Source organism: Pseudomonas sp. SC11, assembly GCF_047039205.1.
Lineage (GTDB): Bacteria > Pseudomonadota > Gammaproteobacteria > Pseudomonadales > Pseudomonadaceae > Aquipseudomonas > Aquipseudomonas boreofloridensis.
Map to the genome: position 1 here is coordinate 4,840,537 of NZ_CP178183.1, position 56,725 is coordinate 4,897,261.

Consider the following 56,725-nt stretch of genomic DNA (forward strand, 5'->3'; position numbering starts at 1 on the left):
GGCATGGATCACGCGCACGGCGAGCTTTTCCAGGTCGGCGGGAATCCGCTCCAGGCGGGCCTCCTCGCGGATGATGCGGAAGGAATTGCGATAGATCTCCTGACCATCGCGGATGTAGTCAATCATCAAGGTGCTCCGTCGGCAGGTCGAGCATGGCGCCTGCTTCTTCTGGGGTAAGGTCGCAGGCGCGCAAGCGGCCGAAGCCGGGCAGGCGCGCGTCGCGCAGATAGAGGTCGTAGCGTCCGGGCGCGCGGGCCAGCAAGGTCGCCGGGGCCACGTGGGCCATGGCGCAGGAGCGCGGACAGCCGGTCAGGTGCACGCTGGCCGGGACGCCGTGGTGCAACCGGCCGGCGAGCAGCCGGGCATCGGCCTTGGTGTCGGCCAGGCCGCGGGCACAGCCGCTGGAACCGGTGCAGGCCGCGAGGCGGGCCAGCGGCTGCTGCGCAGCGTCGATCAGGCCCAGCTCGGCCAGCGCCGCCTGGGCGTCGATGAGCTGCGTGGGGTCGAGGTTCGGCAGTACCAGGCTTTGCCAGGGTGTCAGGTGCAGGCTGCCGTCTCCGACCAGACGGGCGAAGTGTGCCGCGCCGCGCAGCATGTCTGGAGTCAGGCGTCCCAGCGGCGGCGCGACGCCCAGGGCCACGCCGTGACGCTGGGCCAGCGCGCCGAGCCAGCGCGCCTGACTCGCCGGACGGCGCCAGTTGAGTACGGCGGCATCGTGACGAATCGGCAGGCCCAGGCCGGCGACGAAGGCTTGCGCCGGACAGGTCTGCAGCAGGTGGCGCATGCGCGTCTGCTCAGGGCTGGCCAGGTCGAGAAAGCGTTCCAGTACGGCCTGCACCAGCGCCAACCCCTGGTCGAACGGCACGGCCCCCAGCGGCGGATCCTCGCCCGGACAGCCGGCCAGGCCGAAGGCCAGCCAGGGCTCGCCGTCGAGGGTGAGGGCCGACAGCCACAGATCATGGGGGTGAGCCAGCATCGCCAGGTCCTCGCCGCCGTCCAACTGCACGGCGAACTTGGCCGACAGCGCATGCAGGCGCGGGGTGGTTTCCAGCATCTGCAAGAGTTGCGCGGCCAGCGGGCGAACATCCACGACGCTGGCCGGATCGAGGCCGGCCAGTGGGCTGAGCATCAGGTTGCGGACATCGTCGCCAGCGGCCTCGCGCGGCCCCAGCCCGGCAGCCAGCAGGTGCTCGATCAGCGCCAGGTGCTGCGCGCCGATGCCGCGGATTTGCAGGTTGGCGCGGTTGGTCGCCTCGATCACGCCCGAGGCGTAGCGCTCGGCGGCGTCGGCCACGGCCTCGGCCTGGGCAGCCAGCAAACGCCCGCCGGGCAACTTGATCCGGCAGATACCGCCATCGCGCGCGGCGACGATGCGCCACAACCCCGGACAGGCCGAGGGACGCGGTGCAGCGCGGGGGGTGGGGCTTGGCTTCAAGAGGGTGTCCGGCAATCGTCAAGGCGCGCTTGTGGAGGGAAGGCGCGGTATTATGCCTGCTTTGTCCGGCGGCATGAAAAGCCGGTGGTCGAGCCGGTCGTGGAAATCGCGCTGACGCTGATCGTGCCCCTCAACCCAACGGAAGCATCACATGGCCCCCTGGCTGACAGTAGTAGGCATCGGCGAAGACGGTTTCAGCGGCCTGGGTAAACAGGCCCGGCGCGCACTGCTGGGCGCACCGACGATCTTCGGCAGCCCGCGCCAGTTGGCGTTGCTGCCGCGCTGCGTGGTCGGCCAGCGCCAGCCCTGGCCCAGCCCGTTCTCCCTGGCGCCGGTGCTGGCCCGGCGCGGCGAGCCGGTGTGCGTGCTGGCCAGCGGCGACCCGATGTTCTACGGCGTCGGCGCGAGCCTGGCGCGCCAGGTGCCGGCCGAGCAGATGCAGGTGCTGTCGATGCCCTCCTCCTGCGCCCTGGCCGCCGCGCGCCTGGGCTGGCCTTTGCAGGAGGTGCAGGTGGTCTCGGGGGTGGCGCGGCCACTGGCGGCGCTCAATGCCCACCTCTACAGCGGCGTGCGCCTGCTGGTGCTGAGCAATGACGGCGACAGCCCGACCGCCATCGCCCGGTTGCTCTGCGAACGCGGTTTCGGCCCCAGTCGCCTGCAGGTGTTCGAGCACTTGGGCGGGGCGGCCGAACGCTGCCTGAGCGGCACCGCCGACGCGTGGCCAGCGGGCAGCAGCGCCGCGCTCAACCTGGTCGCCATCGACTGCCAGGCCGCGCCCGACACGCCGCGCTTGTCACCGGTCAGCGGTCTGCCCGACAGTGCCTTTCGCCACGACGGTCAGTTGACCAAGCGCGACGTGCGCGCCATCACCCTGGCGCGTCTGGCGCCGCAGCCGGGTGAGCTGTTGTGGGATGTCGGTGCCGGCTGTGGCTCGATCGGCATCGAATGGATGCGCGCCCACCCCAGTTGCCGCGCCCTGGCCATCGAGGCCGACGAAGGCCGACAGGGCTTCATCGAATTCAACCGCGACCAGCTCGGCGTGCCGGGTCTGCAACTGATTCGTGGCAAGGCGCCGCAGGCCCTGGCCGCGCTGGAGCGCCCCGATGCCATCTTCATTGGCGGCGGTGTCACGGGCGAGGGCGTACTGCCGGTGTGCTGGGAGCGCCTGCGCCCCGGCGGGCGGCTGGTGGCCAATGCCGTGACCTTGCAGAGCGAGCTGGCCCTGGCGCAGTTCCGCGAAGCGCACGGCGGCGAGTTGACCCGCCTGCATGTGGCCCAGGCCCAGGCCCTGGGCAGCTTCGACACCTGGCGCCAAGCCCTGCCGATTACCCTGCTCGAGGTGGTCAAGCCCGTCGATGCGTGAAGAAACCCGTGAAGAACCGGCGCCGCTGCGCAGCGGCCTGACCACCGGTAGCTGCGCCACGGCCACCAGCTTGGCGGCGGCGCGCCTGTTGCTGACCGGCCAGACCAGCGATGCGGTACAGATCACCCTGCCCAAGGGCAAGCAGGTGCAGATGCGCCTGGAATTCTGCCGGCGCGATGCCGAGCGCGCCGAAGCCGGCACCCTGAAAGATGCCGGCGACGACCCGGACGTGACCCATGGCGCCCTGCTCTACAGCCAGGTGCGGCTGATCGAACAGCCCGGCGTGCGCTTCGTCGCCGGCGAGGGCGTGGGCACCGTCACCCGCCCCGGCCTGGTGCTGGCGGTGGGCGAGCCGGCGATCAACCCGGTGCCGCGGCGGATGATCGGCGAACACCTGCAACAGTTGGCCGAGGCCTGCGCCTATGCCGGTGGGTTCGAGGTCACGGTCAACGTGCAGGGTGGCGCGGCGCTGGCGCTCAAGACCATGAACCCGCGCCTGGGCATCCTGGGCGGGCTGTCGATCCTGGGCACCAGCGGCATCGTCCGGCCGTTTTCCTGCGCGGCCTACATCGCCTCGATCCACCAGGGCATCGATGTCGCCCACAGCAACGGCTGCACGCACATCGCCGCATGCACGGGCAACGCCAGCGAGGACACCATGCGGCGGATCTACGGCCTGCCGGAAATGGCCTTGATCGAGATGGGCGACTTCGTCGGCGCGGTGCTCAAGCATGTGCGCAAAGTGCCAGTGGCACGCCTGACCCTGTGCGGCGGCTTCGGCAAGATCAGCAAGCTCGCCGCCGGGCACATGGACCTGCACAGCCGCCACTCGAGCATCGACCTGCCGCAGTTGGCCGGCTGGGCAGCGGACATCGGCGCGCCCGCCGCGCTGCAAGACGCCATCGTCGCCGCCAACACCAGCCAGCAGGCGCTGGCGCTGGCCCATGCGGCGGGTGTCGCCCTGGGCGATGCGGTCTGCGCCCACGCCCTGGCGTTCGCCCGCAGCGTGGTGCCGACGCAGGTGCAGGTGGAGGTGTTCGCCATCGACCGCCAGGGCGGTGTGGTCGGCACGGCAGGTGTGCAATGAGCGAGCGTATTCTTTTGCTCGGCGGCATCACCGAGGCCCTGGCCATCGCCAGGCGCCTGGGCCCGCAGCACGTCTACAGCCTGGCCGGCATCGGTCGTGTGCCCGATGACCTGACCTGCCAGGTGCGCGTGGGCGGCTATGGCGGCGCCGAAGGGCTGGCGGCGTACCTGAAAGCCGAACGCATCAGCCTGCTGATCGACGCCACCCACCCTTATGCCGCGCAGATCAGCGCCAACGCGGCACGCGCCGCGCAGGCGGCCGGGGTGACCTGCTGGGCGCTGCGGCGTCCGGCGTGGCAGGCTCAGCCGGGAGACGACTGGCGTGAGGTGGCCGACTGGGCAGCGCTGATCGACGCCCTGGCGCCGTTTCAGCGACCCCTGTTCACCCTCGGGCGCGAGCCGCTGCAACATTTGCAGGCCATTCCGCCGCAGCAGTTCTGGACCCTGCGCGCCCTGGAAGCCTGTCCGGGCAACGCGCGCTGCGAAGTGATCGGCGCACGCGGGCCGTTTCACCTGGAAGACGAGCGGGCGCTGTTCGCACGACGGCAGATCGACGTGCTGGTCAGCAAGAACAGCGGCAGCGCTGCCACCGAGCCGAAACTGCAAGTGGCCCGCGAGCGCGGGGTGCCGGTCCTGGTGCTCAAGCGCCCGCCGCTGCCGACAGTGGATCGACTGTTCGAGTCGGTGGCGGCGCTGAGTGAGGCGTTGGGGTTGTGAAGCCTGGGCAGGTGAGTACTGCCGGGCTCACAACCACACGCAATCCCAATGCGGATAATCACCCGCTTGCCTGACCAGCCCTGCTCGGAGCGGGTTGGCAACGATGTAGCGAGCGACAGCCCTGAGGTCGTCTTCACGACGCAGCGCTCGATCATGGAAGCCTGGCTGCCAGATGGGCCTACGTGGGGCCCCTGCCCGATACAGTGCGCAACTGCTGCGGGACTTGAAGCGGCACATGAGTGTGTCGAGTTTCACATTGCCCAACTCGATCAACCAATGCAGGTGATCAGGCATCAGCACCCAGGCCAGCGAGCGGCAGGCCTGCTCTTGGTCAGAATGTCTCAATTGAGAAATGACCGTCCGGGCGAGCGGGAAGGCGTCGAAAAGAGCAAGCCGATTGCGGGTGGTGGTAGTCAGCAGATAGAAACGGCCTGGCTCGGAAAAGCGGCCTCGTCGTAGCCGATGGGAACTGGGACGGTCCATGTCGCGCTCCTGTGGAAGGTGTGTTCGACGATAGACGCGGTGCGCCTGAGCGGTTGGATTGCAGTGTTGCTTCGTATGACAACCATGATCTGGTTGGCCTGGGGGGCTCTCACCTACCACCGACCCGTGGTCTTGCTCAACTTCTTGGAGTCTGCACGCCCTCGTGGGAGCGGCCTTGCGTCGCGATTGGACCGCGTAGCGGTCCCAGGTTTTCAGCTTCGCCGCTGCCATTGCCGGGACCGCTTTGCGGTCCAATCGCGACACAAGGCCGCTCCCACAAAAAGACGCGCTGGATTCTGGAAGTCATGCGCTGTAGATGAACAACAAACGCATGATTACCCGGTTCCGCATGCCGCGCCGAGGAAATAAAGCGAGCGCAATCTCGGTGGGGGCCAACTGTCTTTCACCTACCACCGACCCGCGGTTTTGCTCAACTTCATTGGAGTCTGCACGCCCTCGTGGGAGCGGCCTTGCGTCGCGATTGGACCGCGTAGCGGTCCCAGGTTTTCAGCTTCGCCGCTGCCATTGCCGGGACCGCTGTGCGGTCCAATCGCGACACAAGGCCGCTCCCACAAAAAGACGCGCTGGATTCTGGAAGTCATGCGCTGTAGATGAACAACAAACGCATGATTACCCGGTTCCGCATGCCGCGCCGAGGAAATAAAGCGAGCGCAATCTCGGTGGGAGCCAACTGTCTTTCACCTACCACCGACCCGCGGTTTTGCTCAACTTCATTGGAGTCTGCACGCCCGCGTGGGAGCGGCCTTGTGTCGCGATTGGACCGCGTAGCGGTCCCAGGTTTTCAGCTTCGCCGCTGCCATTGCCTGGACCGCTTTGCGGTCCAATCGCGACACAAGGCCGCTCCCACAAAAAGACGCGCTGGATTCTGGAAATCATGCGCTGTAGATGAACAACAAACGCATGATTACCCGGTTCCGCATGCCGCGCCGAGGAAATAAAGCGAGCGCAATCTCGGTGGGAGCCAACTGTCTTTCACCTACCACCGACCCGCGGTTTTGCTCAACTTCATTGGAGTCTGCACGCCCGCGTGGGAGCGGCCTTGTGTCGCGATTGGGACCTTGCAACGGTCCCAGGTTTTCAGCTTCGCCGCTGCCATTGCCGGGACCGCTTTGCGGTCCAATCGCGACACAAGGCCGCTCCCACAAAAAGACGCGCTGGATTCTGGAAATCATGCGCTGCAGATGAGTAACAAACGCATGATTACCCGGTTCCGCATGCCGCGCCGAGGAAATAAAGCGAGCGCAATCTCGGTGGGAGCCAACTGTCTTTCACCTACCACCGACCCGCGGTTTTGCTCAACTTCACTGGAGTCTGCACGCCCTCGTGGGAGCGGCCTTGCGTCGCGATTGGACCGCGTAGCGGTCCCAGGTTTTCAGCTTCGCCGCTGCCATTGCCGGGACCGCTGTGCGGTCCAATCGCGACACAAGGCCGCTCCCACAAAAAGACGCGCTGGATTCTGGAAATCATGCGCTGTAGATGAACAACAAACGCATGGTTACCCGGTTCCGCATGCCGTGCCGAGGAAATAAAGCGAGCGCAATCTCGGTGGGAGCCAACTGTCTTTCACCTACCACCGACCCGCGGTTTTGCTCAAATTCATTGGCGTCTGCACGCCCTCGTGGGAGCGGCCTTGTGTCGCGATTGGACCGCGTAGCGGTCCCAGGTTTTCAGCTTCGCCGCTGCCATTGCCGGGACCGCTGTGCGGTCCAATCGCGACACAAGGCCGCTCCCACAAAAAGACGCGCTGGATTCTGGAAATCATGCGCTGCAGATGAGTAACAAACGCATGATTACCCGGTTCCGCATGCCGTGCCGAGGAAATAAAGCGAGCGCAATCTCGGTGGGGGCCAACTGTCTTTCACCTACCACCGACCCGTGGTCTTGCTCAACTTCTTGGAGTCTGCACGCCCGCGTGGGCCTTGCGTCGCGATTGGGCCGCACAGCGGCCCCATGATCCCGAGCGCTGCACACCTGCAGGACGCCAAACGGCGACCCCAACACGCCAGCTCACCGCCGCCCTCACCACTGCCAAAGCTCAGGCACAAGACAGTCGCTGCCCCCTGCCGTAAACTTCAGCCTCCCTCACCGCAAGGCCCTGCCCATATGGAAATGCAATGGTGGATCTGGCTCGTCTTCGGCATCGCGCTGATCCTGCTGGAACTGGTGCTGCCGACCTTCTTCATTCTCTGGTTCGGCATCGGCGCCGTGCTGGTGGCGTTGATCGCCCTGGTCGCGCCGGCCCTGCAACTGGACATGCAAGTGCTGCTGTGGGTGGCGTTGTCCTCCGTCACCACGCTGCTGTGGTTCAAGGTGTTTCGCAACAAGAAGCCTGACCTGCGCTGGACCGCCGACAGCGTGATCGGCGAAGTCGGCCTGCTCACCGCCAGCGTGTCGCAGTTCCAGAAAGGCCGTGTGCGTTTTCAGAAGCCCGTGCTGGGCAACGAAGAATGGACCTGCATCGCCGACAGCGACATCGCCGCTGGCGAGCGTGTGCGCCTGAGCGCCATCGAAGGCAACATCGTGCGGGTGACCCGCCCTTGAACCTCTACTGAAAGGAAGCTAGCAATGACCAGCCTCATCGTCGTCGGCGCCATCGCGCTGTTCGTGTTGATCACCGTGTTCAAGGGCGTGCGCATCGTCCCCCAGGGCGAGGAGTGGATCGTCGAGCGTCTGGGTCGCTACCACAGCACCCTCAAGCCCGGCTTGAACATCCTCGTCCCGTACATGGACGTGGTCGCCTATCGCCTGCCGACCAAGGACATCATCCTCGACGTGCAGCAGCAGGAAATCATCACCCGCGACAACGCGGTGATCGTCGCCAATGCCCTGTGCTTCGCCAAAGTGGTGGACCCGCAGAAAGCCTCCTATGGCGTGCAGAATTTCTCCTTCGCCGTCACCAGCCTGACCATGACCTCGCTGCGCGCCATCGTCGGCGCCATGGACCTGGACGAAGCGCTGTCCAGCCGCGAGCAGATCAAGGCACGCCTGCGCGAGGCGATGTCCGAGCAGACCGAAGACTGGGGCGTGACCGTGCGCTCGGTGGAGATCCAGGACATCAAGCCCTCGGAGAACATGCAGAAGGCCATGGAACGCCAGGCCGCCGCCGAGCGTGAGCGCAAGGCCGACGTGACCCGCGCCGAAGGTGCCAAACAGGCGGCGATCCTCGAAGCCGAGGCACGCCTGCAGGCCGCCCGCCTCGATGCCGAAGCACAGATCAGCCTGGCCGAAGCCTCGGCGCGGGCGATCTCGCTGGTGCGCGATGCGGTGGGTAACGAAACCACCCCCGCCATGTACCTGCTGGGCGAGCGCTACATCGACGCCATGGATAACCTGGCCGGCAGCGACAATTCGAAGATCGTGGTGCTACCGGCGGACCTGCAGGAAACCGTGCGCGGGCTGCTGGGGCGCGGCAAGGTTTGACGGGGCGACTCGCCTCTGCGGCAGATCACCGCACCGGGGCGTTTTTCCCTATACTGCGCCGTACAATAGCCACCTGATTCCTGACCGGATCTTTCCATGACCCCACGTCGGCACATTGCCTGGATAGCCTGCCTTGCAGTGCTGTTCAACCTGCTGGCCATGCCGCTGTCTTCGGCCGCGCCCAAGGGTGCGGCCGAGCAGTTGCTGTGGGGTGCCTTCTGCTCCAGCGGGGCGAGCAAGGCCACGTTCGACGTACAGTCCCTGGCCAAGATCGATCTCGGCCAGCAGGACCAACACGCCGGCATGCAACACTGCTGGTGCTGTTCCGGCAGCGCTCCGGCGCTCGCCCTCACCGGCCACGCGCCGCACCTGCACAGCCCGCCCGGGCGCAGCTTCGCCCAGTCACCGCCACTGCCCGCGCACCAGCCGACGCCGCGCCAACTGTGGCCGGCGCTCAATCCGCGCGCCTCTCCCCTGGTCTGAGTTCACGACGCCGTCCCTGAACCTCGACAGACCGGAGAACATTCAATGCTCAAGCATGCCCTCGTCCTGGCCGCCCTGCTGCTGCCCGGCGCCTTCGCCAACGCCCACGAATACAGCGTGGGCGAACTGCATATCGCCCATCCCTGGTCGCTGCAACTACCGCCCAACGCCCCTAACGTCGCCGCCTACTTCGTCGTGCACAACAACGGCGCCAGCGACGATCGCCTGCTCGGCGCCGACAGCCCGATCAGCGACGACACCCAGTTGCACGAGCATGTGCAAACCACCACCGGCGCCATGAAGATGCAGCAGGTCAAGGGCGTCGAGGTGCCTGCGGGCAAGGACGTGGTGTTCGCCCCCAGCGCCTACCACGTCATGCTGATGCAGCCCAAGGACCGTAGCCTGCTCGAGGACGGCAAGCGCTTCCCGCTGACCCTGCACTTCGAGAAGGCCGGCGACGTCACCGTCCAGGTGGTGGTGCAGAAACAGCCGCCCGCCGAACAGGCTGGACACACCCACGCGCACTGACCGCTGATCGGCGCTGGCCATGAGCCTGTCGCGCACACGCACAGCCCGCAACACCCGCCCTGATCGCAGGCACGTCGGTGGCGGCTGGCTGAGCCTGTTCGCCATGTGGATGATCTTCATCGGGCCGCTGGTTTCCCAGTCGCTGCCGATGGATCACCACGCCGGCATGGCGATGGACATGAGCATGCCCATGGACATGCCCATGGCGCACGCCGAGCCGGCCGCGCAGGACCACTGCAACGACGGCCAGTTGCACGCCGACTGGGAACGCTGCGGCTATTGCAGCCTGCTGTTCAACTGCCCTGCCCTGCCCCAGACCCTCAGCCCGCTCAGTGCCGGCCGCCTGGCGCCGCCCACCCTGGGCGCCATTCCCACCCGCCAGGGCCATGCCCTGCATGCCGTGTTTCCCGGCGCGCGCAGCCGTGCGCCGCCCCTGTCGATCGTCGTCTGAACCCCCTTAATGCCCAAGGCCAGGTGGCCTTGCGCGTCTTCACGACTGATCGACTGGAATCATTATGTCCGGCTGCACCCGTACCCCTGCGCTACCGCGCACCCTCGCCCTGTTCTGCGGCTCGCTGCTCAGCCCTCTCGCGCTGGCCGTCGCCGCCGACCACTCGCACCCTGACGCACCCGAACTGAGCCCGACGGTGATCACTGCCGTGGCCCCCAGCTCGCCGCTGACCGTGGTCACCAACCCCAAGGATCCCCGCCAGCCGGTGCCGGCCAGCGACGGCGCCGACTACCTCAAGACCATCCCCGGCTTCTCCGCCATCCGCTCCGGCGGCACCAACGGCGACCCGGTGCTGCGCGGCATGTTCGGCTCGCGCCTGAACATCCTCACCAACGGCGGCGTGATGCTCGGCGCCTGCCCCAACCGCATGGACGCGCCGACCTCCTACATCTCCCCGGAAACCTACGACCGCCTGACCGTGATCAAAGGCCCGCAGAGCGTGATCTGGGGGCCTGGCGGCTCGGCCGGGACCATCCTCTTCGAGCGCGAGCCGGAAAAGTTCGGCACCCTCGGCAGCCGCGTCAATGCCAGCCTGCTGACCGGCTCCAACGGCCGCTTCGACAAGGTGCTCGACGCCGCCGCCGGCAACGATCAGGGCTACGCCCGCTTCGTCGGCAACCAGTCGCGCGCCGACGACTACCACGATGGCCACGGCGACACGGTGCCGTCGCGCTGGGACAAGTGGAATGGCGACGTCACCCTGGGCTGGACCCCGGACGCCGATACCCTGCTCGAACTCACCGCTGGCAAGGGCGATGGCGAGGCGCGCTATGCCGGCCGCGGTATGGACGGCTCGCAATTCAAGCGCGAAAGCCTGGGCCTGCGTTTCGAGAAGTCCAACCTGGGCGAGGTGCTGGACACGGTCGAGGCGCAGGTCTACTACAACTACGCCGACCACGTGATGGACAACTACAGCCTGCGTACCCCGTCCGGGCGCGGCATGATGGGCATGCCCATGGTCAGCAACGTCGACCGCCGCACCCTCGGCGCGCGCCTCAAGGCCACTTGGCGCTGGGCCGACGTGCAATTGATCAGCGGCCTCGACGCGCAGACCAACGAGCACCGCAAACGCGGCGGCATGGGCGTCGACGCCCACAAGGGCCAGCCCTGGACCAAGGACGCCGACTTCCACAACTACGGGGCGTTCAGCGAGCTGACCTGGTACGCCACCGGCGAAGACCGGCTGATCGCCGGCGCCCGCCTGGACCGTGCTTCGGCCCGCGATTTCCGCCAGACCAGCGCCACCGTCGGCGACACCCGCGCCGACACCCTGCCCAGCGGCTTCGTGCGCTACGAGCACGACCTCGCTGCAATCCCGGCCACCGCCTACATCGGCCTGGGCCACGCCCAACGCTTCCCCGACTACTGGGAGCTGTTCTCGCCCAAGCAGGGGCCCAACGGCGCGGTGAACGCCTTCGACGCCATCAAGCCGGAGAAGACCACCCAGCTCGACGTCGGCATCCAGTACAAGGATGAGCGCCTGGAGGCTTGGGCATCGGGCTATGTCGGACAGATCCGCGACTACATCCTGTTCGACTACCCCACCGGCATGATGGGCATGAGCAGCACCCAGGCGCAGAACATCGATGCACGCATCATGGGCGGCGAGCTGGGCGCCGCCTATGCGCTGACCGACAACTGGAAGGCCGACGCCACCCTGGCCTACGCCTGGGGCAAAAACAGCAGCGACGGCAAGGCGCTGCCGCAGATGCCACCGCTGGAAAGTCGCCTGGGCCTGACCTACAGTCGCGACGCCTGGAGCGTCGGCGGGCTGTGGCGGCTGGTGGCGGCGCAGAACCGCATCGCCCAGAACCAGGGCAACGTGGTCGGCAAGGACTACGAAAAGAGCGGCGGATTCGGCGTGTTCTCGCTCAACGGGGCCTACAAGGTCAACCGTAACCTCAAGCTCAGCGCCGGGGTCGACAACCTGTTCGACAAGACCTACGCCGAGCACCTGAACCTGGCCGGCAACGCCGGGTTCGGCTATCCGGCCGCCGATCCGCAGCCGGTCAACGAGCCGGGCAGAACCTTCTGGACCAAGGTCGATTTCAGCTTCTGACATAACAACAACGACATCGACCCCGCGGACGCGGCCAACACCGCGCCCGCGGGGGCGAACGGGAGATACCGTGAAACAACCGCAGCCTTCCTTCTACAACCTGGCCTGGCGTTGGCACTTCTACGCCGGGCTGTTCGTCGCACCGTTCATGATCCTGCTGGCGCTCACTGGGATCGTCTACCTGTTCAAGCCGCAGCTCGACCCCTGGATGTACCGCGACCTGATGGTGGTCGAGGCCGGCGCGCAGCGCCAGAGCGCCGACACCCTGCTGGCCAAAGTGCAGCAGGCCTATCCCCAGGGCCACATCGGCCAGTACCTGCCGCCGCTGAACGCCGAGCGCAGTGCGCAGTTCGTGGTGCACGACGGCGGCCGTGAGCTGAACGTGTTCGTCGATCCCTATCGCGCCGAAGTGCTGGGCGTCCAGGACGGCAAGCGCAACCTGCAAGCCATCGCCCGCGCCCTGCACGGCGAACTGATGATCGGCACCCTGGGCGACCGTCTGGTGGAACTGGCGGCGGGTTGGGGCATCGTGCTGGTGGTGTCCGGGCTGTACTTGTGGTGGCCGCGTGGACGCAGCGGCGCCGGCGTGCTGTGGCCACGCCTGACGGCGCGCGGGCGCCTGCTGTGGCGCGACCTGCATGCGGTCGTCGGCTTCTGGGGCTCGGCACTGCTGCTGTTCATGCTGCTCAGCGGCATGACCTGGACCGGCTTCTGGGGCAAGCAATACGCCGAGCTGTGGAACCGCTTTCCGGCGGCCATGTGGACTACGGTGCCCACCTCGGACCAACAGGCCGGTGCGCTCAACAACGCTCACCGCCAAACCGTGCCCTGGGCCCTGGAAAATACGCCGATGCCGGTGTCCGGTGCGCACGCCGAGCATAGGGGCCATCACACCGGCCACAGTGCCCCAGCGGCGCCGCAAATCGGTTTGCAGCAAGTCCAGGACCTGGCCGACGCGCGTGGCGTGACGCCCGGCTACAGCATCACTGCGCCGACCACCGCCGACGGCGTCTTCACCATCGCCGTATTCGCCGACGACCCGCGCTACGACGCCACCCTGCATGTGGACCAGTACACCGGCCAGGTGCTGGCCGACGTGCGCTGGCAGGACTACGGCACGGCGGCGCGCGCCACTGAGCTGGGGGTGATGCTGCATGAGGGGCGGATGTTCGGACCGGTGCACCAAGCGATCATCCTGCTGGTGTGCTTGATGATTCTGCTGGGCGCGGTCAGCGGGCTGGTCATGTGGTGGAAACGCAAACCCAGCGGCAGCCTGGGCGTACCACCGCTGCGCCATGACCTGCCACGCTGGAAGACCGCCGTGGGGGTGATGCTGGTGCTGGGCGTGGTCTTCCCATTGGTGGGAGTGTCGATGCTGGTGATGTGGGCGCTCGACAGCCTGGTGATCTGGCGGAGTCGGGTCGCGGTTCAGGCGTGAACAGCGATATGTTTTCGCGGGTGCAGCGGTGCAGGCGGGTTTACCTGGGAAAAGGGCAACGCTTGATGCCGGTCAGGTGATCGTCCTGTCTGCGCCGTCAAGATCGTGCCGATCTGCCACACCCGCGATCGGAACGCGACGTGATAGCCTAGCCGGCTTTCGCGCACAAAAAGACTGACCCTCAATGGAATGCAGCCTATGACCCAAACCTCCCCCGCCCCGACAGATGACCAGCATCTGCAACGCAACCTGACCAACCGCCACATCCAGCTCATCGCCATCGGCGGCGCCATCGGCACCGGCCTGTTCATGGGCTCGGGCAAGACCATCAGCCTGGCCGGCCCGTCGATCATCTTCGTCTACATGATCATCGGCTTCATGCTGTTCTTCGTCATGCGCGCCATGGGTGAGCTGCTGCTGTCGAACCTGAACTACAAATCGTTCATCGACTTTTCCGCCGATCTGCTCGGCCCCTGGGCCGGCTACTTCACTGGCTGGACCTACTGGTTCTGCTGGGTGGTCACCGGCATCGCCGACGTGGTCGCCATCGCCGCCTACACGCAATTCTGGTTCCCGGAGCTTCCCCAGTGGATACCGGCACTGACCTGCGTGGCGGTACTGCTGTCGCTGAACCTGGTCACGGTCAAGCTGTTCGGCGAGATGGAGTTCTGGTTCGCCCTGATCAAGATCATCGCCATCCTCGGCCTGGTCGCCACCGGCCTGTACATGGTGGTCACCGGTTTCACCTCGCCGAGCGGGCGCACCGCGCAACTGGCCAACCTGTGGAACGACGCCGGCATGTTCCCGCATGGGGTCATGGGCTTCTTCGCCGGCTTCCAGATCGCCGTGTTCGCCTTCGTCGGCATCGAGCTGGTGGGCACCACCGCCGCCGAAGCGAAGAACCCCGAGCGCACCTTGCCCCGGGCGATCAACTCCATCCCGATCCGCATCATCGTGTTCTACGTGCTGGCACTGATCGCGATCATGGCCGTGACCCCATGGCGCGACGTGGTGCCGGGCAAGAGCCCGTTCGTCGAGCTGTTCGTGCTGGCCGGCCTGCCGGCAGCGGCGAGCATCATCAACTTCGTGGTACTGACCTCGGCGGCGTCCTCGGCCAACAGCGGCGTGTTCTCCACCAGCCGCATGCTCTTTGGCCTGGCCCAGGAAGGCGACGCGCCGAAGGCGTTCGAGAAACTGTCGCGCCGCGCCGTCCCGGCCAACGGCCTGTACTTCTCCTGCACCTGCCTGCTGCTGGGCGCGGTGCTGATCTACCTGGTGCCGAACGTGATCGAAGCCTTCACCCTGGTGACCACGGTGTCGGCGGTGCTGTTCATGTTCGTCTGGACGCTGATCCTGCTGTCGTACCTGAGCTACCGCAAGCACCGTGAGCCCCTGCACCAGGCCTCGAAGTACAAGATGCCGGGCGGACGCTTCATGTGCTGCGTGTGCCTGGCGTTCTTCGCCTTCATTCTGGTGCTGCTGAGCCTGGAGGCCGATACCCGCTCGGCGCTGGTGGTCACGCCGCTGTGGTTCCTGATTCTGGCGGTGACTTACCAGTTCGTGCGCAGCAAGCGCCAGGCGCGCGGCGCCGTGCGTCGCGATTGACTGACGCGGGGCCGCCGTGCGGCCCCGATCACCCCGCCCCGGCCCCAACTCGGTGCAGCCCTCACCAGCGAGCACCAACCTCGCCCCCGCCTACGCCCCGCCCCGAAGCACAGCCCGTCTGCCGCGTGCCTTTGCGCACCACGGCACAGCCTTTGCAGTCTCCCCTGCGCCAACACCACAACAACGCAGCGGAGAGAGCACATGAAGCGTCGCAGTCTGATCAAGGCCTTTACCCTCAGCGCATCGCTCGCGGCCATGGGCCTGAGCTGGAGCCTCCAGGCCGCCGAGACCATCAAGGTCGGCATCCTGCATTCGCTGTCCGGCACCATGGCCATCTCCGAGACGTCGCTCAAGGACATGGCGCTGATGACCATCGACGAGATCAACGCCAAGGGCGGGGTCAACGGCAAGATGCTCGAACCTGTGGTGGTAGACCCCGCGTCCAACTGGCCGCTGTTCGCCGAGAAGAGCCGCCAGTTGCTGACCCAGGACAAGGTCGCGGTGGTATTCGGCTGCTGGACGTCGGTGTCGCGCAAATCCGTGCTGCCGGTGTTCGAGGAACTCAACGGGCTGCTGTTCTACCCGGTGCAGTACGAGGGTGAAGAGATGTCGCCAAACGTCTTCTACACCGGTGCGGCGCCTAACCAGCAAGCGATCCCAGCGGTTGAATATGTGATGAGCGAAGACGGCGGCAGCGCCAAGCGCTTCTTCCTGCTGGGCACCGACTACGTGTATCCGCGCACCACCAACAAGATCCTGCGCGCCTTCCTGCACAGCAAAGGCGTGGCCGACAAGGACATCGAAGAGGTGTACACCCCGTTTGGCCACGCCGATTACCAGACCATCGTCGCCAACATCAAGAAGTTCTCCGCTGGCGGCAAGACGGCCGTGATCTCCACGGTCAATGGCGACTCCAACGTGCCCTTCTACAAGGAACTGGCCAACCAGGGCCTGAAGGCCACCGATGTGCCGGTGGTGGCGTTCTCGGTGGGTGAAGAAGAGCTACGCGGCATCGACACCAAGCCGCTGGTGGGTCACCTGGCGGCCTGGAACTACTTCGAGTCGGTGGATAACCCGGTCAACCAGAAGTTCGTGGCTGACTGGAAGGCCTATGCCAAGGCCAAAGGCCTTCCCGGCGCCGACAAGGCGGTGACCAACGATCCGATGGAAGCCACCTACGTGGGCATCCACATGTGGGCGCAGGCAGCGGAAAAAGCCAAGTCCACCGATGTGGACAAGGTGCGCGAAGCGCTGGCCGGGCAGACCTTCCAGGCGCCGTCGGGCTTCACCCTGACCATGGACAAGACCAACCACCACCTGCACAAGCCGGTGATGATCGGCGAGATCCAGGACGACGGGCAGTTCAGCGTGGTCTGGGAGACCGAACAGCCACTGCGCGCGCAGCCTTGGAGCCCGTTCATTCCGGGCAACGACAAGCGGCCTGACTATGCGGTGAAAGGCAACTGAGTGCAGGGGGCCGCGCGGCGGCCCAATCGCGCGACGAGCCCGCCCCCACAACAGCCGCGTGCCCCCATCAACATGGGGTTACACAGCCCCTGTGGGAGCGGGCTTGCCCCGCGATGAATCCACCTCCGATTTCCAGGACTGCCCACATGCTCAGACTGCTGCTGACGCTATTACTGCTCCTGCCGCTGGCAGCCGAGGCCAGCGAGGGCGAATTCTTCCTCGCGGCCAAGCCTGCCGAGCAGGCCAATTTGCTCGAACGCTGGGCCGCGCAACCGGACCCTGCGCGCCTGGCGCTGCTGGAGAACCTGCGCGAAGGCCGCATCGCCGCCGATGACACGCGCAAGGTGCGCCTGAACAACCGCTTGCGCGGCCTGATCGACAACGCCCTGGCCAGCCACCAATTGTCAGCAAGCGACAGCCGTGTGCGCCTGGGCGCGGCCCAGCAGTTGCAGAAAAGCGCGCAACCGGCGCAGATGGCAACGCTCGACCGCGCTTTCGCCCAGGAGTCCGACCCGGCGGTGCACGCCGCGCTGGGCCTGGCCTTGGCCAACCTGCAACTGGGCGCCAGCGAACCGCAGGTACGTCTGGCCGCCGTGCGCCTGCTTGGCGAGACGGGCGACCCGCTGGCCCGCACCCGACTCGAAGCACTGCTGCAACCCGGTGCGGAAAGCGATTCGGGCGTGCGCACCGCCGCCGAGACCAGCCTGGCCCAGGTGCAACGCAAGCTGTTGATCGGCGAACTGCTCGGTCAGGCCTTCAGCGGCCTGTCGCTGGGCTCGATCCTGCTGCTGGCGGCGCTGGGCCTGGCCATCACCTTCGGCCTGCTCGGGGTGATCAACATGGCCCACGGCGAAATGCTCATGCTCGGCGCCTACAGCACCTACATGGTTCAGGTGCTGGTGCAGCGCTACGCCCCCGGCGCCCTGGAGTTCTATCCGCTGATCGCCCTGCCGGTGGCCTTCGCCATCAGCGCCGGGGTCGGCATGGCGCTGGAGCGCACGGTCATCCGCCACCTCTATGGCCGCCCCCTGGAAACCCTGCTGGCCACCTGGGGCATCAGTCTGATCCTGATCCAGGCGGTACGCCTGCTGTTCGGCGCGCAGAACGTCGAAGTGAGCAATCCGGCCTGGCTGTCCGGCGGCGTGCAGGTGCTGCCGAACCTGGTGCTGCCGTACAACCGCCTGGTGATCATCGGCTTCGCCCTGGCCGTGGTGCTGCTCACTTGGCTGCTGCTCAACCGCACGCGGCTGGGGCTGAACGTGCGTGCCGTCACCCAGAACCGCAATATGGCGGCGTGCTGCGGGGTGTCCACCGGCCGCGTGGACATGCTCGCCTTCGGCCTCGGTTCGGGCATCGCCGGCCTCGGTGGCGTGGCCCTGAGCCAGGTCGGCAACGTCGGCCCGGACCTGGGCCAGAGCTACATCATCGACTCCTTCCTGGTGGTGGTGCTCGGTGGCGTCGGGCAACTGGCCGGCAGCCTCTGGGCGGCCTTCGGTCTGGGCATCGCCAACAAGCTGCTGGAACCGCAGATCGGTGCGGTGCTCGGCAAGATCCTCATCCTTGCGCTGATCATTCTGTTCATCCAGAAGCGTCCGCAAGGTCTGTTCGCCCTCAAGGGACGGGTAATCGACTGATGAACCAGCCACTGCTTGTCACCGCCGCGCACAAGGCCGGGCCCCGGCTGTCGTTGGCCCTCGGCGCCCTGCTGACCCTGGTGCTGATCGCCCTGCCGCTGTTGTCGCTGTTGCCCGAGGGGCACGCCCTGCAGGTCTCGGCCTACACCCTGACGCTGGTCGGCAAGATCCTCTGTTACGCCATCGTCGCCCTGGCCCTGGACCTGGTCTGGGGCTACGCCGGGTTGCTGTCGTTGGGCCACGGCCTGTTCTTCGCCCTGGGCGGCTACGCCATGGGCATGTACCTGATGCGCCAGGCCGCCGGCGACGGCCTGCCTGGCTTCATGACCTTCCTGTCGTGGAGCGAGCTGCCGTGGTACTGGGCCGGTACCCAGCATTTCGCCTGGGCACTGTGCCTGGTGGTGCTGGCGCCGGGGCTGCTGGCCCTGGTGTTCGGCTGGTTCGCCTTCCGCTCGCGGATCAAGGGCGTGTACTTCTCGATCATGACCCAGGCCCTGACCTTCGCCGGCATGTTGTTGTTCTTCCGCAACGAGACCGGGTTTGGCGGCAACAACGGTTTTACCAACTTCCGCACCATCGTCGGCTTCGACGTGGCCGCGCCCGGCACGCGGGCGGTGTTGTTCCTGCTGACCGTGGCCTTGCTGCTAAGCAGCCTGTACCTGTGCTGGCGGCTGACCCGCAGCAAGTTCGGCCGCCTGCTCACCGCCCTGCGCGACGCCGAGAACCGCCTGATGTTCTGCGGCTACGACCCGCGCGGCTTCAAGCTGCTGGTGTGGGTGCTCAGCGCCGTGCTGTGTGGCCTGGCCGGTGCCCTGTACGTGCCGCAGGTGGGCATCATCAATCCCAGCGAGATGTCGCCGACCAACTCCATCGAGGCCGCAGTGTGGGTGGCCCTGGGCGGACGCGGCACGCTGATCGGCCCGCTGCTCGGCGCCGGTCTGGTCAACGGGATGAAAAGCTGGTTCACCGTGGCTTTCCCGGAGTTCTGGCTGTTCTTCCTCGGCGCACTGTTCATTCTGGTCACCCTGTACCTGCCCAAGGGCGTGGTCGGGCTGCTGAAGAAAAGGAGCCAGCCATGAGAGGCCTGCCTGCGGTACACCCGGAGTTCATGCTCGAGCCGGTGTTCGATCAGCTCGGCAGCGGTCGCGATGCCATCGGCCTGGGCCAGCCCCGCAAGGCCGGACTCGACACCCGCCACGGCACCGTGTTGAGCCTGGAGGACATCAGCGTCAGCTTCGACGGCTTCAAGGCGCTCAACGCCTTGACCCTGTACATCGGCGTCGGTGAACTGCGCTGCATCATCGGTCCGAACGGCGCCGGCAAGACCACGCTGATGGACGTGATCACCGGCAAGACCCGACCGGACAGCGGCAGCGCCTTCTTCGGCGACACCCTCGACCTGACCCGCCTGAGCGAATACCAGATCGCCCAGGCCGGCATCGGCCGCAAATTCCAGAAGCCTACGGTGTTCGAGGCGCTGACGGTGTTCGAGAACCTCGAGCTGGCGCTCAAGACCGACAAATCGGTGTGGGCCAGCCTGACCGCACGGCTGACCGACGCGCAGCGCGCGCGTATCGACCAGGTGCTGAGCACCGTGCGCCTGCACAGCCAGGCCTCGCGCCAGGCCGGGCTGTTGTCGCACGGCCAGAAGCAGTTCCTGGAGATCGCCATGCTGCTGGTGCAGGAGCCACAGTTGCTGCTGCTCGACGAGCCGGTGGCGGGCATGACCGACGCCGAGACCGAGTTCACCGCCGAGCTGTTCAAGGGGCTGGCGGGCAAGCACTCGCTGATGGTGGTGGAGCACGACATGGGCTTCGTCGGCAGCATCGCCGATCATGTCACCGTGCTGCACCACGGCAGCGTACTGGCGCAAGGATCGCTGGAACAGGTACAGGCGGATGAGCGGGTGGTCGAGGTGTACCTCGGTCGCTAGGGAGAAGCTGAATCGGCGTGGGAGCGGGCATGCCCCGCGTCTAGACCTGCCCGGCCAACATCATTTGCAGGTCTGGCGCTAGCGCGGGGCGAGCCCGCGCCCACGACCTGAATCATCGGATGGCAGAACATGCTGAAAATCGACGCACTGCACCAATACTACGGCGGCAGCCACATCCTGCGAGGCCTGTCGTTCGAGGCCAAGGTCGGCGAAGTGACCTGCCTGCTGGGCCGCAATGGCGTGGGCAAGACCACCCTGCTGCGCTGCCTGATGGGCCTGGTGCCCGCCCGCGAGGGCCGCATCGAATGGGAAGGCACGCCGATCACCGCGCTCAAGCCCCAGCAGCGGGTGCACGCGGGCATCGCCTACGTGCCCCAAGGCCGGGAAATCTTCCCGCGCCTGACGGTGGAGGAAAATCTGCTGATGGGCCTGTCGCGTTTCAGCGCCCGCGAGGCGCGGCAGGTGCCGGCGTTCATCTATGAACTGTTCCCGGTGCTCGAACAGATGAAGCAGCGCCGAGGTGGCGATCTGTCCGGCGGCCAGCAGCAGCAACTGGCGATCGGCCGTGCCCTGGCCAGCCGCCCGCGCCTGCTGATTCTCGACGAGCCCACCGAAGGCATCCAGCCCTCGGTGATCAAGGAAATCGGCGCGGTGATCCGCCGTTTGGCGCAGCGCGGCGACATGGCGATCCTGCTGGTGGAACAGTTCTACGACTTCGCCGAGGCGTTGGCCGACCAGTACCTGGTGATGGCCCGTGGCGAGATCGTGCAGCGCGGCCGTGGCGAAAACATGCAGGCCGAGGGTGTGCGCGGGCTGGTAACCATTTAATCTGCGGCCTCGACTTCGCGAGACACTGCCATGAGCGACTGCATCCGCGATGCCCGGCCCGACGACCTGGCCGGCATCCTCGACATCTACAACGACGCCGTGTGCAACACCACGGCGATCTGGAATGAAACCCCGGTGGACCTGGCTAACCGTCAGGCCTGGTTCGCCGCCCGGGCCGAGCAGGGCTACCCGATTCTGGTGGCGACCGACGACAGCGGCGTGCTCGGCTACGCCTCGTTCGGCGACTGGCGCCCCTTCGAAGGTTTCCGCCACACGGTGGAGCACTCGGTGTACGTGCGCGGCGACCAGCGTGGCAAAGGCTTGGGACCGCTGTTGATGCAGGCGCTGATCGAGCGTGCCCGCAGCGGTGGCAAGCACGTCATGGTGGCGGCCATCGAAAGCGGCAATGCCGCCTCGATCCGCCTGCACGAGCGCCTGGGCTTCGCCGTGACCGGGCAGATGCCGCAGGTGGGGGTGAAGTTCGGCCGGTGGTTGGATCTGACCTTCATGCAGCTAGGGCTGAACAGCTCAGAGCGTCCACCTGATCGGCAGACGCCCTGATTAGCGCTGCACAGTCGCTTTCAGGACACGGTCCAGCAATTCCTTGGGCCGCTCCACGGTGTAATAGCCGATCAGTTCCTCAACCTGCTCGCCTCTGGAGAAGATCAACAGCGTCGGAGCGGACTGAACGGCATAGCGCTCGGCGACGACGGGGCTATCGACCAGCGAAATACGCACAAAGTCTGCACGGGTTTCAGACGATGCCCAGTCATCCATCACCTTGCTCATGCGATTACTGGCGTTTTCCCGACCGTCGGGGCGGTATTTGAAAAACTCAACCACGACCGGTTTCTTCGCTGACAGCACCTGTTCTTCGAATTGGGCTTCGTTAATCGTATGCACGCTCATGTCGACGCTCCTGAGTTGGAAGTTCTGTAATGCGTGGAGTCATCACGCTAGAACGCCCCACCGGTAGCGTCCACTGACATAAATGACAGGTCAGGCCTGCACGAACCGGCCCAGACGCTGGCGCAACATGCTGTTCTCGCTGCGTAACTGCTGCACTTCCTCAAGCAGTTCCAGCGCCAGCGCCACCCCTTCCCATTCCAGCTCCAGCTCCTGGTGCAGCTTCACCGCGCGCTTGACGGTGACCGGCGCGTGGTCGTCGAACACCCAGTCGTCGGGCGTTCGCCCTGAGGGTTCAACGATGCCGTGCTCGACGATCTCGATCACGCAGTCGGCCGTGAGGTTGGCTTCCTGGCAGAGGGTTCGCATGTCCAGTTGAACGATCAGGGTGCTGCTCATGGTCACTTACTCCATTGTGTCCTCGGGTTGAACGCGGCCTGCTCGGAGAGCTTGGTCCACAGTTCTCGGGTGGTCGCATCGGAGGTGCTGGGCATGACCACCTTGAGCTGGGCGTAGAGGTCGCCGCGCTCGCCCTGCTTGGTGGCCAGGCCCATGCCCTTGACCCGCAGGCGCTGGCCGCTCTGGCTGTCGGGGCGGATGGTCAGGTTGATCTTGCCGGTGAGCGTCGGCACCGCCACCTTGGTGCCCAGGGCGGCTTCCCACGGTGCCAGGGGCACGGTGATGATCAGGTCGTGGCCCTCGACGTCGAACAGCGGGTGCGGCGCCATGCGGATGGTCAGGAACAAGTCGCCGTTGGCGCCGCCGCCCGCGCCCGGTGCGCCCTGGCCCTTGAGGCGGATGCGCTCGCCGTCGGTGACGCCGGCCGGGATCTTCACGTTCAGGGTCTTGGTGGTGAAGCCGGTGCGTTGCCCGGCGGCGTTGGTCTGCGGCACCTGGAAACTGATCTGCTTGGATTCCTTGCTCAAGGTCTCTTCGAGAAACACCGCCAGTTCCAGTTCCACGTCCTGCCCTCGCCTGCCGGCACTGCGCTGCTGTTGCTGGCCGCGCGCGCCGCCAAAGGGATTGCCGCCACGGGCACCGAAGATCGAGCTGAAGAAGTCGGAGAAATCGCCGCCCTCGAAACCACCGCCGCCACCGCCACGGCTTTCCCAGCCCGGCGGTGCCTGGAACGGCCGGCCGTGCTGGCCACCGTACTTGCGGATCTCGTCGTATTCGGCGCGCTTGGTGGCGTCGCCCAATACTTCGTAGGCCTCGTTGGCCTCCTTGAATTTGTCCTCGGCGTCGCGCTCCTTGCTGACGTCAGGGTGATACTTGCGCGCCAGCTTGCGGTAGGCCGCCTTGATCGCCTTCTCGTCCGCGCTGGGGTCAACGCCGAGTACCTTGTAATAGTCTTTGAAGTCCATCTAAGGATCACCAGTAGGAAATATCGTGCTGCTTGTGAAGATAGGGGTGAAGCATAGCCTTTCAAGGGCCGTTTGGCGTTGCACCATGACAGACGATCGGTCTTGATTCTGTCGGCCACTGGCATAAACTGCGCGGCCGTTTTGCCTCCGGAAGCTTCCCCCCATGTCTGACGTATCCCCGGCCCGCGCCCTCGGCATCGACTTCGGCACCTCCAACTCCACCGTGGGTTGGCACCGCCCGGGCGTCGAATCGCTGATCGCCCTGGAAGAGGGCAAGATCACCTTGCCGTCGGTGGTGTTCTTCAACATCGAGGAGCGTCGCCCGGTGTACGGCCGCCTGGCCCTGCACGAGTACCTCGAAGGCTACGAAGGCCGCTTGATGCGCTCGCTCAAGAGCCTGCTGGGCTCCAAGCTGATCAAGCACGACACCAGCGTGCTGGGCAGCGCGTTGCCGTTCAAGGACCTGCTGGGACTGTTCATCGGCGAACTGAAGAAGCGCGCCGAAGCCAGTGCCGGGCGCAGTTTCGAGCAGGTGGTGCTGGGCCGCCCGGTGTTCTTCGTCGACGACGATCCGGCCGCCGACCAGGAGGCCGAGGATACCCTGGCCGAGGTGGCGCGCAAGATCGGCTTCAAGGACGTGTCGTTCCAGTACGAACCCATCGCCGCCGCCTTCGACTACGAGTCGGGCATCGCCGCTGAAGAGCTGGTGCTGATCGTCGATATCGGCGGCGGTACCTCGGACTTCACCCTGATCCGCCTGTCCCCCGAGCGTCATCGGCTGGACGCGCGCCAGGACGACATCCTCGCCACCGGCGGCGTGCACATCGGCGGTACCGACTTCGACAAGCAGCTCAGCCTGCAAGGCGTGATGCCGCTGTTCGGCTATGGCAGCCGAATGAAAAGCGGCGCGCTGATGCCCACCAGTTATCACCTGAACCTGGCCACCTGGCACACCATCAACGCCTTGTATGGCCAGAAATCGCAACTGGCCTTGGGCAACATGCGCTATGACATCGAGGACACCCTGGGCATCGACCGGCTGTTCAACCTGATCGAACAGCGCGCCGGGCACTGGCTGGCGATGGAAGTGGAGGCCAGCAAGATCGAGCTGACCGACCGCGACAGCCGCAGCATCGACCTGGGCCGGGTCGAGTCGGGGTTGGTGGCGCAGTTGAGCCGGGCCTTGTTCGAAGACGCCATCGACGGTTTGCTGCAACGGGTACGCGGCAGTGTCGACGAACTGCTGGTCAAGGCCGGGGTAACGGCGGCGCAGGTCGACACGGTGTTCTTCACCGGCGGCTCCAGCGGCATCCCGGCGCTGCGCAATAGCGTCGCGGCGATGCTGCCCAACGCCCGACACGTGGAAGGGAACATCTTCGGCAGCATCGGCAGCGGGCTGGCGATCGAAGCGCGCAAGCGCTACGGGGCGGTCTGAGATCGCGCGGGGCTCTAGCGCGGGCAACCTGCGCTAGAGCCCCCGATGGCCTTCAGACCAGCTCCATACGCCGCAACTCACTCTTCAGGTAGGCGTAGTAGATCGGCCCCGCCACCACCCCCGGCAACCCGAACGCCGCCTCGAACACCAGCATCGCCAGCAGCAGTTCCCAGGACTTGGCGCGAATCTGCCCGCCGACGATACGCGCGTTGAGGAAATACTCGACCTTGTGGATCACGATCAGGTAACCCAGCGCGGCAGCCGCCACCCAGATCGACAGCGACAGCCCGACGATGGTGATCAGCGTGTTGGAGATCAGGTTGCCGATCACCGGCAGCAGACCCAGCAGGAAGGTCAGCACGATCAGGGTCTTGGTCAGCGGCAGGTGCACGCCGAACAGCGGCAGCACCACGGCCAGGAAGATGCCGGTGAAGGTGGTGTTGAGCAGGGAAATCTTGATCTGCGCGAAGACGATGTTGCGAAACGCCTGCACCAGCAGGCTCAAACGCTCGAACAGCGCGGCCGCCAGCGGCTTGCGTCGGGACAGGTCGGGGATACGCTGCAAGGCGATGATGGCGCCGAGAATCATGCCGATCAGCAGGGTCACGAACATGTGTGCCATGCCCTTGCCCACCAGTTGCAGATCGCTCAGGTGACTGCGTATCCAGTCGCCGATGGCCACCTTGAACTCGGCAGCGCTGGCGGGCAGGTAACCCTCGATGAACGGCGGCAGCTGACCCCGCGCGCGCTCCACCAGGCCCATGAACTTGTCCAGCGAAGCGCCGGGGTTCTCGGCCTCGTGCAGCAGGAAGCTGAAGGCGCCGGCGATCAGCAACGCCAGGCTGGTGACCACCAAGGTGCCCAACAGCGCCACCGCCAGCCAACGGGCGCGCTGACCGGCGATCAGCGGTTGCAGGCGCGGGGTGAGCATGTTCACCAGTTCGAACACCAGCAGGCCGGCCAGCAGGCTGGGCAACAACTTCAGGGGCAACGCCAGGAGCAGGCCGGCAACCACGATGATGCAACTGGCCAGGGTGATCTGGCGGGGAGTGAAGGTCATACAGCCTCGGCGGCAGACAGCGGGAAGATCCGCAGTCTGCCAGCCTTCAGGCGACAGGCATAGGCACCGGTCACTTCTTCTTCAGACAGTCGCTCATGAACGCTTTTCGTGCGTCGCCCTTGAGCGACTGGCCGCTGGCGTCAGCGTTGCAGGTCTTCATTTTCTCCTGCTGGGTGGGGGGCGACTTCTTCAGGCAGGTGCTCATGAACGCCTTGCGCGCATCGCCCTTGAGCGACTGGCCCGTGGCTTCGGCGTTGCAGGTCTTCATCTTTTCCTGTTGCGCCGTGGCGGCGAATCCCTGCCCAGCGATCGACATGCCCAACACCAGCAATGACACGTGCAGCAGCTTCATGGAGTGGTCTCCTTGTCTGCGCGCTGGATGCGCGCTCGTCCCGCTGAGTGTAGACAAGAATTTTTACATCCTCGGCCAGGCCCCGTATTTCGGCCTCTTGCCGCTTCGCTTGATGAATCGAACTCCTGACGCGCCGTGCGGTTCCAAGCTTAACAGCCACCCGTAACGGACCTTTTGCAAGGAGCGTAATCATGAGCAAAGCGACCCTGGCCGTCCTGATCGCCAGCGCAGCCCTCGCCGCCTGCAGCAGCAACAGCCGCCCGGAAAATCCGGTCGACTACGTCACCTTCCGCAACGAGCCGCTGGTCAAGCAGGTCGAGAACGGCATGACCACGCAGAAGGTCATCGCCATCGGCGGCAGCCCGTCGAACATGAGCGACCTGCCCAACGGGGGCATCTGCAACGACTACATCCTCAACAAGGATGGCAAGCAGCAGCCTTACTACGTGCGCTTCGATGCCAGCGGGCATGTTGATGCCAAAGGTTTCAAGACCTGCAAGCAACGAGAAGAGGACCGCAAGGCCGTGCCTGGCGCGTAAAACCTCTCGAGACCCTGACCTGAAAAGCTGATTCGACTGGAGAATCCCATGAGCAACTCTGTACTGACCGACATCGAAACCCTGCGCCATCGTGCCCGTGAGCACGTCGAGAACGGCGCCATCACCGAAGGCTACAAGGCCGACCGTGAAGAGATCATCCGCCTGCTCAACGAGTCGCTGGCCACCGAGCTGGTTTGCACCCTGCGCTACAAGCGCCACTACTTCATGGCCAGCGGCATCAAGGCCAGCGTCGCCGCCGAGGAATTCCTCGAGCACGCCAACCAGGAATCCGAGCACGCCGACAAGCTGGCCGAGCGTATCGTGCAGCTTGGCGGTGAGCCGGACTTCAACCCGGACAACCTGAGCAAGAACTCCCACGCTCAGTACGTGGCCGGTTCCAACCTGAAGGAAATGGTCCTCGAAGACTTGGTGGCCGAGCGCATCGCCATCGACAGCTACCGCGAGATCATCCAGTACATCGGCGACAAAGACCCGACCACTCGCCGCATCTTCGAAGACATCCTGGCCCAGGAAGAAGAGCACGCCGACGACATGTCGGATCTGCTCGAAGGCCTGTAAGTCAGGTATCGTCGGGGCCGCTTTGCGGCCCTTTCGCGGCACAAGGCCGCTCCCACAACGTCCGCGTAACGCCTGAAAACAGGGCCTTGCACGGATTTTTGTGGGAGCGGCCTTGTGCCGCGATGGGCTGCGCAGCAGCCCCAATGCCAGCAATACAGATCTCAAGTGAACAGCGTTAGCACTGCAGCCTTCTTCAAGCGCATCACTTCTTCGACTTCACCGCAGCCGGCGCCTTGCCAGCCTTCATGCGCTCTAGCAGCGGTGTGCATGGATTGGACTCCCACAACGTCGGCGTAACCCCTGAAAACAGGGGCCTTGCACGGATTTTGTGGGAGCGGCCTTGTGCCGCGATGGGCTGCGCAGCAGCCCCAATGCCAGCAATACAGATCTCAAGTGAACAGCGTTAGCACTGCAGCCTTCTTCAAGCGCATCACTTCTTCGACTTCACCGCAGCCGGCGCCTTGCCAGCCTTCGTGCGCTCTAGCAGCGGTGTGCATGGATTGGACTCCCACAACGTCCGCGTAACCCCTGAAAACAGGGCCTTGCACGGATTTTTGTGGGAGCGGCCTTGTGCCGCGATGGGCTGCGCAGCAGCCCCAATGCCAGCAATACAGATCTCAAGTGAACAGCGTTAGCACTGCAGCCTTCTTCAAGCGCATCACTTCTTCGACTTCACCGCAGCCGGCGCCTTGCCAGCTTTCATGCGCTCTAGCAGCGGTGTGCACTGGTGAGGCTCACCACCGCTGGGTGCGATCAACGCCAGCAGCCCCGCCGCCGGCCCCACCGCAACGCCCAACGCCACCATGCCTGCCCCGCGCAACGCCAGGGGCACCGCTTGCACGCCGGCACTGGGTTTGGCGAACGCGCCGCGCACGTACAACGGCGACCGCAGCGAGAACAGGCGCAGGCCCTTGGATTCGGGGGTGACTTTCAAATCCAGACGTTCGGTGGCGAAGTTGGCGGTACCGTTGATGTAGATGATCGCGTTCTCGGTATCGAAGACGAACAGCCGGGTACTGGCCAAGCCATCCTTGATGCCGACGTCGGCCGCCGCGCAATTGATCTTCACGTCCTCATCGCCGAACAGCTTGTCCACCACATAGTTGCCGACGTTGAGCCCGGCGATTTCCATCAGGCTGCGGCTGATCGCGCCATCGTTGATCAACAGCCGCAAGTCACCATTGGAGGTGCCGAGCAGCGCCGCCACCGAGTTGCCGCGCCCGCTGATGTCGGCATCGCCATTGAGCTCGCCGAAACTGGTCTGCATGGGGGCGAAGGTGGGGAACAGCTCCTTGAGCTTGAAGCCGCGCGCGGTCAGACGGGCGCGGCCCTGCATCGGCACCGAGCGGCCATCCAGACGGATGTTGGCATCGAGGTTGCCACCGGCCACGCCGAAGCGTAGCGGAGTCAGGCGCAGCAGACCGTCTTCCAGCACTACGTGGGCCGACAGGTCCTTGAACGGCAATTGCTCGCTGTGGACGATGCGCTTGCCGGCGAAGGAGACGTCGGCGTCCATGGCGCGCCAGCGGTCGGTGCGGAATTCCTCGACCGGCAACACCTTGTCGCCGGGTTGCTTGCTGGCACCGCCGCGGGCTTTCTGCTCGGCGTTGGAGTCGGCACCAATCAGCGGCGCCAAGTCCTTGAACAGCAACTGGTTGGAAACCAGCTTGCCGGACAGCTTGGGCCGTGACTGGCTGGCAACGAAGGCCAGGTCGCCGTGGATGTCGCTGTCGCCGATCTTGCCGTTGAAGTCTTCGTAGCGGAAACGCGCGCCGCCGGCGTCGTGCAGGTTGGCGGTGAGGTGACCGTCGGTGGAATAGGCCGGGGTGTCGGGTAAGGTCACGCCCGTCAAGGGATAGAGGTTGCCCAGGCTGCTGCCGGAGAGTTTCAGGCGCAGGTCCAGGGCGCCGAGGTTGCGCGGGTCGGTCAGGGTGCCGGCGACGGCAGCGCGGGTATCGCCCACGCGCGCATCCACTTGCAGCGGGAACGGCTGGCGGCTGTCCTGCAGCGCCAACAGGCCACCGATCTTGCCGGTGGCGTTCACCGCCTGACCTTTGTAGCGACCTTGGGCCTTGAGGCCGAAGGCGTAGTCCTGCGCGCCGCCGGTCTCGTCAGCCTTGGCCTTGCCGACGATCTCACTGAACGGAATCGGCTTGCCCAGTGGGTCGATCTGCACCTTCATCTGGGTCTTGAGGGTCTGGTCGTCGAAGCTGACATTGCCTTGGTCAAAACCGATGGCGCCGATGTCCAGCACCCACTTCGACGGTTCGGCGTTCTCGTCCTTGGGCCCGAAATCGAAGTTCCAGTTGGCACGGCCATCGGCCAGGCGGGTCAGGCTGGCCGTGGGATGGGTGAGGTCGATGCGCGGAATGGAAATCGTCTGAACCAGCAACGGCAAGGGCGAGAGGCGGAACTCGACCCGCTCCAGACCGACCATCTGCGGCGCTTTAAGCCAGTCCGGGTTGCCTAGCGTCAGGTCTTCGGCGACGAAACGCGGCCACGGCACCCAGGCGCGCCACCCGCCCTCGTCGCGCTCGCGCTGCCAGTGCACGGCCAGGTTGCCATTGATGGCGAAGGGACGGTGCAAGGCTTCAGAGACTTTTTCGTTGAGCAGCGGCTTGATGCGGTTCCAGTCGAAAGTGGCGATCACCACCACCAGTATCACCAGCAGGGCTAGGAGGCTGGCGAGGATCCAGATGAAGATTCTGGTGGGGCGCGTCATTGCGGGGCTCTCCTGACTGCATGACCTGAAGCGGTGCGGCGTTTGGCGTTCATTAGCTGGGACTGACGAAAGCCGGCAGGGTTTTATCGATGACGGTCATGATAGCGAAGTTTTTCTGACCCACGGCCCAGTTCCAGGGACAGATGCACGCCACCCGCTACCTGATCGGCGCGCTGAACGATGCCCTGCAACACCGGCGCTAGAGCCTCCCGCGACGAACATCATTGGCGTTGATTGTTACCATCGACCGTATGAACTTCTCTGCTGAGTTACCGAGCGTAGCATTGCCCTCGTACCCACTTTTCGCATCCCACGAGGAGCACTGAATCATGAAACGCCCACTGTTGCTGAGCCTTGGTCTTTCCCTTCTGGCCGCCAATGCCTTCGCCCTGCCGGCCGCCGAACAACACTTGAGCGGCGAAGCTCGCCCCACCTCGACGGTGATCGCGCAGCCCTTGAACCCCCTTGCAGAGGGCGGCTCGGATCGCTTGATCGAACGTAACAACCGCGTGGCCGAAGGTGGCTCGGATCGTCTGATCGAACGCAACGACCGCGTGGCCGAAGGCGGCTCGGATCGCTTGATCGAACGTAACAACCGCGTGGCCGAAGGTGGTTCGGATCGTCTGATCGAACGCAACGACCGCGTGGCCGAAGGTGGCTCGGATCGCTTGATCGAACGTAACAACCGCGTGGCCGAAGGTGGTTCGGATCGCTTGATCGACAGCCGCCGTGTGAGCTGATGCGGTTGGCTACCGAAGCGACGCAGTCCCACGGCTTTGAGCCTACTCACGTTATTCACGCCAGCATGCCGGGGTTGCCACGCAGCCCCGACTCCCCTCTCTAGACGACCTCCCAGGCCATTGACCGCTCTTCGTTTTATTCACTAGAGTGCCCTGCCGTACAGCCTCAGAATTCACCGCCCATGCTGCCGCGCGCCGAACAGAAGCAACAGACCCGCCTGGCCCTGCTCGATGCGGTCTGTCAGCTCATGGAAAGTGGTCGTGGCTTCAGCAGCATCAGCCTGCGCGAAGTGGCCAAGGCCGCTGGCATCGTCCCCACCGGCTTCTACCGACACTTCCCCGACATGGACGCCCTGGGCCTGGCCCTGGTGGCCGAGGTCGACGCCACCTTCCGCCACACGATCCGCCTGGTGCGGCACAACGAATTCGAACTGGGCGGTATCACCGACGCTTCGGTGCGCATCTTCCTCGACGTCGTCGCGGCGCATCACGCCCAGTTCCTGTTCCTGGCCCGGGAGCAGTACGGCGGCTCGCAGCCAGTACGCCAAGCCATCGCCCGCCTGCGCGAGGACATCAGCTCGGACCTGGCCACGGATCTGGCACGCATGAAACGCTGGCAACACCTGGACAGCGCCGCCTTGACGGTGATGGCCGACCTGGTGGTCAAGACCGTGTTCGCGACCCTGCCCGAGCTGATCGACACCCCCGACCCGACTTGTCCGCAGTCGTTGACGCCCCAGGAAAAGATCACCCAGCAGTTGCGCTTCATCTTCGTCGGCGCACGCCACTGGCAAGGCCTGGGCAATCGGGGATAGGGCAAGCGGCAAGCCAGCGAGTACACGGCTTTTTCTTGTCGCTCGCAACTTGCCGCTTGCCGCTAGCTGTTAACATGGCGACCTGCCCGATTGTCACGAGCGTTGCCATGTCCAAGCCCCTTCCTGAACCGTCCGAGCTGACCAACCGCCTGGCCCAGGTCCGTGAGCATTTCGACTCGCGCATCGTGCCGCTGTGGCAAGGGCCGGGCTGGAATGCTGACATGGCCCTGCCCTTCGAGGCGCTCGATGCCGACCACCGTCCTCTGCCCGTGCAGCGCTATCGGGCCATGGCGTGCGCAAGGCAGTTGTACCTGTTCAGCAGCCGCATCGAGCAACCGGGGGCGGCCGAGCGTGCAGCGGCGTTGTTCCGCTCGCTGCAGCGGCACTTCCACGATGCCGAGCACGGTGGCTGGTTCTACAGCATCGCCGCCGACGGCACCCCGCTGGACCGGCGCAAAGACCTGTACACCCATGCCTTCATCGCCTTTGCCTGCGCGCATTACTGGGGGCAGGTGCGTGAGGGACTGGTCGAGTCGACCCTCAACGCTGCCCTGGCGGTGATTGCAGAACGCTTTGCCCGCGAAGATGGACTCTACGAGGCGGTGCTGGGTGAGGACTGGTCGGATCTCTCAAGTGGGCCGCTGCAGAATCCGCAAATGCACCTGGCCGAAGCCTTTCTTCAGACCCTGGCAGTGCGCGAGGACACGGCGGTCGAGCAGGCCCTGGTGCAGTTATGCACAGCGCTGCACCGTGACTTCATCGATCCGGCGCATGGCGTGATGATGGAGAAGCCGCTGGGCGCTGTGGATAACTGGTTCGAGCCCGGCCATCAGTTCGAATGGTTGTTCTTGCTCGATACCTCACCGCTACTGCGCGACAGTGCCTTGCACACGGCCATCGAGCGCGCTTTCAGCTACGCCGAACAGCATGGCGTACAAGGCAACGCGGTGGTGGCGATGCTCGACATCGACGGCCGCGTGCTCGACGCCACGCAGCGCATCTGGGCCAAGGCCGAGTACCTGCGCGCGCTGACGCTGCGGTCGAACGCCGAACATCGCCTGGTGAAGCAATTGACAGCCCTGCAGGATGACTTCCTGTACCCGGCCGGTTGGCACGAGTGCCGCGACGCCAGCGGCGCGGTGAGCCGTCACGACATGCCCTCGACCACGCCCTATCACCTGGCCACCGCCTTGCACGGGCTGCTGCAGATCGTCTGAGCGGGGTGTGGGCGCCGTGCGGCCCTCTGACGGCTATCCCTTGACGCTGCGGTCGATGGCGAAACCGGCCCAGTCCTGGCTCACCGGCATCAGTTCGAGGGTGTTGATGTTGACGTGGGCGGGCTGGTTGAGCACCCAGAAGACGGTCTCGGCAATGTCCTGCGGCTGGATCGGCTCGGCACCGGCATAGGTCGCGTCGTAGCGCGCCTGATCGCCACCGAAGCGCACCAGCGAGAACTCGCTTTCGCACAGCCCCGGCTCGATGGTGGTGACCCGCACCCCGGTGCCGCGCAGGTCGCAACGCAGGCTCAGAGAGAACTGGCCGACGAACGCCTTGGTGCCGCCATACACATGGCTGCCCGGATACGGATAATTGCCGGCGACGGAGCCGACATTGAGGATACTTGCGCCACGGCCATGGGCGATCAGGCGGGGCAGCAGCAGTCGGGTGGTGTACATCAGGCCTTTGATGTTGGTGTCGACCATGGTGTCCCAGTCATCCAGGTCGCACTGCGGCGCAGGGTCGGCGCCGAGGGCCAGACCGGCGTTGTTGACCAGGGCCTGAAGCGTGTCGAAGCTTGGCGGCAGGCTGGCGATTGCCGCCTCCATGGCCTGGCGATCGCGCACATCGACCACCAGCCCCAGCACCTCGGTCTTGGCCGACAGCTCGGCGCACAGCGCATCCAGGCGCTCCTTGCGCCGTCCGGTGAGCACCAGTTTCCAGCCGGCCTCGGCAAAGCGGCGGGCGGTGGCTTCGCCGAAACCGGAAGTAGCCCCGGTGATGAATACGGTGGACGTCATGCTGATCTCCTTTGCAGATGGGCCGTCACGGGAGTAGCAGCATGCCCTCAGCGTGGGCTGGCGACAAGCCACAGCGTCACTGGTCAAAATATGTTCAACAGCCTGCATGCCTTATGGCGCAAGGGCTGGCTCAGGCTATGCGCATGTTATCCACAGGGCTTTCCCCACGGATTGGGGGCAACTGTCGAAACCACGCTCGCCTCTCGGTCCACCTGAGCAGCCGCAATGCGCGCTGACACGGTGGGCAAGGCTCACACCACGCAGGATGCAGCTGTCTGTCCAGTGGTTGCCCACAGAGTTATCCACAGCCTGGGCAAATGGATTGCGAACGGCTGACGACGGCCCGCAGCAGCACCGCTCTGTGAATAAGATCTAATTGGTCAAATAATGAGCACTTGCCGCAAGCCCTTTATCCATAAGGCGTCTAGCGAGGTGCCACCACGTTTTCCACAGGCAGATCAACATTAATCGTGGAAAAGATCCCACCCGCGTAACGCTGGATATGCAGGGCACCTTCAAGGCCCTTGAAAACGCACGTGCGACAAGTTGTCCACATCGATGCCCGCCCCACGCAGCAGGGCGGGATCCTGTTCAATGGCCGCCCAGATACGCGCTGCGCACCTCGTCGTTCACCAACAGCTCCTGCCCCGTACCGGTCATGCGGATTTGCCCGTTGACCATCACGTAGGCGCGATCCGACAACTTCAGCGCATGGTTGGCGTTCTGTTCCACCAGAAAGATGGTCATGCCGGTCTGCGCCAGCTCGCGCAGGGTCGAGAAAATCTGCTTGACCACGATCGGTGCCAGCCCCAGCGACGGCTCATCCAGCAGCAGTAGCTTGGGACGGCTCATCAGCGCCCGGGCGATGGCCAGCATCTGCTGCTCTCCACCGGACATGGTCATCGCCCGCTGGTTGCGCCGCTCCTTCAAACGCGGGAACAGCGCATACATGCGCTGCATGTCCTCGTCGGCGTGCTTGTCGCCGATGGGGATGGTCCCCATCATCAGGTTTTCCTCGACCGTCATGTCGGGAAACACCCGGCGCCCCTCCGGCGACTGAGCGATGCCATTGGAGGCGATGTAGTGCGACGACTTGCGGGTGATGTCGGTGCCGCGATAGAGAATTTGCCCGGCGCTGGCGCGCGGTTGACCGAAGATCGACATCAGCAGCGTGGACTTGCCCGCACCGTTGGCACCGATCAGGCTGACCGTCTCGCCCTCCTCGATGTGCATCGAGACCTGCTTCAACGCCTGGATCGGGCCGTAGAACACGTCCAGGTCCTTGAGTTCGAGAATGGGTGCACTCATACCAGTTCCTCTTCGTCGGCACCCAGGTAGGCGGCGATCACCGTCGGGTTGTTGCGGATATCCTGCGGCGCCCCTTCGGCGATGACGTTGCCGTGGTCGAGGACGACGATGTGGTCGGAAATGCTCATGACCATGCCCATGTCGTGCTCGATCAGCACCACGGTGATGTCGTGCTCGTCGCGCAGTACACGAATCATGCGGCTCAGGGCCTCGGTCTCCTGCGGGTTGAGGCCGGCAGCCGGCTCGTCCAGGCAGATGATCTTGGGCCGTGTGCACATGGCGCGGGCGATTTCCAGACGGCGCTGCTGACCGTACGACAGCTCGCCGGCCAGGCGGTTGGCGCAATCGACCAGATCGACCACTTCCAGCCAGTAGAACGCATGGTCCAGGGCATCGCTTTCGGCCTGGCGGTAGGCCTTGGTGTTGAGCACACCGGCCAGCAAGTTGCGGTTGACCCACATGTGCTGGGCCACCAACAGGTTTTCCACCACCGACATCTCTTTGAACAGGCGAATGTTCTGGAAGGTACGCGCCAGGCCAGCACGGTTCACCAGGTGGGTGCCGCCGAACATCTTGTAGTACACGCGACTGGCGAAGCGCGGCAGGGAGAAGAAATCCGCCGCCTCGAAGCGCTCGCCCAGCAGCTCGATGACATTGGTGCGGGTACCGCGCGCGTGAAGCTCGATGCGTCCGCCACTGGCCTTGTAGAAGCCGGTCAGGCAGTTGAAGACGGTGGTCTTGCCGGCACCATTGGGGCCGATCAGGGCGAAGATCTGGTTGCGGCGCACCTTGAGGCTCACATCGCTGAGCGCCTTGATGCCGCCGAACTGCATCATCAGGTTGTCCACCGAGAGAATGATGTCGTCGCTCATGGCGCCACTCCTTTACGCGGAACCACGCCGGTGCGGCTGATGCGGATCAGCCCGCGCGGTCGCCAGATCATCATCAGCACCATCAGCACGCCGAATAGCAGCACGCGGTATTCGGAGAAGCTGCGCAACAGCTCCGGCGCCACGGTCAGTACGAACGCGGCGATCACCACGCCCACGGTCGAGCCCATGCCGCCGAGCACGACAATGGCCAGGATCAGCGCCGATTCGAAGAAGGTGAACGAAGACGGGTTGACGAAGCCTTGGTAGGTGGCGAAGAACACCCCGGCCAGGCCCGCGGTGGACGCGCCCAAGGTGAAGGCCGAGAGCTTGACCAGGACATGGTTCAGGCCCATCGAGCGGCAGGCGATTTCGTCCTCGCGCAGCGCCTCCCAGGCGCGCCCCACCGGCATGCGGGTCAGCCGGTGCTTGATGTACAGCACCGCCAGCACCACCAGGAACAGCACGATGTAGATGAACAGGAACTTGTAGTTGGCGTTGTATTCCAGGCCGAAGAATTCGTGGAACGGCACCCCGCCGTCCTTGGCCCGGCGGCCGAACTCCAGGCCGAAGAAGGTCGGCGACGGTGCCGGCATGCCATTCGGACCGCCAGTGAACGACAGCCAGTTGTTCAGCACCAGGCGGATGATCTCGCCGAAGCCCAAGGTCACGATGGCCAGGTAGTCGCCATGCATGCGCAACACCGGGAAACCGAGGATGCAGCCGGCCAGGGCGGCGGCGATGGCCGCCAGCGGCAGCACGCTCCAGAAGCCTAGCCCCAGGTACTGGTAGCCCAGCGCCAGGCCATAGGCACCGATGGCGTAGAACGCCACGTAGCCCAGGTCGAGCAACCCGGCCAGGCCGACCACGATGTTCAGGCCCAAGCCCAGCAGCACGTAGATCAGCCCGAGGATGACCACGGTCAGCAGGTACTTGTTGGCGAAGATCGGAAAGACGATGGCGATCACGATCAGCGCCGGAATGATGTAGCGCAGGCGCGATTTGTAGTTGGGCGCCAGCACGTGCACGCCGGAGCCGCCATTGTCGAAGCCCTGCTGCAAGCGCTGGCCGGCGGCGCTCTGCAGGAACAGGCTGAGTAACAGGCGGCCGATCATCACGGTGCCGACCAACCAGGCCACGCGCCTAGGCTCGGCGTTGAAGCTGTAGCCGTCGAGGACCACGCCGACCACCGGGCCGAAGACGATGAGCGCCAGCAGACCGGCGACGAGGGTTTCCACGAGGCTGCGCTTGATGTCGAAGCCGTTGCGGGTGGAGACAGGGGCAGTATGGGCAATAGACATGTTCACACCTTGGCCACGAGTGGGCGGCCCAACAGGCCTTGTGGACGGAAGATGAGGATCAGCACCAGCAGCGAGAAGCTGAACACATCCTTGTAGTCGGAGTTGATCAGCCCCGAGAACAGCGACTCGGAGATGCCCAGGATGATCCCGCCGAGCATGGCCCCCGGCAGCGAGCCGATGCCACCGAGCACCGCGGCGGTAAAGGCCTTGATGCCGATGATGAAGCCGGCGTAGAAGTCGAAGGTGCCGTAGTTCAAGGTGATCAGCACACCGGCCAACGCGGCCATGACCGCGCCGATGACGAACACATAGGAGATCACCCGGTCGGTGTTGATACCCAGGATCGAGGCCATCTTGCGGTCCTGCTGGGTGGCCCGGCACATGCGCCCGAGCTTGGTGTACTTGATGATGTAGGTGAGCAGGGCCATGCCCGCGAACGCAGCGACCAGGATGAACACCTTGGTGTAGGTGAGCTGGACGAAGCCACTGCCGATGTCGACGCGCCAGGCGCCTTCGAGCAGGGTCGGCACGCCTTGCTGGCGAGCGCCCTGGCTGATCTGCGCGTAGTTCTGCAGGATCAGCGAAATGCCGATGGCACTGATCAGCGGCGCCAGGCGGGTGGAGTTGCGCAGCGGCTTGTAGGCGATGCGCTCGATGGTGAAGCCATAGACGCCGGTGACGACGATGGTGAACAACAGCGTGCCGAGCATGAGCAGCGGGAAGGACTCGATGCCGAAGTAGGCCAGCAATGCCAGGCTGATCGCCGCGAGGTACGCGGAGATCATGTACACCTCGCCGTGCGCGAAGTTGATCATGCCGATGATGCCATAGACCATTGTGTAGCCGATGGCGATCAGACCATAGACCGACCCGAGGGTCAGGCCGTTGATCAGTTGCTGCAGGAAAATCCCATCCATAACGCAATCTCACCTGTCGAGATTGCACGAGCGCCGACCACGGCGGGGGCAAGGGTGACACGACCCTCGCCGCGCAGGACTGTGCAGATCTACGGATAAAGTACGGACACCGCGCAGCCAGGCCCGGCGCCTTCAGGCGACCGAGCCGCGGCCGTTGTTATTGTTGTTTTTCGAGCTGGTGGTACTTGCCGTTGGCATCCCACTGGTAGACCACGTAGTCGGAGACGGTCAGGTCACCCTTGGCATCCCACTTCTTCTCGCCCATGACGGTCTTGACCGGGTTGGCCTTGAGCCACTTGGCAGCGTCTTCGCCTTTGTTCGACTTGGCGCCGTTGAAGGCCGCAGCCAGTGCCTGCAGCGAAGCGTAGGCGTAGAGGTTGTAGCCTTCAGGCTCGGTGCCGGCCTTGCGGAACTCCTCGACCACGGCCTTGCTGTCGGGCAGCAGGCGCGGGTCGGCGCCGAAGGTCATGTAGACGTCTTTGGTGTACTGGGCGCCGCCGGCGGTGGAGACCAGTTCGTCGGTGACGATGCCGTCGTCGGACATGAATGCCACGTCCTTCAGGCCCTGCTCGCGCAGTTGGCGCACCAGAGGGCCGGCTTCCGGGTGCAGGCCGCCGAAATACACCACATCGGCACCGGCCGCGCGAATCTTGGTCACCACGGCGCTGAAGTCCTTCTCGCCACGGGTCAGGCCCTCGTAGAGCACCGGCTTGACGCCGCGCTTCTCCAGTTGCGCCTTGGTCGCGTCCGCCAGGCCCTGGCCATAGGTGTCCTTGTCGTGCAGCACGGCGACCTTCTTGCCCTTGAGCACATCGACGATGTAGTTGCCGGCGACGATACCCTGCTGGTCGTCACGACCGCACATGCGGAACATCGCCGACAGGCCACGCTCGGTGACCTGCGGGTTGGTCGAACCTGGCGTGATGGCGATCACCCCGGCTTCGTCGTACACCTCGGAGGCAGGGATGGTGTTGGAGGAGCAGAAATGTCCGACCACACCGATCACCTTGTCCTGATCGACCAGACGGTTGGCTACGGCCACCGCCTGCTTCGGCTCGCAGGCATCGTCGCCCTTGACCAGCACGATCTGCTCGCCATTGATGCCGCCGGCCTTGTTGATCACATCGGCCGCCGCTTGCGCACCTTTCATGTATTGCTCGCCAAACGCTGCGTTGGCCCCGGTCATCGGGCCCGCCACGCCGATCTTCACGTCGGCTTGTGCATACGAAGAAACACCCAGTGCCGTTGCCACGGCCAGTGCCAGGAAACCTTTCTTGTAAAACGTCTGCGACATGAGGTGGTGCTCCTAGAGTTTTTTTAGTTGGCACTACAACTTCATCAACACGATGCTCCGAGCAAGGGCCGTGCCATCGGTTTTATCTGACGGAACAGGAGCTGCCTCAGACAACGCCCCACGCCATGTAGGACGCTTCTTTATTGACCGTGCAACCGTCTAACACCGGCGAAGCGCCACCTCCCTCGCCAGCCAGGCGCAACCCATGGGTGCCATCATTGCAACCAGCACAGGCACCCATGTGCAACCTGCGCGTAACGGTGCGACGTCACCGAAGTGCACACCGCTGGTGCACGAGTGCTACAGACAGGCACCGTTTCAAGGCTGTGACCCAACCCGCAACCTCTGCTTCCATTCCCGCGCAGTCGCCGAACCCTGGCACAATGAGCGCCAATCGCCGCCCTGGAGCCATTCAATGAGCGAGAGCGCATTCGCTGAGCGCATCGTGCACAACCTGCTCGACACCGATTTCTACAAGCTCACCATGATGCAGGCCGTGTTGCACAACTACCCGGACGCCGACGTGGAATGGGAATTCCGCTGCCGCAACGGCGAGGACCTGCGGCCTTACTTGAGCGAAATCCGCCAGCAGATCGAACAGTTGGCCGACCTGACCCTCGATGACGGCCAGATGCAGTTCCTGGAACGCATCAGCTTTCTCAAGCCCGACTTCCTGCGCTTCCTGCGCCTGTTCCGCTTCAACCTGCGCTACCTGCACCTGGGCATCGAGCATGACCAACTGTTCCTGCGCCTGCGTGGCCCCTGGCTGCATGTGATCCTGTTCGAAGTGCCGCTGCTGGCGATCATCAGCGAGATGCGCAACCGTCACCTGCACCCGCAAATGCCACTGAGTGCGGCGAGCGAGCAGTTGCAGCGCAAGTTCGACTGGCTGCGTAGCAATGCCAGCGAGGAGGAATTGAGCCAGTTGCAGGTCGCCGACTTCGGCACCCGCCGGCGCTTCTCCAGCCGCGTGCAGGAGCAGGTGGTGCGCATGATGCGCGACGACTTCCCTGGGCGTTTCGTTGGCACCAGCAACGTCGATCTGGCCTGGAAGCTGGACATCAAGCCGCTGGGCACCATGGCCCATGAGTGGATCATGGCCCACCAGCAGCTCGGTCCACGGCTGATCGACAGTCAGATCGCCGCGCTGGACTGCTGGGTTCGCGAGTACCGCGGGCTGCTGGGCATCGCCCTGACCGATTGCATCACCATGGATGCGTTTCTCGGCGACTTCGACCTGTATTTCGCCAAGCTCTTCGACGGCCTGCGCCACGATTCCGGCGAGCCGGTGGCCTGGGCGGAAAAAGCCATCGCCCACTACCGCAAGCTGGGCATCGATCCGATGACCAAGACCCTGGTGTTCTCCGACGGCCTGGACCTGCCCCGCGCCCTGGGCATCTTCCGCGCCCTGCGCGGTCGGATCAACGTCAGCTTCGGCATCGGCACCAACCTGACCTGCGACATACCGGGCGTGGCGCCGATGAGCATCGTGCTTAAAATGACCGACTGCAACGGCTCGCCGGTGGCGAAGATCTCCGACGAGGCGGCCAAGACCCAATGCCGCGACGACAATTTCGTCGCTTACCTGCGTCACGTATTCAAAGTCCCCAGCAAGGAGTAACCCATGCAAGCCGTCCAGCAGGAAATTGCCCAGGCGCTCAAGGTGCAGCCGCCTTTCGCCGACGCCGCCGCGCTCGAGCAGGAAGTGGCCCGGCGTGTGGCCTTCATCAAGGACTGCCTGGCCAACGCCCGGCTCAAGACACTGGTGCTGGGCATCAGCGGCGGCGTCGATTCGCTGACCGCCGCCCTGCTCGCCCAGCGCGCCATCACCGAGCTGCGCAGTGAAACCGGTGACAAGGCCTACACCTTTATCGCCGTGCGCCTGCCCTACCAGGTGCAGCATGACGAGCACGACGCCCAGGCTTGCCTTGCGGTGATCAAGCCCGACGAAGTGCATACCGTCGATATCGCCCCGGCGGTGAAGGCCCTGGCCGCCGAAGTGGAAGAATTGAAGCACGGCTCGCCCACCCTGGTGGACTTCGTGGTCGGCAACGTCAAGGCGCGCACCCGCATGGTCGCCCAGTACACCCTCGCCGGCGCCCGTGCGGGCCTGGTGATCGGCACTGACCACGCGGCCGAAGCGGTGATGGGCTTCTTCACCAAGTTCGGCGATGGCGCCTGCGACCTCACCCCACTGGCGGGACTCGTGAAAAATCAGGTGCGGGCGATCGCTCGCCACTTTGGCGCGCCCGAGTCGCTGGTGGAGAAGGTGCCGACGGCCGACCTCGAAGACCTGGAGCCGGGCAAGCCCGACGAAGCGGCCCACGGCGTCACTTATCAAGAGATCGATGCCTTCCTGCAGGGCCAGCCGGTGCGACAGGAGGCGTTCGACATCATCGTCGCCACCTACCGCAAGACCCAGCACAAGCGCGAGCAGCCCTACGCCCCCTGAGGCGCGCGACTGGCCAGCCTGTTCGTGGCGCTTGCCGTGAGCCGACTGGCCACTCAGTAGGTCCAGGTCACCGTCAGGGTGGCATTGCGCGGATCGCCGTAGAAGTTGTTGCCACCGCGGTGTCGATTGGACACCGGGATGTAGTAGGCCTTGTCGGTGAGGTTGTTGCCCACCAGGCTGACGGTGGTGTGCGAATCCAGCCGGTACGCCAGGTTGGCGCTGAACAGCGTGTAGCCACCCTGGTACATGTTGCGGGTGGTGTCGGTGCTGCTCTGGCTGCTCAGGCCGCCGCCGATGCTCCAGCGATCGCCGCCTGCGGCCAGGCGATAGTCGGTGTACAGGCGCAGCAGGTGTTTGGGGAACCATTGTGCATAGGGATCACCGGCTTTGATGCTGGTCGACGCATCGTCCAGATACTCGCTGCGGCTGAAGGTATAGCCCGCATACACCTGCCAACGCTCGCTCAAGGCACCGGAAGCCTCCAGCTCCACACCTTGGCTGCGCACTTTGCCCGCCGCTTCGTTGCAGTTATCCACACACGCTGGATTACCGTTGTCGATGCCGCGATTCTCTTGAAGGATGCGATACAGCGCAGCCGACACATTCAGCCCGCCCTCGAAGTAGCTGCCCTTGAGGCCGGTCTCGTAGTTGCTGCCGACGATGGGCTTGAGCGGTGAGTTGGACTCGTCCACCAGGTTCTGCGGCTTGAAGATGCTGGTGTAGCTGGCGTACCAGGACAGGTGCTCGTCCAAGTCCCAGATCAGGCCGCCATAAGGCGTGAGCTGGCCGTCTTCGCGGTACGGCGAGCGCGTTTCGCGGCCGGTGGCCAGACTCTGGGAGCGGAAGTTGAAGTAGAACCCGCTGTAACGGCTGCCCAGGATCAGCTTGAGGTCGTCACTCAGGTTCAACCGCGTGGCGACATAAGCGCCGCGTTGATAGTTGTCGTAGCGATAGCGACTGCGGTACGGCACGTGCGGTTTGGCCAGGCTGGAGGGGTCGAAGCGGTACACATCCACCCGCGCGGTGTTGGCCAGAATGCCGACGCGATTGTCGTAATGCTCCAATTGATAGTCCCCGCCCAGCACCACCTCGTGACTGCGGCCGAGCAGGTCGAAACGGCCGGTCAGGTTCAGATTGCCAGCGTATTGGTCGCCAGCGTTGTCGCGGTGAATGACGTTGTTCAGCCGCGCCAGACCGTCGCGGCCAACCCCGGCCACGCCATTGCCGAAGACGCCGATGAACTGGCCATCGCCCTGGGTCGCGGTGTAGTTGAGCGACGCACTGAGGGTCCAGTCAGGGTCGAAGTGATGCTCCAGTTCGGCGAAGGTGTTGTGCTTCTCGTAGGTCATGCTGTTCCAACTCGCACCGAGAAAGGTCGAGCGCGACAGCGGCAGGCTGCTGTAGTCGGTGGCCATCGGCACGCCATAGAGGTTGGGCACGATGTGCGACTTCTGCCAGGTGTAGCCGGTGGTGAGGGTGGTGTCAGGGGTGAAATCGTAGGCCAGGGTGCCGAACAGCAATTGCCGATCGGTGCCGACGTGGTCGATGAACGAGTTGCCGTCCTGATACACCGTCACCACCCTGCCACGCAGGTTGCCTTGTGCATCGAGCGGACCGGACACATCGATTTCGTTGCGGTAACGGTCCCATGAGCCGGCACTGAGGCGGGTCGAGGCCTGGAAGTCGTGGGTAGGCGCCTTGCGCACGAGGTTGACCGTGCCGCCCGGCTCACCGGTGCCCTGGGTCAGGCCGGAAGCACCGCGCAGCACCTCGACCCGGTCATAGATGGCCAGGTCCGGGGAATCGCTGGAGGCTTCGGCCGAGCCCATGCCCGGCACGCTGCCCTGAAACGACGAACTGGCGCCATTCTCCTGCACGTTGTCCATGGCGAAGCCGCGGGAGTAGAAACGCACCTGGTCGGCGCTCTCATACATCACATTGACGCCGGTCACCTGCTGCAACGCGTCTTCCAGGCGGGTCATGCCCTGATCGTCCATGCGCGTGCGGGTGACCACGCTCACCGACTGCGGCGTCTCGCGAATCGACAGCGGCAGACGGGTGGCCACGCCCAGGCTGCCAGTGGTGTAGGAACCGCTGTGCTCGGTGGTGCTACCCAGGGTCAGGCGCGAATCCTGGACCTGAGTGTCCTCCAAGGTGGTGGCGGCGCGGCGCTGCACACTGAAGTCGCTGCCGTGGCCGATCAGTTCAAGGCCGGTGCCGCGCAGCAGCGTGGAGAATCCGTCGATGACCCCGTAGCGCCCGTACAAGCCCGGACTTTTCAGGCCCTCGGTGAGACGCGTGTCGTAGAGCAAGGTGACGCCCTGGGCTGCGGCGAAGCTCGACAGCACCCGGTCGAGCGAGGATGCGGCGATCTCCATCTGCCGTGCGGCATCCTGCTCGCGGGTCACCGAGGCGGCGCGGGCCATCTCGAAAGGCAAGCACAGCATCAGGCAGGCCAGCAGGCTGCGCCGTAGGGGGGACAAGTGGGCAGGAAAAGGTTTGAAGGGGGTGTTCACCGCAAGTGCTCCAGTTGATGAGTCGCACTTTCAATGCCAAGCGAAACGGCAAAAGTGTCAGGCGCTGAGCGGTTTTTTTTTGCGCTTGGCTAGCCGAGCGCTTCGACCCGTACCCAATAGCGCGAGAAGTAGCGCACCCGTACCGGCAGGATGTCCGGCAACTGCGCCAGCAGCCGATCGCTGTGATCGAGGCTGAAGACACCCGAGACGCGCAGGCGGCCGGCGACCGCGTCGCAGCTCAACAGTCCAGTGCGGTAAGGCGCCAACTGAGCCAGGTAGTGCCGCAGCGGCATGCCTTCGGCGAACACCAGGCCCCGCTCCCAGGCCGCGACCTGCGGCTGCAGCGGGCCCAACGACACGCCCCGGCCTGGCTGCAGAAGCGCCGACTGGCCGGCACCCAACGCTTGCCAGGGCGCCGTATCCGGTTGCAGCCGCAGCGCGCCTTCGAACAGCGATACCGCCACGCGGCCGGCACGCTGGCTGACCATGAAGCGCGCCGCCTCGGCCTCGACGCGCCCATGCTCGGTCGTGATCTGCAGCGGGTGCAGATCCGATCGCCCCTGCACCTGGAACATGAAATCGCCCGAATACAGGCGTATCTGGCGCCGTCGTCCCTCGAACTGCACGCTGGCCGCGCTGCGGGCATTGAGGTGCAGGTGGGTATGGTCAGGCAAGGTCCAACTACGGCGCTCGCCGGCCCCGGTCGACAGGTCGGCGAAGGTCTGCTGGGCCAACTCGCTGCGCATTCCCGCAGCGGCCGCCCCGCCAATGGCCAGCAAAGTGGCCAGCAGTTTGAGCGCGGCGCGCCGGTCCAGCGCCGGGGCGTTCAGGGTGTGCTGTGCCAGGGCCGGCGGCAGGCTCTGGAAACGTGACACCACCTCCTCTACCTGACACCAGGCCGCCTCGTGCACCGGCGCGGCCTGGCGCCAGTCGAGCCACTGGCGCCGCTCGTGCTCACCGGCCTCGCCGGACGACAACAGCGCGAACCAGTCGGCAGCCTGGCGCTGTGCCAAGGCCTGATGCGGGCAAGTGGCCTCGGTCATGCCGGGCACGCCTCGGGCGCGTGAGTCATGCAGTGCAGCAAGGCACGGGCGATGTACTGGCGTACCGAGCTTTTCGAAACGCCCAGCCTGGCCGCGATCTGTTCATGGGTCAGGCCTTCGAGCTGGCACATCAGCAAAGCGCTTCGTACCTTGGCGGGCAGACCGTCGAGCAGGGTATCGAGCGCCTGCAGTGCCTCGAACAGTTGCCAGCGCTCTTCAGGCGAAGGCGCACAGGCCTCCGGGAGCTGGGCCAGTGCCTCGAGGTAGCGGGCTTCGAGCTGGCGCCGACGCAGCAAATTGACGAACAGGCTATGGGCGATGGTGGAGAGAAAGGCGCGGGGCTGCTCGATGCGAGGAGAAAGGCCCTTGCTCAGCACCCTGACGAAGGTGTCCTGGGCCAGGTCGGCAGCGACCTCCCGGCAACCAAGGCGGCGCAACAGCCAGGTCTTGAGCCAGGTGTTGTGCTCGCCGTAGAGCGTACTGAAATGCGCCTGCTGTTGGCTTTCTGGCATCGACCCCATTCCTCGGATGCCCGCACAGGCGAGGCTTGAACTGAGAATGAGATGCATTATTCCAGATTGATGAGCGTGTGCAACTCTCTCTGCGCAGCCCCGTAAAACAGCGGGGCCGCAGAGCGGCCCCGACGATTTCAACGGTACAGCGCGTGGCTTACTTGACCACCACCTTGCCCTTCATCATGGTCACGTGGCCTGGGAAGGTGCAGAAGAAGCTGTAGTCACCGCCCGCTTCCAGCTTGGAGGTGTCGAACTTCACCTCGGTCTCTTTTTCCGGCGCGCCGATCAGCTTGGTGTGGGCGATGATCGCGGCGTTGTCGGCCTTGATGTAGTCCTTGTCCAGGCCTTGGCTCATGCCTTCGGTGGCGATGGCCTGCATGTCGGCCGTCTTGCTGATCACCAGGTTGTGACCCATGACGTTCTTCGGCAGGTTGCCGGAGTGGGTCAGCTTGACGGTAAATTCCTTGCAGCTCTTGTCGACCGTGAATTCCTTGGTGTTGTAGCTCATCTGGTCGGTGGAATCGACGGTGACCGAGCACTCGGCGGCGAAGACAGAGGCACTGGCGAGGGTCAGCAGGGATACCGCTACAGCTTTCGCAAACATCGTGAATCTCCTTGGCGAGGGTTATCCATTGCCAGACTGCCTGAAACCGACCAGGCCCTTGCTGACATGGGTCAAGGGCTATCAATAGGCCAGCCAGTAGCATTGTTCAATGGATTGTATACAAAATTTCTAAGAGCACATCATGCCTGCTTGATAGACGATGGGACAACCCATCATTTAGGAGCGAGTGCGATGAATTTAGGAAATTTCATGCGCGGCCTGTTGGCCGCCTATGCATGCGGGGCTACAGGCGCGGCGCTTTACGAGTTTGCCCGGCCGGAGTGATGCGACGCCTTCACGGGACTGAAAAAGGGCTGCGAGGCAGCCCTTGGCAGGTGGATCAGCGCGGAATCACCGGCTGACGCGGCTTCTTGCCTTTGCCGCCCTTGCCGCCTTTGGCCGCTTCCTTGCGCTCCTTGGCCGCCTGTTGATTACGGGCGAACGCTTCGGCCTTGGCTTTCTCACGCTTGTCCCACGGCTTGCTGCCATCGCTGGCGCGCGGCGGCAGGCCGCTGTGCTGGGTCAGGATCTTCTGTTCCTTGGCCACCTTGTGACTGCCGGCAGGCGTGGAGTTCTTGCGTCGCGCGCTCTGGTAACTGTCGCTTTGCGGCTGGTGCAGCGGGATCAGCTGATGCTTGCCCGGACCGATCAGATCGGCGCGGCCCATGCGCGTCAGCGCTTCGCGCAACATCGGCCAGCCCTTGGGATCGTGATAACGCAGGAACGCCTTGTGCAGCCGGCGCTGCTCGTCGCTCTTGACGATCTCCACGCCTTCGCTTTTGTAGGTCACTTTGCGCAGCGGGTTCTTGCCCGAGTGGTACATGGCCGTGGCCGAGGCCATGGGCGATGGATAGAAAGCCTGCACCTGGTCGGCACGGAAGCCGTTGCCCTTGAGCCACAGGGCCAGGTTCATCATGTCTTCGTCGGTGGTACCCGGATGGGCTGCGATGAAGTACGGGATCAGGTACTGCTCCTTGCCCGCCTCCTTGGAGAACTTCTCGAACATGCGCTTGAAGCGGTCATAGGTGCCGATGCCCGGCTTCATCATCTTGTCCAACGGACCGCGCTCGGTGTGCTCCGGAGCGATCTTCAGGTAGCCGCCGACATGGTGGGTCACCAGTTCCTTCACGTACTCAGGCGACTCCACCGCCAGGTCGTAACGCAGGCCCGAGGCGATCAGAATTTTCTTCACCCCAGGCAACGCCCGCGCCTTGCGGTACAGCGATATCAGCGAGCTGTGGTCGGTGTTGAGGTTCTCGCAGATGCCGGGGAACACGCACGACGGCTTGCGGCAGTGCTTCTCGATCTCGTGGCTCTTGCAGGCGATGCGGTACATGTTGGCGGTCGGGCCGCCGAGGTCAGAGACCACGCCGGTGAAGCCCGGCACCTTGTCACGCATCTCCTCGATCTCGTGCAGGATCGACTCGTGGGAGCGGTTCTGAATGATGCGGCCTTCGTGCTCGGTGATCGAGCAGAAGGTGCAGCCGCCGAAGCAGCCGCGCATGATGTTGACCGAGAAACGGATCATCTCGTAGGCCGGGATGCGCTCCTTGCCGTAGGCCGGATGCGGCACACGGGCGTAGGGCATGCCGAACACGTAGTCCATTTCCTCAGTGCTCATGGGAATGGGCGGCGGGTTGAACCAGACATCCACGTCGCCATGCTTCTGCACCAGGGCGCGGGCGTTGCCAGGGTTGGTTTCCAGGTGCAGCACACGGTTGGCGTGGGCGTAGAGCACCGGGTCGTTGCGCACCTTCTCGAACGACGGCAGGCGGATCACCGACTTCTCGCGGGTCACCCGCGGACTGTCGAGAATCTGCACCACCTTGGCTTCGTTCGGGTCTTCCACCTCGCCCTTGGCCTGCTCGATGGCACAGGCCTGGGTGTCCTGGGTGTTGACGTAGGGGTTGATGATCTTGTCGACCCGGCCCGGACGGTCGATGCGCGTGGAATCGATTTCGTACCAGCCCTCCGGCGTGTCGCGGCGCACGAAGGCGGTGCCGCGCACATCGGTGATCGACTCGATGCTCTCGCCACCGGACAGGCGCTGGGCCACTTCCACCACGGCGCGCTCGGCGTTGCCGAACAGCAGGATGTCGGCACAGGCGTCGATCAGGATCGAGTGGCGAACCTTGTCCTGCCAGTAATCGTAGTGGGCGATACGGCGCAGCGAGGCCTCGATGCCACCGAGCACGATCGGCACATGCTTGTAGGCCTCCTTGCAGCGCTGGCTGTAGACCAGGCTGGCGCGATCGGGACGGCTGCCGGCCAGACCGCCTGGGGTGTAGGCGTCGTCGGAGCGCACCTTCTTGTCGGCGGTGTAGCGGTTGATCATCGAATCCATGTTGCCGGCCGCGACACCGAAGAACAGGTTCGGCTCGCCGAGCTTCATGAAGTCGTCTTTGGACTGCCAGTTCGGCTGGGCGATGATGCCGACGCGAAAGCCCTGGGCTTCCAGCAGGCGACCAATGATGGCCATGCCGAACGACGGGTGGTCGACGTAGGCGTCGCCGGTCACGATGATGATGTCGCAGGAATCCCAGCCGAGCTGATCCATCTCCTCCCTGCTCATGGGCAGGAACGGCGCTGGCCCGAAGCATTCGGCCCAGTACTTGGGATAGTCGTAGAGTGGTTTGGCTGCTTGCATGTCAGTGACCGGTTCTAATGTGCAGGGAAATCGCGGGCGCGGAATATAGCACAAATTTTGATCAAATCCGACGATAGCGGTCGGATTCATGGCGATGACGAAGTACCACCCGCCGGCGCGGGTTACTCGTCGTCGTCGAAGTTGTACATGCCCGGGGCGAGGTTCTCGAAGCGGGTGTACTTGCCGATGAAGGCCAGGCGCACGAAGCCGATGGGGCCGTTACGCTGCTTGCCGATGATGATCTCGGCCACCCCCTTGTGCTCGGTCTCGGGGTGATACACCTCGTCGCGGTAGACGAACATGATCACGTCGGCGTCCTGCTCGATCGCTCCGGATTCACGCAAGTCGGAGTTGACCGGGCGCTTGTTCGGCCGCTGCTCGAGGGAGCGGTTGAGCTGCGACAGGGCGATGACCGGGCAGTTGAATTCCTTGGCCAGGGCCTTGAGCGAGCGGGAGATCTCGGAGATCTCGTTGGTGCGGTTGTCGCCGGCCGAGCCCGGGATCTGCATGAGCTGCAGGTAGTCGACCATGATCAGCGCGATCTCGCCGTGCTCGCGGGCCAGGCGGCGGGTGCGCGCACGCATTTCCGAAGGGCTGATACCGGCGGTGTCGTCGATGAACAGCTTGCGGTCGTTGAGCAGGTTGACCGCCGAGGTGAGGCGCGGCCAGTCATCGTCGTCCAGTTGGCCGGAGCGCACCTTGGTCTGGTCGATGCGACCGAGCGAGGAAAGCATACGCATGATCAACGATTCACCGGGCATCTCCAGGGAGTACACCAGCACCGCCTTGTCGCTGCGCAGCACGGCGTTCTCCACCAGGTTCATGGCAAAGGTGGTCTTGCCCATCGACGGACGGCCCGCGACGATCACCAGGTCGGCCGGCTGCAGGCCGCTGGTCTTTTCATCCAGGTCGGTGAAGCCGGTGGATACACCCGTGATGTCGCTGTCGGAGTTGAACAGGGTGTCGATACGGTCGATGGCCTTGGTCAACAGCTCATTGACGCCGACCGGACCACCGGTCTTGGGCCGCGCTTCGGCGATCTGGAAGATTTGCCGTTCGGCATCGTCGAGGATCTCTTCGGCGTTGCGCCCCTGGGGGTTGAAGGCGTTGTCGGCGATGTCGGTGCTGATGCTGATCAGTTGGCGCAGCGTGGCACGCTCGCGGATGATCGCCGCGTAGGCCTTGATGTTGGCCACCGACGGCGTGTTCTTGGCCAACTCCGCCAGGTAGGCCAGGCCGCCGACCTGGGTGGACAGGCCTTCCTTGTCCAATTGTTCGTGCAGGGTGACCACGTCGAACGGCTGGTTGGCATCGGCCAACTTGTGCACGGCGCGGAAGATCAGGCGGTGATCATGTCGATAGAAATCGCCATCGGACACTTGATCCAGCACCCGCTCCCAGGCGTTGTTGTCCAGCATCAGACCACCGAGCACGGCCTGTTCGGCCTCGATGGAATGCGGCGGCACCTTCAGGGAAGCAGTCTGCAGGTCGAGCTGTTCGGGATGGGTAATCTCGTTCATGGCCACGCAAGAATTCTGAGGAATTTAAAAAGACAAAGGGCACGGCCTGTCAGACAGGACCGTGCCCGATGTTAACCGCCTGGCCCGCGAGGGGCCAGCCGATCAGCGCAGCTTAGGCCGCTACGACGACCACACGTACGGTGGCTTCGACGTCGCTGTGCAGGTGCACGGCTACATCGTATTCGCCAACCTGACGGATGGTGCCGTTCGGCAGACGTACTTCAGCTTTGGCCACTTCAACGCCGGAGGCGGTCAGGGCATCAGCGATGTCGTGGGTGCCGATCGAACCGAACAGCTTGCCTTCGTCGCCAGCGGTGGCAGTGATGGTCACTTCCAGCTCGGCCAGTTGGGCAGCGCGGCTTTCAGCCGAAGCTTTCTTGTCGGCAGCGGCTTTTTCCAGCTCGGCACGACGCTCTTCGAATGCAGCCAGGTTGGCGGCGGTCGCAGCGGTAGCCTTGCCGAATGGCAGCAGGAAGTTGCGGCCGTAGCCAGCCTTAACATTTACTTTGTCGCCCAGGTTGCCCAGGTTGGCGACTTTTTCCAGCAGGATCAGTTCCATTTGGTAAAACCTCTTAACTTTTAACCTTCACCGTTCGCGGGATCATTCCCCTTCGGGGAGTGGCGACCGCGAAAATCAATCAGGCTGTCGACAATGGCCAGGACCACGAGCAACGGATAGGTCAGCTGCATGAACAGCACCAGCGTGACGTACAACCCCACCAGCCAAAACTTGGCCAGGCGTTTCTGGGCCACCAGCCCATGCAGCAGGGCGATGCCCGCGAACATGAGCGGCACACTGCACAGTGGCGTGAGCAGGGCGACGGCGGAACCGAAGTTCGGCCCGAACACCATGCACGCCAGCAGCACCAGTGCCGGCACCCGAGGTATGCGCACCGCGTGAAATTCGCGGCCGAACCCTCCAGGGTTGTACAACGCGGCCTGCCAGTACCGCCCCAACATCAGGGCCAGTACGCTGACGACCTGCAGCAACGCTGCAATCAGGCCATTGAGCACCGGTACGATGAGTGCTCCAAGGTGTGCCTGCTCCTCCACCGACAACTGCTGGTAGAGACCGTCGAGCATCTGCGGCAGGGCTTTTTCAAGCGCTCGCGCCAGAGCTTCGATCGGTTCGCGGAACACTGAACCGAGGATGACACCGTACAACAGGCCCAGGGCGATGCTGGACAACAGCACCCGGTTCCAGGAATGCCCGGCGCGCAACAGCGCGGCCAGCCCCAACGTCCCCAGCAGCACCATCAAGGTGCGCGGCTCGCCGAAGATCCACCAGGCCAGTGCGGGCAAGATGCCCCACACGATGACCGAGGATGCGTCCTTGAAACCACGCCGCAGGAACACAAGGCTCCCGGCGGCGGCACTCAACCAGAACAACAGCGGCATTGCCGCACAACCAGCCACCACGACAGTGGCCTGCACGCGACCGCGCATGATGAAATCAGCCAACGCTCGCATGCCTATCCCTTACTGCTTGTCGACGACCCGGTCTCAGCGGCCGTGGCTGTCGGTGTAAGGCAGCAGGGCCAGGAAGCGGGCGCGCTTGATAGCGGTAGCCAGCTGACGCTGATAACGAGCTTTGGTACCAGTGATACGGCTTGGAACGATCTTGCCGGTTTCGGATACGTAAGCTTTCAGGGTGTTGAGATCTTTGAAGTCGATCTCTTTCACGTCTTCAGCAGTGAAGCGGCAGAATTTACGACGACGGAAGAAACGTGCCATTTAATAGGCTCCTCTAAAGGTCCGTGGATTACTCGTCAGCGTTATCGCTGGAGTCGCTGTCATTGCTGTCGTCGCCGTCGGCGGAGTCAGCATGCTCAGGACGCTCGCGACGCTCACGGCGCTCGCTGCGGTTCTCTTCAGCCTTCAGCATCTCGGACTGGCCGGTAACGGCTTCGTCGCGACGGATGACCAGGTTACGGATCACGGCATCGTTGTAGCGGAAGTTGTCTTCCAGCTCGGCCAGGGCCTTGCCGGTGCACTCAACGTTCAGCATCACGTAGTGAGCCTTGTGAACATTGTTGATTGCGTAGGCCAGTTGACGACGGCCCCAGTCTTCCAGGCGGTGGATCTTGCCACCATCTTCTTCGATCAGCTTGGTGTAACGCTCGACCATGCCGCCGACTTGCTCGCTCTGGTCCGGGTGAACCAGGAAGATGATTTCGTAATGACGCATGAATGCTCCTTACGGGTTAGTAGTCTGCCAGCGAATCTGGTCAGACAAGGAGTGAATGACACTGTGTGTCTCGCCCTGAGGGGAGGCGCATGCGCACCTGCCAGCGTGGCAAGGGGCGCAATTGTAGAGAAGGCCGGTCGGACAAGCAAGGCGATTGGCGATTATTTGAACAATCGCAAACAGACCGCTCGAACGCTCAAGATCCGGGGCGCGATGCACCCCTTATGCGGTACAAAGCCGCGCCCACAGTATCCGAAAACCTGTGGCGCGGCCGTGTGTCGCGACGGGCTGCCGGGCAGCCCATGGATTCAACGCTTGGCCTGACGCTGGCGCACGGCCTCGAACAGGCAAACACCGGTGGCCACCGAGACGTTCAGGCTGCTGACGCTACCGGCCATGGGCAGCTTGACCAGGAAGTCGCAGTGCTCGCGGGTGAGGCGACGCATGCCCTTGCCCTCGGCGCCCATGATCATCACCAACGGGCCGGTCAGGTCTTGCTGGTAGATCTCCTGCTCGGCCTCGCCCGCCGTGCCGACCACCCACAGACCCCGCTGCTGGAGTTTCTCCAGCGTACGCGCGAGGTTGGTGACCGCCACCAGCGGAATCACCTCGGCGGCGCCGCAGGCCACTTTGCGCACCACGGCCGTGAGGGTCGCCGACTTGTCCTTGGGAATCACCACGGCGGTGGCCCCTGCGGCATCGGCGGTGCGCAGGCAGGCGCCGAGGTTGTGCGGGTCGGTGACGCCGTCGAGCACCAGGATCAACGGCGCGGTCTCGCTGCGTTCGAGCAATTCTTCGAGCATCGCCTCGCCCCATACCTGGCTCGGGCTGACCTCGGCGACCACGCCTTGGTGCACGCCTTCAACCCAGGCATCGAGCTCACGCCGCTCGGCCTGCCCTACCGCGACACGGTTCTCGGCAGCCAGGGCCAGCAGCGCCTGCAGACGCGGCTCACTGCGCCCTTCGGACAACCAGATCTGCTTCACCCGCTTGGGATGGTGCTGCAGCAAGGCCTGCACCGCGTGCACACCGTAGATCTTTTCCAACTGACTCATGACTTGCTGCTCTTGCCCTTGCGTGGCGCGCCGGACTTCGACGGCCCCTTGCGATGCTTGGTCTTGCCCGATGCCTTGTCGCCCTTCTCGGACTTGTGCGAGGCCTGGTTGCGGGCGTCGCCCATCAGCGCCTTCTTCATCTCACGGCTCTTGCGCACTTCGGCGTTGCGCTGCACGGCATCCTTGGGGAAGTAGGCCTCGGCACTTTCGCTCTTGCGGCTGCGTGGCTTGGGCGAAATCCGTGCCTCGCTGGCCGGTGCGGCCTCGGCCTGAGCAGGCGCACTGGCCCTGGCACCACTCCCGCCCTTGACCGGGGCATTGGCCTTGGCTTTGTCAGGCTCGCCCGACTCGCCACGACCTTTGCGACCGACCGGCGCCTTGATCGCCGCCTCGGACAGCTCGAAATCGATCTTGCGCTGTTCGAGATCGACGCGCATGACCTTCACTTCGATGCTGTCGCCGAGACGGAAACTACGCCCGGTACGCTCACCGGCCAGACGATGGTGCACGGCGTCGAAGTGGTAGTAGTCACCCGGCAGCGCGCTGACGTGGACCAGGCCTTCGACGTAGATGTCGGTCAGCTCGATGAACAGGCCGAAACCGGTCACCGCCGTGATCACGCCCGGGAAGGTCTCGCCCACGCGGTCGCGCATGTACTCGCACTTGAGCCAGTTGACCACGTCGCGGGTGGCCTCGTCGGCGCGCCGCTCGGTCATCGAGCACTGTTCGCCCATCTGCTCCAGGGCCGTCTCGTCGTACGGATAGATGCGCGCCTTGGGAATGCTCATGGCACCGGCACGCTTGACGTGCGGGGTATCCATCTTCGAGCGGATCACGCTGCGGATGGCGCGGTGCACGAGCAGATCAGGGTAGCGGCGGATCGGCGAGGTGAAGTGGGTGTACGCCTCGTAGTTCAGGCCGAAGTGGCCGTTGTTCTCGACGCTGTACACCGCCTGGCTGAGCGAGCGCAGCATGACGGTCTGGATCAGGTGGAAGTCCGGACGACCGGCGATGCTCGCCAACAACGCCTGGTAATCCTTGGGCGACGGTTCCTTGCCCTTGTGCAGCGACAGACCCAGCTCGCCCAGGAAGGCACGCAGTTTTTCCAGACGCTCCGGCGGCGGGCCGTCGTGCACGCGGTACAGCGACGGCACGTTGTGCTTCTGCATGAACTGGGCGGTGGCGACGTTGGCCGCCAGCATGCATTCTTCGATCAGCTTGTGGGCGTCGTTACGCACGGTCGGACGAATTTCGTCGATCTTGCGGTCTTCACCGAAGATGATCCGGGTTTCCTGGGTTTCGAAGTCGATGGCGCCACGGGTATGACGGGCATCGACCAGCACCTTGTACAACGCGTAGAGGTGCTTGAGGTCCGGCAGCACCGCGCTGTATTCCTCGCGCAGGGCCTTGCCTTCACGGGTGCGGGCATGCTCGAGCATGCTGCTGACCTTGTTGTAGGTCAGGCGCGCATGGGAATGAATGACGCCTTCGTAGAACTGGTAGTCGACCATTTGGCCGGCCTTGTTGATGGTCATCTCGCAGACCATGGCCAGGCGATCGACATGCGGGTTCAGCGAGCACAGGCCGTTGGACAGCTCCTCGGGGAGCATCGGCACCACGCGCTCGGGGAAATACACCGAGTTACCGCGCTGCTGAGCCTCGACGTCCAGGGCCGAGCCCAGGCGCACGTAACTCGAGACGTCGGCGATGGCCACATACAGGCGCCAGCCTCCGGAGAACAGGCGCAGCTTGCCCAGCGGCTCGCAGAACACGGCATCGTCGAAGTCGCGGGCGTCTTCGCCGTCGATGGTGACGAACGGCAGATGGCGCAGGTCGATGCGCTTTTCCTTGTCCTTCTCTTCGACTTCGGAGCGGAACTTGCGCGCTTCCTTGATCACGTCCTGCGGCCAGACGTGGGGAATGTCGTAGCTGCGCAGGGCGACATCGATCTCCATGCCCGGCGCCATGTAGTTGCCGATCACTTCCACCACGTCACCCTGCGGCTGGAAGCGCGGGGTGGGCCAGTGGGTGATCTTGATTTCCACGAACTGGCCGATCTTCGCCCCGCCGTTACGACCGGCGGTCACCAGCACTTCCTGCTGGATCTTCGGATTGTCCGGGGTCACGTAGCCGATGCCGCCTTCTTCGAAGTAGCGGCCGACCACGCTTTCGTGGGCGCGGGAGATGACCTCAACCAGCGCGCCCTCGCGGCGCCCGCGGCGGTCCACGCCACTGACCCGCGCCAGCGCACGGTCGCCGTCGAACACCAGGCGCATTTGCGCCGGGCTGAGGAACAGGTCCTCGCTGCCATCGTCGGGAATGAGGAAGCCGAAGCCGTCGCGGTGGCCGGAGACGCGGCCGCAGATCAGGTCGAGCTTGTCTACCGGGGCATAGGTGCCGCGCCGGGTATAGATGAGCTGGCCATCGCGCTCCATGGCGCGCAGTCGGCGACGCAGGGCTTCGATCTGGTCTTCTTCGTAAAGACCGAATTCGTTTGCCAGCTCCTCGCGAGCGGCAGGTTCGCCACGGTCGGCGAGGCGCTGAAGGATCAGCTCACGGCTGGGGATGGGATTTTCGTATTTTTCCGCTTCGCGAGCGGCCTCGGGATCGAGGGATTGCCAATCGGCCATCAGAAGGGGTTCACCTTGGGGTATATAGATAAGAATTCTGCCATGTGCGTATTGAAACCGGAAATGTCTGCCTTGGACAGCCCCCGGCAGATATCCTGCTGAGGGCAATAGGTCACTGGAATCAACGACTTGAAGATTTTGAAAAATTTTTCGATCCGGGGCTTTACAGCCTCAGGGACCGTCCGTATAGTGCGCACCACAACGACGGTCAGCCGACGTTGTAGTTGAGATGAAGCCTGATGTAAAGCATCATGTGACCTCGACAGAATGTGTGCCCAGGTGGCGGAATTGGTAGACGCGCTGGTTTCAGGTATCAGTGACTTAA

General features: G+C 64.4%; 52 protein-coding genes and 1 tRNA gene (2 of these 53 running past the window's edge). 26 read left to right on the plus strand and 27 right to left on the minus strand.

Annotation, left to right across the window (positions count from 1 at the left end; translation table 11 throughout):
- Both ACK2SD_RS21610 and cobG read right to left on the minus strand, forming a co-directional pair.
- Positions 1-126, minus strand: the 5' end (the start) of a protein-coding gene (locus ACK2SD_RS21610; protein ID WP_039582945.1) for a precorrin-8X methylmutase. 501 nt of this gene lie to the left of the window's left edge; the window shows 126 of its 627 coding nt (coding positions 1-126); it begins with the start codon at positions 124-126; its stop codon lies off the left edge, out of view.
- Entirely contained in the window at positions 119-1,435 is a 1,317-nt protein-coding gene (cobG, locus tag ACK2SD_RS21615) for a precorrin-3B synthase (RefSeq protein ID WP_412460806.1), read from the minus strand. Before cobG ends, ACK2SD_RS21610 begins: the two co-directional genes overlap by 8 nt.
- 151 nt (positions 1,436-1,586) lie before the next feature.
- Between cobG and cbiE the strand changes: the two genes are divergently transcribed.
- From cbiE to ACK2SD_RS21630, 3 genes are read left to right on the plus strand one after another with little or no spacing between them, the layout of a single operon-like run.
- The gene (cbiE, locus tag ACK2SD_RS21620; RefSeq protein WP_412460807.1) at positions 1,587-2,798 is read left to right on the plus strand and encodes a precorrin-6y C5,15-methyltransferase (decarboxylating) subunit CbiE; all 1,212 of its coding nucleotides are present in this window, start codon (positions 1,587-1,589) and stop codon (positions 2,796-2,798) included.
- Entirely contained in the window at positions 2,791-3,885 is a 1,095-nt protein-coding gene (locus ACK2SD_RS21625) for a cobalt-precorrin-5B (C(1))-methyltransferase (RefSeq protein WP_412460808.1), read from the plus strand. Before cbiE ends, ACK2SD_RS21625 begins: the two co-directional genes overlap by 8 nt.
- Positions 3,882-4,601 (plus strand): cobalt-precorrin-6A reductase, encoded by a 720-nt coding sequence (locus ACK2SD_RS21630; RefSeq protein ID WP_412460809.1) that lies wholly within the window; start codon positions 3,882-3,884, stop codon positions 4,599-4,601. The genes ACK2SD_RS21625 and ACK2SD_RS21630 overlap by 4 nt, the downstream gene beginning before the upstream one ends.
- A 27-nt stretch (positions 4,602-4,628) precedes the next feature.
- On the opposite strand, the gene ACK2SD_RS21635 is transcribed toward ACK2SD_RS21630, so the two are convergent.
- Positions 4,629-5,084: an REP-associated tyrosine transposase gene (locus ACK2SD_RS21635; protein ID WP_304485283.1), complete on the minus strand. Its 456-nt coding sequence runs from the start codon at positions 5,082-5,084 to the stop codon at positions 4,629-4,631.
- A gap of 2,124 nt (positions 5,085-7,208) precedes the next feature.
- On the opposite strand from ACK2SD_RS21635, the gene ACK2SD_RS21640 reads away from it, so the two are divergent.
- The 14 genes from ACK2SD_RS21640 to ACK2SD_RS21705 all read left to right on the plus strand — a co-directional run bounded on the left by ACK2SD_RS21640 (position 7,209) and on the right by ACK2SD_RS21705 (position 21,572).
- Positions 7,209-7,646, plus strand: coding sequence for an NfeD family protein (locus ACK2SD_RS21640; protein WP_029613677.1), 438 nt, complete (start codon positions 7,209-7,211; stop codon positions 7,644-7,646).
- A 24-nt stretch (positions 7,647-7,670) separates the two neighbouring features.
- Positions 7,671-8,525: an SPFH domain-containing protein gene (locus tag ACK2SD_RS21645; RefSeq protein WP_039582922.1), complete on the plus strand. Its 855-nt coding sequence runs from the start codon at positions 7,671-7,673 to the stop codon at positions 8,523-8,525.
- Between the two features lie 96 nt (positions 8,526-8,621).
- Complete coding sequence (locus tag ACK2SD_RS21650) at positions 8,622-9,008, plus strand: DUF2946 domain-containing protein (RefSeq protein WP_039582921.1); 387 nt, start codon at positions 8,622-8,624, stop codon at positions 9,006-9,008.
- A gap of 45 nt (positions 9,009-9,053) precedes the next feature.
- Complete coding sequence (locus tag ACK2SD_RS21655; protein ID WP_412460810.1) at positions 9,054-9,536, plus strand: copper chaperone PCu(A)C; 483 nt, start codon at positions 9,054-9,056, stop codon at positions 9,534-9,536.
- Positions 9,537-9,555: 19 nt separating this feature from the next.
- Positions 9,556-9,987, plus strand: a complete 432-nt coding sequence (locus tag ACK2SD_RS21660; protein WP_412460811.1) for a DUF2946 domain-containing protein — start codon at positions 9,556-9,558, stop codon at positions 9,985-9,987.
- Between the two features lie 64 nt (positions 9,988-10,051).
- A complete protein-coding gene (locus ACK2SD_RS21665) occupies positions 10,052-12,106 on the plus strand; it encodes a TonB-dependent copper receptor (protein ID WP_412460812.1) in 2,055 nt (684 codons plus the stop codon).
- Between the two features lie 70 nt (positions 12,107-12,176).
- Positions 12,177-13,544: a PepSY-associated TM helix domain-containing protein gene (locus tag ACK2SD_RS21670; RefSeq protein ID WP_412460813.1), complete on the plus strand. Its 1,368-nt coding sequence runs from the start codon at positions 12,177-12,179 to the stop codon at positions 13,542-13,544.
- Positions 13,545-13,742: 198 nt separating this feature from the next.
- Positions 13,743-15,149, plus strand: a complete 1,407-nt coding sequence (gene cycA / locus ACK2SD_RS21675) for a D-serine/D-alanine/glycine transporter (RefSeq protein ID WP_412460814.1) — start codon at positions 13,743-13,745, stop codon at positions 15,147-15,149.
- Between the two features lie 201 nt (positions 15,150-15,350).
- Positions 15,351-16,616: an urea ABC transporter substrate-binding protein gene (urtA, locus tag ACK2SD_RS21680; protein WP_295481553.1), complete on the plus strand. Its 1,266-nt coding sequence runs from the start codon at positions 15,351-15,353 to the stop codon at positions 16,614-16,616.
- Between the two features lie 113 nt (positions 16,617-16,729).
- Positions 16,730-18,250, plus strand: coding sequence for an urea ABC transporter permease subunit UrtB (gene urtB, locus ACK2SD_RS21685; protein ID WP_412460815.1), 1,521 nt, complete (start codon positions 16,730-16,732; stop codon positions 18,248-18,250).
- On the plus strand, positions 18,250-19,329 hold the full coding sequence (gene urtC, locus ACK2SD_RS21690) for an urea ABC transporter permease subunit UrtC (protein WP_029613671.1): 1,080 nt from the start codon (positions 18,250-18,252) through the stop codon (positions 19,327-19,329). The genes urtB and urtC overlap by 1 nt, the downstream gene beginning before the upstream one ends.
- Positions 19,326-20,183 carry an urea ABC transporter ATP-binding protein UrtD gene (gene urtD / locus ACK2SD_RS21695; protein ID WP_295481548.1) on the plus strand — a complete coding sequence of 286 codons (858 nt, stop codon included), beginning with the start codon at positions 19,326-19,328 and terminating at the stop codon, positions 20,181-20,183. Before urtC ends, urtD begins: the two co-directional genes overlap by 4 nt.
- Before the next feature lie 129 nt (positions 20,184-20,312).
- Entirely contained in the window at positions 20,313-21,011 is a 699-nt protein-coding gene (gene urtE / locus ACK2SD_RS21700) for an urea ABC transporter ATP-binding subunit UrtE (RefSeq protein ID WP_412460816.1), read from the plus strand.
- Positions 21,012-21,041: 30 nt separating this feature from the next.
- Entirely contained in the window at positions 21,042-21,572 is a 531-nt protein-coding gene (locus ACK2SD_RS21705; RefSeq protein ID WP_412460817.1) for an N-acetyltransferase family protein, read from the plus strand.
- Here the strand turns inward: ACK2SD_RS21705 and ACK2SD_RS21710 are convergent, their stop codons facing one another.
- The 3 genes from ACK2SD_RS21710 to cbpA form a co-directional block, all read right to left on the minus strand.
- Entirely contained in the window at positions 21,573-21,920 is a 348-nt protein-coding gene (locus ACK2SD_RS21710; RefSeq protein ID WP_412460818.1) for a thioredoxin family protein, read from the minus strand.
- A 90-nt stretch (positions 21,921-22,010) separates the two neighbouring features.
- Positions 22,011-22,316 (minus strand): chaperone modulator CbpM, encoded by a 306-nt coding sequence (locus ACK2SD_RS21715; protein ID WP_295481541.1) that lies wholly within the window; start codon positions 22,314-22,316, stop codon positions 22,011-22,013.
- A gap of 2 nt (positions 22,317-22,318) precedes the next feature.
- Positions 22,319-23,281 carry a curved DNA-binding protein gene (gene cbpA, locus ACK2SD_RS21720; RefSeq protein ID WP_029613669.1) on the minus strand — a complete coding sequence of 321 codons (963 nt, stop codon included), beginning with the start codon at positions 23,279-23,281 and terminating at the stop codon, positions 22,319-22,321.
- A gap of 163 nt (positions 23,282-23,444) precedes the next feature.
- Between cbpA and ACK2SD_RS21725 the strand changes: the two genes are divergently transcribed.
- On the plus strand, positions 23,445-24,716 hold the full coding sequence (locus ACK2SD_RS21725; protein ID WP_317871182.1) for an Hsp70 family protein: 1,272 nt from the start codon (positions 23,445-23,447) through the stop codon (positions 24,714-24,716).
- 52 nt (positions 24,717-24,768) lie between these two features.
- Here ACK2SD_RS21725 and ACK2SD_RS21730 read toward each other — a convergent pair whose 3' ends face one another.
- Both ACK2SD_RS21730 and ACK2SD_RS21735 read right to left on the minus strand, forming a co-directional pair.
- The gene (locus tag ACK2SD_RS21730) at positions 24,769-25,776 is read right to left on the minus strand and encodes an AI-2E family transporter (RefSeq protein ID WP_029613667.1); all 1,008 of its coding nucleotides are present in this window, start codon (positions 25,774-25,776) and stop codon (positions 24,769-24,771) included.
- A gap of 70 nt (positions 25,777-25,846) precedes the next feature.
- On the minus strand, positions 25,847-26,128 hold the full coding sequence (locus ACK2SD_RS21735) for a PsiF family protein (RefSeq protein WP_029613666.1): 282 nt from the start codon (positions 26,126-26,128) through the stop codon (positions 25,847-25,849).
- A 191-nt stretch (positions 26,129-26,319) separates the two neighbouring features.
- On the opposite strand from ACK2SD_RS21735, the gene osmE reads away from it, so the two are divergent.
- Positions 26,320-26,667, plus strand: a complete 348-nt coding sequence (gene osmE, locus ACK2SD_RS21740) for an osmotically-inducible lipoprotein OsmE (RefSeq protein ID WP_116887474.1) — start codon at positions 26,320-26,322, stop codon at positions 26,665-26,667.
- A 48-nt stretch (positions 26,668-26,715) separates the two neighbouring features.
- Complete coding sequence (locus ACK2SD_RS21745) at positions 26,716-27,246, plus strand: ferritin-like domain-containing protein (RefSeq protein ID WP_029613665.1); 531 nt, start codon at positions 26,716-26,718, stop codon at positions 27,244-27,246.
- A gap of 658 nt (positions 27,247-27,904) precedes the next feature.
- Here the strand turns inward: ACK2SD_RS21745 and ACK2SD_RS21750 are convergent.
- Positions 27,905-29,968, minus strand: coding sequence for an AsmA family protein (locus ACK2SD_RS21750; RefSeq protein WP_412460819.1), 2,064 nt, complete (start codon positions 29,966-29,968; stop codon positions 27,905-27,907).
- 329 nt (positions 29,969-30,297) lie between these two features.
- Here ACK2SD_RS21750 and ACK2SD_RS21755 point away from each other — a divergent pair, with 329 nt between their 5' ends.
- From ACK2SD_RS21755 to ACK2SD_RS21765, 3 genes are all read left to right on the plus strand, one after another.
- Positions 30,298-30,708 carry a phage infection protein gene (locus ACK2SD_RS21755; protein WP_412460820.1) on the plus strand — a complete coding sequence of 137 codons (411 nt, stop codon included), beginning with the start codon at positions 30,298-30,300 and terminating at the stop codon, positions 30,706-30,708.
- Between the two features lie 182 nt (positions 30,709-30,890).
- The gene (locus ACK2SD_RS21760; RefSeq protein WP_029612748.1) at positions 30,891-31,523 is read left to right on the plus strand and encodes a TetR family transcriptional regulator; all 633 of its coding nucleotides are present in this window, start codon (positions 30,891-30,893) and stop codon (positions 31,521-31,523) included.
- A gap of 107 nt (positions 31,524-31,630) precedes the next feature.
- Positions 31,631-32,740, plus strand: coding sequence for an AGE family epimerase/isomerase (locus tag ACK2SD_RS21765; protein WP_412460821.1), 1,110 nt, complete (start codon positions 31,631-31,633; stop codon positions 32,738-32,740).
- Between the two features lie 33 nt (positions 32,741-32,773).
- Here ACK2SD_RS21765 and ACK2SD_RS21770 read toward each other — a convergent pair whose 3' ends face one another.
- The 6 genes from ACK2SD_RS21770 to ACK2SD_RS21795 all read right to left on the minus strand — a co-directional run bounded on the left by ACK2SD_RS21770 (position 32,774) and on the right by ACK2SD_RS21795 (position 39,230).
- Complete coding sequence (locus ACK2SD_RS21770; protein ID WP_080754788.1) at positions 32,774-33,541, minus strand: SDR family oxidoreductase; 768 nt, start codon at positions 33,539-33,541, stop codon at positions 32,774-32,776.
- 591 nt (positions 33,542-34,132) lie between these two features.
- Positions 34,133-34,849 carry an ABC transporter ATP-binding protein gene (locus tag ACK2SD_RS21775; RefSeq protein ID WP_039582895.1) on the minus strand — a complete coding sequence of 239 codons (717 nt, stop codon included), beginning with the start codon at positions 34,847-34,849 and terminating at the stop codon, positions 34,133-34,135.
- Entirely contained in the window at positions 34,846-35,721 is an 876-nt protein-coding gene (locus tag ACK2SD_RS21780) for an ATP-binding cassette domain-containing protein (protein WP_116887470.1), read from the minus strand. Before ACK2SD_RS21780 ends, ACK2SD_RS21775 begins: the two co-directional genes overlap by 4 nt.
- Positions 35,718-37,019, minus strand: coding sequence for a high-affinity branched-chain amino acid ABC transporter permease LivM (livM, locus tag ACK2SD_RS21785; RefSeq protein ID WP_039582891.1), 1,302 nt, complete (start codon positions 37,017-37,019; stop codon positions 35,718-35,720). The genes ACK2SD_RS21780 and livM overlap by 4 nt, the downstream gene beginning before the upstream one ends.
- A 2-nt stretch (positions 37,020-37,021) precedes the next feature.
- Positions 37,022-37,936, minus strand: a complete 915-nt coding sequence (locus tag ACK2SD_RS21790; RefSeq protein WP_029612753.1) for an ABC transporter permease subunit — start codon at positions 37,934-37,936, stop codon at positions 37,022-37,024.
- 157 nt (positions 37,937-38,093) lie between these two features.
- Positions 38,094-39,230, minus strand: a complete 1,137-nt coding sequence (locus tag ACK2SD_RS21795) for a branched-chain amino acid ABC transporter substrate-binding protein (RefSeq protein ID WP_412460822.1) — start codon at positions 39,228-39,230, stop codon at positions 38,094-38,096.
- Positions 39,231-39,645: 415 nt separating this feature from the next.
- Here ACK2SD_RS21795 and pncB point away from each other — a divergent pair, with 415 nt between their 5' ends.
- Positions 39,646-40,851, plus strand: a complete 1,206-nt coding sequence (pncB, locus tag ACK2SD_RS21800) for a nicotinate phosphoribosyltransferase (RefSeq protein ID WP_039582888.1) — start codon at positions 39,646-39,648, stop codon at positions 40,849-40,851.
- Between the two features lie 3 nt (positions 40,852-40,854).
- A complete protein-coding gene (gene nadE / locus ACK2SD_RS21805) occupies positions 40,855-41,682 on the plus strand; it encodes an ammonia-dependent NAD(+) synthetase (protein ID WP_029612756.1) in 828 nt (275 codons plus the stop codon).
- Between the two features lie 53 nt (positions 41,683-41,735).
- Here nadE and ACK2SD_RS21810 read toward each other — a convergent pair whose 3' ends face one another.
- The 12 genes from ACK2SD_RS21810 to rnr form a co-directional block, all read right to left on the minus strand.
- Positions 41,736-44,198, minus strand: coding sequence for a TonB-dependent siderophore receptor (locus ACK2SD_RS21810; RefSeq protein ID WP_412460823.1), 2,463 nt, complete (start codon positions 44,196-44,198; stop codon positions 41,736-41,738).
- Positions 44,199-44,287: 89 nt separating this feature from the next.
- Positions 44,288-45,241 carry a FecR domain-containing protein gene (locus ACK2SD_RS21815; protein ID WP_412460824.1) on the minus strand — a complete coding sequence of 318 codons (954 nt, stop codon included), beginning with the start codon at positions 45,239-45,241 and terminating at the stop codon, positions 44,288-44,290.
- A complete protein-coding gene (locus tag ACK2SD_RS21820; protein ID WP_412460825.1) occupies positions 45,238-45,753 on the minus strand; it encodes a sigma-70 family RNA polymerase sigma factor in 516 nt (171 codons plus the stop codon). Before ACK2SD_RS21820 ends, ACK2SD_RS21815 begins: the two co-directional genes overlap by 4 nt.
- 157 nt (positions 45,754-45,910) lie before the next feature.
- Complete coding sequence (gene azu / locus ACK2SD_RS21825) at positions 45,911-46,360, minus strand: azurin (protein WP_029612761.1); 450 nt, start codon at positions 46,358-46,360, stop codon at positions 45,911-45,913.
- A 340-nt stretch (positions 46,361-46,700) separates the two neighbouring features.
- The gene (locus tag ACK2SD_RS21830; RefSeq protein ID WP_412460826.1) at positions 46,701-49,007 is read right to left on the minus strand and encodes a YgiQ family radical SAM protein; all 2,307 of its coding nucleotides are present in this window, start codon (positions 49,005-49,007) and stop codon (positions 46,701-46,703) included.
- Positions 49,008-49,129: 122 nt separating this feature from the next.
- On the minus strand, positions 49,130-50,527 hold the full coding sequence (gene dnaB / locus ACK2SD_RS21835) for a replicative DNA helicase (RefSeq protein WP_342649833.1): 1,398 nt from the start codon (positions 50,525-50,527) through the stop codon (positions 49,130-49,132).
- Positions 50,528-50,639: 112 nt separating this feature from the next.
- The gene (gene rplI, locus ACK2SD_RS21840) at positions 50,640-51,086 is read right to left on the minus strand and encodes a 50S ribosomal protein L9 (RefSeq protein ID WP_029612764.1); all 447 of its coding nucleotides are present in this window, start codon (positions 51,084-51,086) and stop codon (positions 50,640-50,642) included.
- Positions 51,087-51,106: 20 nt separating this feature from the next.
- On the minus strand, positions 51,107-51,997 hold the full coding sequence (locus tag ACK2SD_RS21845; RefSeq protein ID WP_029612765.1) for a hypothetical protein: 891 nt from the start codon (positions 51,995-51,997) through the stop codon (positions 51,107-51,109).
- 33 nt (positions 51,998-52,030) lie between these two features.
- The gene (gene rpsR, locus ACK2SD_RS21850; protein WP_003249563.1) at positions 52,031-52,261 is read right to left on the minus strand and encodes a 30S ribosomal protein S18; all 231 of its coding nucleotides are present in this window, start codon (positions 52,259-52,261) and stop codon (positions 52,031-52,033) included.
- 28 nt (positions 52,262-52,289) lie between these two features.
- A complete protein-coding gene (gene rpsF / locus ACK2SD_RS21855) occupies positions 52,290-52,715 on the minus strand; it encodes a 30S ribosomal protein S6 (protein ID WP_029612766.1) in 426 nt (141 codons plus the stop codon).
- A gap of 308 nt (positions 52,716-53,023) precedes the next feature.
- Positions 53,024-53,770, minus strand: coding sequence for a 23S rRNA (guanosine(2251)-2'-O)-methyltransferase RlmB (rlmB, locus tag ACK2SD_RS21860; RefSeq protein ID WP_116887465.1), 747 nt, complete (start codon positions 53,768-53,770; stop codon positions 53,024-53,026).
- Positions 53,767-56,400 (minus strand): ribonuclease R, encoded by a 2,634-nt coding sequence (gene rnr, locus ACK2SD_RS21865; RefSeq protein WP_412460827.1) that lies wholly within the window; start codon positions 56,398-56,400, stop codon positions 53,767-53,769. The genes rlmB and rnr overlap by 4 nt, the downstream gene beginning before the upstream one ends.
- 273 nt (positions 56,401-56,673) lie before the next feature.
- Between rnr and ACK2SD_RS21870 the strand changes: the two genes are divergently transcribed.
- Positions 56,674-56,725, plus strand: a tRNA-Leu gene (locus tag ACK2SD_RS21870) (it continues 35 nt past the right edge of the window).

Coding starts and splice junctions, on each gene's coding strand:
- urtE (WP_412460816.1), top strand. CDS start 20,313: ATGCTGAAAATCGACGCACTGCACCAATACTACGGCGGCAGCCACATC.
- cbiE (WP_412460807.1), top strand. CDS start 1,587: ATGGCCCCCTGGCTGACAGTAGTAGGCATCGGCGAAGACGGTTTCAGC.
- ACK2SD_RS21640 (WP_029613677.1), top strand. CDS start 7,209: ATGGAAATGCAATGGTGGATCTGGCTCGTCTTCGGCATCGCGCTGATC.
- ACK2SD_RS21765 (WP_412460821.1), top strand. CDS start 31,631: ATGTCCAAGCCCCTTCCTGAACCGTCCGAGCTGACCAACCGCCTGGCC.
- livM (WP_039582891.1), bottom strand. CDS start 37,019: ATGTCTATTGCCCATACTGCCCCTGTCTCCACCCGCAACGGCTTCGAC.
- osmE (WP_116887474.1), top strand. CDS start 26,320: ATGAGCAAAGCGACCCTGGCCGTCCTGATCGCCAGCGCAGCCCTCGCC.
- urtD (WP_295481548.1), top strand. CDS start 19,326: ATGAGAGGCCTGCCTGCGGTACACCCGGAGTTCATGCTCGAGCCGGTG.
- ACK2SD_RS21750 (WP_412460819.1), bottom strand. CDS start 29,968: ATGACGCGCCCCACCAGAATCTTCATCTGGATCCTCGCCAGCCTCCTA.
- ACK2SD_RS21665 (WP_412460812.1), top strand. CDS start 10,052: ATGTCCGGCTGCACCCGTACCCCTGCGCTACCGCGCACCCTCGCCCTG.
- ACK2SD_RS21730 (WP_029613667.1), bottom strand. CDS start 25,776: ATGACCTTCACTCCCCGCCAGATCACCCTGGCCAGTTGCATCATCGTG.
- ACK2SD_RS21650 (WP_039582921.1), top strand. CDS start 8,622: ATGACCCCACGTCGGCACATTGCCTGGATAGCCTGCCTTGCAGTGCTG.
- ACK2SD_RS21745 (WP_029613665.1), top strand. CDS start 26,716: ATGAGCAACTCTGTACTGACCGACATCGAAACCCTGCGCCATCGTGCC.
- ACK2SD_RS21770 (WP_080754788.1), bottom strand. CDS start 33,541: ATGACGTCCACCGTATTCATCACCGGGGCTACTTCCGGTTTCGGCGAA.
- ACK2SD_RS21630 (WP_412460809.1), top strand. CDS start 3,882: ATGAGCGAGCGTATTCTTTTGCTCGGCGGCATCACCGAGGCCCTGGCC.
- ACK2SD_RS21725 (WP_317871182.1), top strand. CDS start 23,445: ATGTCTGACGTATCCCCGGCCCGCGCCCTCGGCATCGACTTCGGCACC.
- dnaB (WP_342649833.1), bottom strand. CDS start 50,527: ATGAACGAGATTACCCATCCCGAACAGCTCGACCTGCAGACTGCTTCC.
- urtC (WP_029613671.1), top strand. CDS start 18,250: ATGAACCAGCCACTGCTTGTCACCGCCGCGCACAAGGCCGGGCCCCGG.
- ACK2SD_RS21790 (WP_029612753.1), bottom strand. CDS start 37,936: ATGGATGGGATTTTCCTGCAGCAACTGATCAACGGCCTGACCCTCGGG.
- ACK2SD_RS21760 (WP_029612748.1), top strand. CDS start 30,891: ATGCTGCCGCGCGCCGAACAGAAGCAACAGACCCGCCTGGCCCTGCTC.
- rpsR (WP_003249563.1), bottom strand. CDS start 52,261: ATGGCACGTTTCTTCCGTCGTCGTAAATTCTGCCGCTTCACTGCTGAA.
- ACK2SD_RS21645 (WP_039582922.1), top strand. CDS start 7,671: ATGACCAGCCTCATCGTCGTCGGCGCCATCGCGCTGTTCGTGTTGATC.
- ACK2SD_RS21780 (WP_116887470.1), bottom strand. CDS start 35,721: ATGAGCGACGACATCATTCTCTCGGTGGACAACCTGATGATGCAGTTC.
- ACK2SD_RS21660 (WP_412460811.1), top strand. CDS start 9,556: ATGAGCCTGTCGCGCACACGCACAGCCCGCAACACCCGCCCTGATCGC.
- ACK2SD_RS21710 (WP_412460818.1), bottom strand. CDS start 21,920: ATGAGCGTGCATACGATTAACGAAGCCCAATTCGAAGAACAGGTGCTG.
- ACK2SD_RS21820 (WP_412460825.1), bottom strand. CDS start 45,753: ATGCCAGAAAGCCAACAGCAGGCGCATTTCAGTACGCTCTACGGCGAG.
- rlmB (WP_116887465.1), bottom strand. CDS start 53,770: ATGAGTCAGTTGGAAAAGATCTACGGTGTGCACGCGGTGCAGGCCTTG.
- rpsF (WP_029612766.1), bottom strand. CDS start 52,715: ATGCGTCATTACGAAATCATCTTCCTGGTTCACCCGGACCAGAGCGAG.
- nadE (WP_029612756.1), top strand. CDS start 40,855: ATGCAAGCCGTCCAGCAGGAAATTGCCCAGGCGCTCAAGGTGCAGCCG.
- cycA (WP_412460814.1), top strand. CDS start 13,743: ATGACCCAAACCTCCCCCGCCCCGACAGATGACCAGCATCTGCAACGC.
- azu (WP_029612761.1), bottom strand. CDS start 46,360: ATGTTTGCGAAAGCTGTAGCGGTATCCCTGCTGACCCTCGCCAGTGCC.
- ACK2SD_RS21735 (WP_029613666.1), bottom strand. CDS start 26,128: ATGAAGCTGCTGCACGTGTCATTGCTGGTGTTGGGCATGTCGATCGCT.
- ACK2SD_RS21635 (WP_304485283.1), bottom strand. CDS start 5,084: ATGGACCGTCCCAGTTCCCATCGGCTACGACGAGGCCGCTTTTCCGAG.
- ACK2SD_RS21655 (WP_412460810.1), top strand. CDS start 9,054: ATGCTCAAGCATGCCCTCGTCCTGGCCGCCCTGCTGCTGCCCGGCGCC.
- ACK2SD_RS21845 (WP_029612765.1), bottom strand. CDS start 51,997: ATGCGAGCGTTGGCTGATTTCATCATGCGCGGTCGCGTGCAGGCCACT.
- ACK2SD_RS21830 (WP_412460826.1), bottom strand. CDS start 49,007: ATGCAAGCAGCCAAACCACTCTACGACTATCCCAAGTACTGGGCCGAA.
- ACK2SD_RS21815 (WP_412460824.1), bottom strand. CDS start 45,241: ATGACCGAGGCCACTTGCCCGCATCAGGCCTTGGCACAGCGCCAGGCT.
- urtA (WP_295481553.1), top strand. CDS start 15,351: ATGAAGCGTCGCAGTCTGATCAAGGCCTTTACCCTCAGCGCATCGCTC.
- ACK2SD_RS21625 (WP_412460808.1), top strand. CDS start 2,791: ATGCGTGAAGAAACCCGTGAAGAACCGGCGCCGCTGCGCAGCGGCCTG.
- ACK2SD_RS21755 (WP_412460820.1), top strand. CDS start 30,298: ATGAAACGCCCACTGTTGCTGAGCCTTGGTCTTTCCCTTCTGGCCGCC.
- rplI (WP_029612764.1), bottom strand. CDS start 51,086: ATGGAACTGATCCTGCTGGAAAAAGTCGCCAACCTGGGCAACCTGGGC.
- rnr (WP_412460827.1), bottom strand. CDS start 56,400: ATGGCCGATTGGCAATCCCTCGATCCCGAGGCCGCTCGCGAAGCGGAA.
- ACK2SD_RS21775 (WP_039582895.1), bottom strand. CDS start 34,849: ATGAGTGCACCCATTCTCGAACTCAAGGACCTGGACGTGTTCTACGGC.
- ACK2SD_RS21715 (WP_295481541.1), bottom strand. CDS start 22,316: ATGAGCAGCACCCTGATCGTTCAACTGGACATGCGAACCCTCTGCCAG.
- pncB (WP_039582888.1), top strand. CDS start 39,646: ATGAGCGAGAGCGCATTCGCTGAGCGCATCGTGCACAACCTGCTCGAC.
- ACK2SD_RS21795 (WP_412460822.1), bottom strand. CDS start 39,230: ATGTCGCAGACGTTTTACAAGAAAGGTTTCCTGGCACTGGCCGTGGCA.
- cbpA (WP_029613669.1), bottom strand. CDS start 23,281: ATGGACTTCAAAGACTATTACAAGGTACTCGGCGTTGACCCCAGCGCG.
- urtB (WP_412460815.1), top strand. CDS start 16,730: ATGAATCCACCTCCGATTTCCAGGACTGCCCACATGCTCAGACTGCTG.
- ACK2SD_RS21705 (WP_412460817.1), top strand. CDS start 21,042: ATGAGCGACTGCATCCGCGATGCCCGGCCCGACGACCTGGCCGGCATC.